Origin of the sequence: Apibacter sp. B3919, assembly GCF_026537405.1 — a bacterium.
Classification (GTDB): Bacteria; Bacteroidota; Bacteroidia; order Flavobacteriales; family Weeksellaceae; genus Apibacter.
The window spans coordinates 69,515-127,185 of sequence record NZ_JAFNMG010000004.1 but is presented as its reverse complement, the minus strand read 5'-3'; the positions used below and the strand labels follow the sequence as shown (position 1 = coordinate 127,185).

General features: G+C 31.1%; 51 protein-coding genes and 1 other RNA gene (1 of these 52 cut by a window edge). 20 read left to right on the top strand and 32 right to left on the bottom strand.

Annotation, left to right across the window (positions count from 1 at the left end):
- Both J3U20_RS07790 and J3U20_RS07785 read left to right on the top strand, forming a co-directional pair.
- Positions 1-106, top strand: partial view of a beta-1,6-N-acetylglucosaminyltransferase gene (locus J3U20_RS07790; protein ID WP_160542688.1) — the 3' end only. The gene continues 755 nt to the left of window position 1, outside the view; the window shows 106 of its 861 coding nt (coding positions 756-861); the start codon falls outside the window, past its left edge; it ends in the stop codon at positions 104-106.
- A gap of 3 nt (positions 107-109) precedes the next feature.
- Positions 110-436, top strand: a complete 327-nt coding sequence (locus tag J3U20_RS07785; protein ID WP_160542689.1) for a hypothetical protein — start codon at positions 110-112, stop codon at positions 434-436.
- Positions 437-507: 71 nt separating this feature from the next.
- On the opposite strand, the gene J3U20_RS07780 is transcribed toward J3U20_RS07785, so the two are convergent.
- The 5 genes from J3U20_RS07780 to J3U20_RS07760 all read right to left on the bottom strand — a co-directional run bounded on the left by J3U20_RS07780 (position 508) and on the right by J3U20_RS07760 (position 6,528).
- Positions 508-1,833, bottom strand: coding sequence for an alpha/beta hydrolase family protein (locus J3U20_RS07780; RefSeq protein ID WP_160542690.1), 1,326 nt, complete (start codon positions 1,831-1,833; stop codon positions 508-510).
- A gap of 417 nt (positions 1,834-2,250) precedes the next feature.
- Positions 2,251-3,582: an alpha/beta hydrolase gene (locus J3U20_RS07775; protein ID WP_160542691.1), complete on the bottom strand. Its 1,332-nt coding sequence runs from the start codon at positions 3,580-3,582 to the stop codon at positions 2,251-2,253.
- 234 nt (positions 3,583-3,816) lie between these two features.
- Complete coding sequence (locus J3U20_RS07770; protein ID WP_160542692.1) at positions 3,817-4,887, bottom strand: endonuclease; 1,071 nt, start codon at positions 4,885-4,887, stop codon at positions 3,817-3,819.
- Between the two features lie 304 nt (positions 4,888-5,191).
- Positions 5,192-6,301 (bottom strand): CapA family protein, encoded by a 1,110-nt coding sequence (locus J3U20_RS07765; protein WP_160542693.1) that lies wholly within the window; start codon positions 6,299-6,301, stop codon positions 5,192-5,194.
- 44 nt (positions 6,302-6,345) lie between these two features.
- Positions 6,346-6,528 carry a hypothetical protein gene (locus J3U20_RS07760; RefSeq protein WP_160542694.1) on the bottom strand — a complete coding sequence of 61 codons (183 nt, stop codon included), beginning with the start codon at positions 6,526-6,528 and terminating at the stop codon, positions 6,346-6,348.
- A gap of 47 nt (positions 6,529-6,575) precedes the next feature.
- On the opposite strand from J3U20_RS07760, the gene J3U20_RS07755 reads away from it, so the two are divergent.
- The 4 genes from J3U20_RS07755 to J3U20_RS07740 all read left to right on the top strand — a co-directional run bounded on the left by J3U20_RS07755 (position 6,576) and on the right by J3U20_RS07740 (position 13,298).
- Positions 6,576-7,394 carry a DUF6427 family protein gene (locus J3U20_RS07755; protein WP_221410889.1) on the top strand — a complete coding sequence of 273 codons (819 nt, stop codon included), beginning with the start codon at positions 6,576-6,578 and terminating at the stop codon, positions 7,392-7,394.
- A gap of 415 nt (positions 7,395-7,809) precedes the next feature.
- Positions 7,810-10,395, top strand: a complete 2,586-nt coding sequence (mutS, locus tag J3U20_RS07750) for a DNA mismatch repair protein MutS (RefSeq protein ID WP_160542696.1) — start codon at positions 7,810-7,812, stop codon at positions 10,393-10,395.
- A 251-nt stretch (positions 10,396-10,646) separates the two neighbouring features.
- Positions 10,647-12,218, top strand: coding sequence for a xylulokinase (locus tag J3U20_RS07745; RefSeq protein ID WP_160542697.1), 1,572 nt, complete (start codon positions 10,647-10,649; stop codon positions 12,216-12,218).
- 33 nt (positions 12,219-12,251) lie between these two features.
- Entirely contained in the window at positions 12,252-13,298 is a 1,047-nt protein-coding gene (locus J3U20_RS07740; protein ID WP_160542698.1) for an NAD(P)H-dependent glycerol-3-phosphate dehydrogenase, read from the top strand.
- 153 nt (positions 13,299-13,451) lie between these two features.
- Here J3U20_RS07740 and J3U20_RS07735 read toward each other — a convergent pair whose 3' ends face one another.
- The 11 genes from J3U20_RS07735 to ssrA all read right to left on the bottom strand — a co-directional run bounded on the left by J3U20_RS07735 (position 13,452) and on the right by ssrA (position 22,329).
- Positions 13,452-14,318: a hypothetical protein gene (locus J3U20_RS07735; protein WP_160542699.1), complete on the bottom strand. Its 867-nt coding sequence runs from the start codon at positions 14,316-14,318 to the stop codon at positions 13,452-13,454.
- A 454-nt stretch (positions 14,319-14,772) separates the two neighbouring features.
- Positions 14,773-15,333: a hypothetical protein gene (locus J3U20_RS07730; RefSeq protein ID WP_160542700.1), complete on the bottom strand. Its 561-nt coding sequence runs from the start codon at positions 15,331-15,333 to the stop codon at positions 14,773-14,775.
- Positions 15,330-15,575: a hypothetical protein gene (locus J3U20_RS07725; RefSeq protein ID WP_160542701.1), complete on the bottom strand. Its 246-nt coding sequence runs from the start codon at positions 15,573-15,575 to the stop codon at positions 15,330-15,332. The genes J3U20_RS07730 and J3U20_RS07725 overlap by 4 nt, the downstream gene beginning before the upstream one ends.
- Positions 15,576-15,594: 19 nt before the next feature.
- On the bottom strand, positions 15,595-16,224 hold the full coding sequence (locus J3U20_RS07720) for a hypothetical protein (protein WP_160542702.1): 630 nt from the start codon (positions 16,222-16,224) through the stop codon (positions 15,595-15,597).
- A 133-nt stretch (positions 16,225-16,357) separates the two neighbouring features.
- Complete coding sequence (locus tag J3U20_RS07715; protein WP_160542703.1) at positions 16,358-16,630, bottom strand: hypothetical protein; 273 nt, start codon at positions 16,628-16,630, stop codon at positions 16,358-16,360.
- A 21-nt stretch (positions 16,631-16,651) separates the two neighbouring features.
- On the bottom strand, positions 16,652-17,236 hold the full coding sequence (locus J3U20_RS07710) for a hypothetical protein (protein ID WP_160542704.1): 585 nt from the start codon (positions 17,234-17,236) through the stop codon (positions 16,652-16,654).
- Entirely contained in the window at positions 17,233-17,478 is a 246-nt protein-coding gene (locus tag J3U20_RS07705; RefSeq protein WP_160542705.1) for a DUF3289 family protein, read from the bottom strand. Before J3U20_RS07705 ends, J3U20_RS07710 begins: the two co-directional genes overlap by 4 nt.
- A 19-nt stretch (positions 17,479-17,497) precedes the next feature.
- A complete protein-coding gene (locus tag J3U20_RS07700; RefSeq protein WP_160542706.1) occupies positions 17,498-18,124 on the bottom strand; it encodes a hypothetical protein in 627 nt (208 codons plus the stop codon).
- 4 nt (positions 18,125-18,128) lie between these two features.
- Positions 18,129-19,589 (bottom strand): hypothetical protein, encoded by a 1,461-nt coding sequence (locus J3U20_RS07695; protein ID WP_160542707.1) that lies wholly within the window; start codon positions 19,587-19,589, stop codon positions 18,129-18,131.
- Between the two features lie 5 nt (positions 19,590-19,594).
- The gene (locus J3U20_RS07690) at positions 19,595-21,505 is read right to left on the bottom strand and encodes a type VI secretion system Vgr family protein (protein WP_160542708.1); all 1,911 of its coding nucleotides are present in this window, start codon (positions 21,503-21,505) and stop codon (positions 19,595-19,597) included.
- A gap of 423 nt (positions 21,506-21,928) precedes the next feature.
- Positions 21,929-22,329, bottom strand: a transfer-messenger RNA (tmRNA) gene (gene ssrA, locus J3U20_RS07685).
- A gap of 448 nt (positions 22,330-22,777) precedes the next feature.
- Here ssrA and dnaN point away from each other — a divergent pair.
- The 9 genes from dnaN to trpS all read left to right on the top strand — a co-directional run bounded on the left by dnaN (position 22,778) and on the right by trpS (position 35,305).
- On the top strand, positions 22,778-23,893 hold the full coding sequence (gene dnaN / locus J3U20_RS07680) for a DNA polymerase III subunit beta (protein ID WP_105297308.1): 1,116 nt from the start codon (positions 22,778-22,780) through the stop codon (positions 23,891-23,893).
- 88 nt (positions 23,894-23,981) lie between these two features.
- Positions 23,982-26,402: a phenylalanine--tRNA ligase subunit beta gene (pheT, locus tag J3U20_RS07675; RefSeq protein WP_160542709.1), complete on the top strand. Its 2,421-nt coding sequence runs from the start codon at positions 23,982-23,984 to the stop codon at positions 26,400-26,402.
- Between the two features lie 10 nt (positions 26,403-26,412).
- Positions 26,413-27,189 carry a Rossmann-like and DUF2520 domain-containing protein gene (locus J3U20_RS07670; protein ID WP_160542710.1) on the top strand — a complete coding sequence of 259 codons (777 nt, stop codon included), beginning with the start codon at positions 26,413-26,415 and terminating at the stop codon, positions 27,187-27,189.
- Complete coding sequence (locus J3U20_RS07665) at positions 27,179-27,706, top strand: KdsC family phosphatase (RefSeq protein ID WP_105297328.1); 528 nt, start codon at positions 27,179-27,181, stop codon at positions 27,704-27,706. The genes J3U20_RS07670 and J3U20_RS07665 overlap by 11 nt, the downstream gene beginning before the upstream one ends.
- Before the next feature lie 344 nt (positions 27,707-28,050).
- Complete coding sequence (gene cls, locus J3U20_RS07660; protein ID WP_160542711.1) at positions 28,051-29,550, top strand: cardiolipin synthase; 1,500 nt, start codon at positions 28,051-28,053, stop codon at positions 29,548-29,550.
- A gap of 233 nt (positions 29,551-29,783) precedes the next feature.
- The gene (gene ileS / locus J3U20_RS07655; RefSeq protein ID WP_160542712.1) at positions 29,784-33,179 is read left to right on the top strand and encodes an isoleucine--tRNA ligase; all 3,396 of its coding nucleotides are present in this window, start codon (positions 29,784-29,786) and stop codon (positions 33,177-33,179) included.
- Between the two features lie 2 nt (positions 33,180-33,181).
- Positions 33,182-33,559: a TraR/DksA family transcriptional regulator gene (locus J3U20_RS07650; RefSeq protein ID WP_105297303.1), complete on the top strand. Its 378-nt coding sequence runs from the start codon at positions 33,182-33,184 to the stop codon at positions 33,557-33,559.
- Between the two features lie 5 nt (positions 33,560-33,564).
- Positions 33,565-34,206 (top strand): lipoprotein signal peptidase, encoded by a 642-nt coding sequence (locus tag J3U20_RS07645; protein WP_160542713.1) that lies wholly within the window; start codon positions 33,565-33,567, stop codon positions 34,204-34,206.
- A 133-nt stretch (positions 34,207-34,339) separates the two neighbouring features.
- Complete coding sequence (gene trpS / locus J3U20_RS07640) at positions 34,340-35,305, top strand: tryptophan--tRNA ligase (protein ID WP_160542714.1); 966 nt, start codon at positions 34,340-34,342, stop codon at positions 35,303-35,305.
- Positions 35,306-35,485: 180 nt separating this feature from the next.
- On the opposite strand, the gene J3U20_RS07635 is transcribed toward trpS, so the two are convergent.
- The 15 genes from J3U20_RS07635 to lnt all read right to left on the bottom strand — a co-directional run bounded on the left by J3U20_RS07635 (position 35,486) and on the right by lnt (position 51,093).
- Complete coding sequence (locus J3U20_RS07635) at positions 35,486-36,154, bottom strand: GIN domain-containing protein (protein WP_160542715.1); 669 nt, start codon at positions 36,152-36,154, stop codon at positions 35,486-35,488.
- A 99-nt stretch (positions 36,155-36,253) separates the two neighbouring features.
- Complete coding sequence (locus J3U20_RS07630) at positions 36,254-36,613, bottom strand: arsenate reductase family protein (protein WP_160542716.1); 360 nt, start codon at positions 36,611-36,613, stop codon at positions 36,254-36,256.
- Between the two features lie 450 nt (positions 36,614-37,063).
- Positions 37,064-37,630 (bottom strand): hypothetical protein, encoded by a 567-nt coding sequence (locus J3U20_RS07625; protein WP_160542717.1) that lies wholly within the window; start codon positions 37,628-37,630, stop codon positions 37,064-37,066.
- Between the two features lie 305 nt (positions 37,631-37,935).
- Positions 37,936-38,619, bottom strand: coding sequence for a hypothetical protein (locus J3U20_RS07620; protein WP_160542718.1), 684 nt, complete (start codon positions 38,617-38,619; stop codon positions 37,936-37,938).
- On the bottom strand, positions 38,612-40,126 hold the full coding sequence (locus J3U20_RS07615; protein WP_160542719.1) for a hypothetical protein: 1,515 nt from the start codon (positions 40,124-40,126) through the stop codon (positions 38,612-38,614). Before J3U20_RS07615 ends, J3U20_RS07620 begins: the two co-directional genes overlap by 8 nt.
- A gap of 101 nt (positions 40,127-40,227) precedes the next feature.
- Positions 40,228-40,404 (bottom strand): hypothetical protein, encoded by a 177-nt coding sequence (locus J3U20_RS07610; RefSeq protein WP_160542720.1) that lies wholly within the window; start codon positions 40,402-40,404, stop codon positions 40,228-40,230.
- Positions 40,405-41,019: 615 nt separating this feature from the next.
- Positions 41,020-44,793, bottom strand: coding sequence for a hypothetical protein (locus J3U20_RS07605; protein WP_160542721.1), 3,774 nt, complete (start codon positions 44,791-44,793; stop codon positions 41,020-41,022).
- 403 nt (positions 44,794-45,196) lie between these two features.
- The gene (mnmE, locus tag J3U20_RS07600; protein ID WP_160542723.1) at positions 45,197-46,570 is read right to left on the bottom strand and encodes a tRNA uridine-5-carboxymethylaminomethyl(34) synthesis GTPase MnmE; all 1,374 of its coding nucleotides are present in this window, start codon (positions 46,568-46,570) and stop codon (positions 45,197-45,199) included.
- 20 nt (positions 46,571-46,590) lie between these two features.
- Positions 46,591-47,187 (bottom strand): peptide deformylase, encoded by a 597-nt coding sequence (gene def / locus J3U20_RS07595; protein ID WP_160542724.1) that lies wholly within the window; start codon positions 47,185-47,187, stop codon positions 46,591-46,593.
- A gap of 4 nt (positions 47,188-47,191) precedes the next feature.
- On the bottom strand, positions 47,192-47,674 hold the full coding sequence (locus J3U20_RS07590; RefSeq protein ID WP_160542726.1) for a hypothetical protein: 483 nt from the start codon (positions 47,672-47,674) through the stop codon (positions 47,192-47,194).
- Positions 47,675-47,697: 23 nt separating this feature from the next.
- Complete coding sequence (gene ftsY, locus J3U20_RS07585; RefSeq protein WP_105297294.1) at positions 47,698-48,654, bottom strand: signal recognition particle-docking protein FtsY; 957 nt, start codon at positions 48,652-48,654, stop codon at positions 47,698-47,700.
- Between the two features lie 92 nt (positions 48,655-48,746).
- Positions 48,747-48,899 carry a DUF4295 domain-containing protein gene (locus tag J3U20_RS07580; RefSeq protein ID WP_105297293.1) on the bottom strand — a complete coding sequence of 51 codons (153 nt, stop codon included), beginning with the start codon at positions 48,897-48,899 and terminating at the stop codon, positions 48,747-48,749.
- A 12-nt stretch (positions 48,900-48,911) separates the two neighbouring features.
- Complete coding sequence (gene rpmG, locus J3U20_RS07575; protein WP_055425117.1) at positions 48,912-49,094, bottom strand: 50S ribosomal protein L33; 183 nt, start codon at positions 49,092-49,094, stop codon at positions 48,912-48,914.
- Between the two features lie 14 nt (positions 49,095-49,108).
- Positions 49,109-49,348 (bottom strand): 50S ribosomal protein L28, encoded by a 240-nt coding sequence (rpmB, locus tag J3U20_RS07570; protein WP_055425116.1) that lies wholly within the window; start codon positions 49,346-49,348, stop codon positions 49,109-49,111.
- Positions 49,349-49,434: 86 nt separating this feature from the next.
- A complete protein-coding gene (gene lnt / locus J3U20_RS07565) occupies positions 49,435-51,093 on the bottom strand; it encodes an apolipoprotein N-acyltransferase (protein ID WP_160542728.1) in 1,659 nt (552 codons plus the stop codon).
- 47 nt (positions 51,094-51,140) lie between these two features.
- Here lnt and J3U20_RS07560 point away from each other — a divergent pair, with 47 nt between their 5' ends.
- From J3U20_RS07560 to mgtE, 4 genes are all read left to right on the top strand, one after another.
- Complete coding sequence (locus J3U20_RS07560) at positions 51,141-51,719, top strand: rhodanese-like domain-containing protein (protein WP_160542730.1); 579 nt, start codon at positions 51,141-51,143, stop codon at positions 51,717-51,719.
- 24 nt (positions 51,720-51,743) lie between these two features.
- Complete coding sequence (locus J3U20_RS07555; RefSeq protein WP_160542732.1) at positions 51,744-52,451, top strand: hypothetical protein; 708 nt, start codon at positions 51,744-51,746, stop codon at positions 52,449-52,451.
- Between the two features lie 166 nt (positions 52,452-52,617).
- Positions 52,618-53,883 carry a DUF2130 domain-containing protein gene (locus J3U20_RS07550; RefSeq protein ID WP_160542734.1) on the top strand — a complete coding sequence of 422 codons (1,266 nt, stop codon included), beginning with the start codon at positions 52,618-52,620 and terminating at the stop codon, positions 53,881-53,883.
- A 95-nt stretch (positions 53,884-53,978) separates the two neighbouring features.
- Positions 53,979-55,316 (top strand): magnesium transporter, encoded by a 1,338-nt coding sequence (gene mgtE, locus J3U20_RS07545; RefSeq protein ID WP_160542736.1) that lies wholly within the window; start codon positions 53,979-53,981, stop codon positions 55,314-55,316.
- A 2-nt stretch (positions 55,317-55,318) separates the two neighbouring features.
- Here the strand turns inward: mgtE and J3U20_RS07540 are convergent, their stop codons facing one another.
- Positions 55,319-56,365, bottom strand: a complete 1,047-nt coding sequence (locus J3U20_RS07540; RefSeq protein ID WP_160542738.1) for an ABC transporter substrate-binding protein — start codon at positions 56,363-56,365, stop codon at positions 55,319-55,321.
- Positions 56,366-56,793: 428 nt separating this feature from the next.
- On the opposite strand from J3U20_RS07540, the gene J3U20_RS07535 reads away from it, so the two are divergent.
- A partial coding sequence (locus J3U20_RS07535; protein WP_267435037.1) for a leucine-rich repeat domain-containing protein occupies positions 56,794-57,671 on the top strand: 878 nt, incomplete at its 3' end.

Genomic DNA, 57,671 nt, shown 5'->3' with positions numbered 1-57,671 from the left:
TGAAGATGATTTTAATAAGATTATTGACTCCGATAATTTATTTTGCAGAAAAATTGATAAAGATATATCCGATTCTTTAGTTGAAAAATTAGAAAATAGAAGATAATAAATGGTTATATATTTTCCCTATATATTTTATGGTGATTTTCAAGGAATTACTATATTCCCGTTTATTTTTATACGCTATAAATATTTAAAAAAGAATAAAATCTTAATCAATCACGAAAGAATACACCTAAGACAGCAACTTGAAATGCTTTGGGTCTTTTTCTTTATTTTTTATATCGCTGAATTTATAGTAAATCTGGTAAAATATAAAAATGCGTCTATCGCTTACAGTGAAATCAGTTTTGAAAAGGAGGCATATGCCAATGAATTTAACTTAGAATACTTAAAAAAAAGGAAGTTTTGGGCTTTTATCAATTATATAAATTAACAAATATAAATACGTAAAAAGCAGATTCAATTAAATTGAATCTGCCTTTTTTTACAATTAATTTAAAAAAACTATTTATAAAGAGCAGTATAAAAGGTCGCTTTATTTAAATAGGGAACTAAAGCGATAATGTGATCTCCTTCAGTAGAAATGAAGGTTACATTACCTCCAAATTTTTTCTGTTGTACAGAGAAATCATAAGCATTTTGATAATATACAGATACATCAGAAACTCCATGCGTCATAATAAATCTACATTTATTTACCCAAGGGGTTACGCTGTTTTCATGAAGAATATCATTCATATAAGCTAAAGAAGGGTCTGTATCAAGATCTTTGATAAATTTTTCTGTATACATTTCTTTAGGATATTGTGAAAAATATGCATTTACTTCTATATCCCAATGAGTTCCGTCGAAATAAGACAAAGAGGTTGAAGCATACGGTTCTTTAAGAAAATCTCTAATATTTATATTAGGATACGCATTTTGTTTATACCCCCACAAACCATATGTTAAAAAATAAGTATGTTGAGTTTTTTCTGAATTTCTAACAATATCCGCAATTTGTTTTAAATTACATGGAGTACCTCCGGTTAACAATAAATTTACAGAAAGTCCAAGTGAAGGGGTAGTTTCAATTTTGCGCCCTATGGATGCTGCTACGAAACCACCTAAAGAATAACCGGTAACGATTAAATCTGTTTTATATCTATATCCTTCTCCCGAAAGTGTAAGTTTAGCCGCATTCAATAAATCTAATGTTGAATTAACCATTGATTTTGAATCTAAATAGGGATGCTGACATTGTCTGTAAGATTCACCGAATCCAGGATAATCAGGCACAAATACTATAAATCCGTTACTTGCATGAAGAGTCCAATAAGCTAAGAAATCATTATCAGGTAAATTCACATCTTTAAATAAATTGGATGGAGCTGTTTTATTATTGGTATAAGTAGGCGGAGTAGCCACTATAATACGGTATTTGGTTAAATCCGAAATAACAGTTCTTGGAGGAAGTAATAAAACCCCTGAAACATCTATTAAGCCTCCTAAACGATTCGGATGTGCTGTTTTAGTTGTAACTTTTATAACTTTTACACTAGGAACAATTTTAGATGTCGGTTCATTTGATGCTTTTAATTTTTCTAATTGAAAACTTGAAACATCTACCCCATATTTTTGTAATTTATTTTTTAAATTTAATAAAGCACTCGAATCAAAAGTAGCTATTACTTCTGATTTTACAGGAACATCAGCTGAAGAAGCTTTAGACAAGTTCTCTACTGAACTTGAAGAAGTATCAATGAAACTATCTTCATTATTACATGATTGGATTGTAAAAGTCACTCCCAATATGAAAGCGATTAAAATCCTTGAAAAAATTTTTTTCATGATTTATGTATATTTTATTTTTTTATAAACAAAAATAATAAATTTTATCTTATAAATTATATCATTAGTTATAATTTTTTCCCTAAAATATATACATAATTTTTTTTATATATCTAATTACTATTAAAACAAAACATTTATTTACAATTAGAAAATTTTTAAAATACCAATATCATTCCTTATATAATCTGAAAAATGCAAAGCAATTATCGTTAATAGTTAACCTATCCATTTTATATAGCCCTATATGACTGTTCAAAAAAAGTTTATTTTATTCTTAATTTTCAAAAAGATTTTCTATTAAGTTACATTTAATAATTAACTACAATTGGAAACTAGGGGAGCATTATAAAAAAAGCTCTATAAAAAAAAACAGGCCTCGTTTAAGGCCTGTTTTTTTATATTAATATATAAATGCTATTTGTATAGCAAGGTATAAAATGTAGCTTTGGTATAATAAGGAATCATACCAATAATATGATCACCTACAGTAGATATAAAGGTAACATTTCCCCCCGATTGATTCTGTTGTTTTGAAAAATCATATGCATTTTGATAATAGACAGAAATGTCTGAAGTTCCGTGAGTCATAATAAATCTACATTTATTTTTCCACGGCTTAACACTGTTTTCATAAAGAATATCATTCATATATGAAATACTCGGATCTGTATCGAGATTTTTAATAAATTTTTCAGTATATATATCCTTTGGTCTGTTTGAAAAATATAGATTTACAATTAATTCATAATGAGTTCCATCAAACCAAGAAAGAGATTTAGAAGCATAAGGCTCTTTTAAAAAATCATTGATATTTATATACGGATATGCATTTTTTTTGTATCCCCATACACCATATGTTAGAAAAAAATGATGCTGGGTTTTTTCAGCACTTCTAACTAAATCTGTAATTTGCTTTAAGTTGCAAGGGGTTCCTCCTGTAAATAATAAGCTAACGGATTGTCCATGTGAAGGGTTTGTTTCTATCTCCCGAGCTAAAGATGAAGCGACGAAACCACCTAAAGAATATCCGCTGATTATTAAATCCTTTTTATATTTATATCCTTTTTTAGTTAAAGTTCTTTGCGCTGATTTTAGAAGATCTAATGTTGAATTAACCATAGCTTTAGAATCTAAATAAGGATGTTGGCATTGTTTATATGAATCTCCAAATCCAGGATAATCCGGGAAGAAAACAATAAATCCATTTAAAGCTTGCAAGGTCCAAAATGCCAAATAATTAAAATGCAAATCGTTATCCATCCACTTAAATCCTTGAAAAACATTAGATGGCGCCATTTTATTATAAGTATAAGTGGGTGGCGGAGCAACAATTATGCGGTGTTTAAAAATGGAATTGAAAATGGTTTTTGCCGGTAATAACAATACTCCTGACACATCAATAGTTCCTCCTAATCGATTGGGATGAGCGGTTTTAGTTTTTACTTTTAACACTTGAACTTCAAGTGGTGATTTTTGTGTTTTAGAAGGTTCATTTATCTTTAAATCAGAAACATGGATCCCTGATTTAATTAAATTTTCCCTTATTTCTAATAAGGTATTGTAATCTAAAGTACCTAAATCTTCATATTCGCCAGATCCCCAAGATAAAGATTTAGATAATGCTTGATCTGAGTCTACAGCGCTCGAAGATACTTCATCAAGGCTATCCTCATTTGAACACGATTGTAGGGTTAATAGTAAACCCAATAGAGAATAAATAATAAGTCTAAAGGTAAATTTTTTCATGATTTTAATCTATTAAATTTATTTTATTAAACAAATTTAATAGATTAAATTATATAATATACTCATAAAATAATGAATATTTAAAATAGTAAAATGAATTATTTAGACTGATACCACATTATATAACATAATAATAAATTTATCATAAAAGAATAAAGCCCTAAAGAATTCTTAGGGCTTTAATATATATAGATACTGTTAATTTTTCAATCGTAAGTTATTCAAAATTTAGTATCAAGGTTTTTTTATAATTTTAAAAGATTGTTCACCTTTTTTAGTTACTAACTTAATATAGTAGATTCCCACTTGATTAGGAATTGGTATTTGAGTATCATCAAAATTTACAATATAATTTATCAAATTTCCTGAAATGTTATAAATATATATTGCTTTAATATCTCGGCCTTTAACATATACAAAATTTTCAGAAGTAACGGTTGGGTAAACCTTGTATTCTTCAGATTTAATTACTTCATCCATTAACAAATACCCCCAAGTATTTAAGGCTCTGGGTCCACCCCATATAAGAGTGGCAATATATGGATTATCAATAAATGGATTTCTATTTCCTTGAATGTTGTAAATAACTTCATTTCTAAGTTTTTCAAAAAGGGTTGGATCTTTTTCAGCATTCCACTTCAAATATAAATCGGGCATTTCAACGCTGTAAGTATACGTGCTTTCTGCTGTATTTTTTGCTTCGCATTGACCGGGATATCTAACATGCATATACATTATAATTCTTGCTACAGATCCCTTCCATTCATCCCCCGGATAAAATCCTGTGGATGAAACATTACCGGAATTACCGGTGCCTTCTGCAAAATTGCGATTACTTCGACGGATATTATATTGTTGATCAACGGCTCGTAAGTTATGTGCATCGGTACCGGGACCTCTAGACGAGGTAACCAATTTGGGATTAGCCAATGATTTGGCAAAAACATGCTCTCGAGTCCAAAGTCCTTTACAAGAAGATTTGTGACAAGAGGAATCAACACTTCTTATTCGATTATGCATTACATCTTGCGGATCGTCATTATAGCCATAAATTAATAAAACAGTATTTTGATCCGAATTTTCAGGATCTATATCCGACAATTTTAAGGTCTTCCAAACATCCGGATTTTTAGTGCTGCTGTAATACAACCAGGTGGTATGAGTAGCAGTAACCAAAGATGAGATATCTGATTTTAATTCCTCTCCTTCTTTTGAAAAATCAATAGAATCGTAATAATTAGGAATTTGAGCAACTAGCATTACATGGGCTATTGCCCATAATAAAAGGATAAAATTTTTCTTCATAAAAGTATACTTAGTGAGACTGGTATAAAAATAAAAATATTGGTTGAGATAAAAAAATAAATATGTCGTTCTTATTCAACTTTACTTGTTACGTTAAATCTGACTACGTTTTTTTATGAAGATCATTGTTCATAATACCCGGTAAACAACTATCTTTCAAATAAATAAATGTAATTAAAAAAATTTTGCAGGGATCTAAAATATCTTGCTTATTAAAATTTAATAGTTAAAAATATTTTTTAAAGAATAATCAAATAAGACAGCTGATTGTACCTTATAATATATCTCAAAAAATGAAATTAAATTATCGCTTATTAATCTTAATTTCACCTGATGGAGAGAAAACAAAATGATTATTAGGAAAGTCTGTATAGGTTAAATATTTAATATAATTATACGCATTGTGATTAGTATCGATTTCAGGTCCTTTTTTTGATCCTTTACTTTGAATGACGGATATAACACGACAAGAAATAAAATTACCTTTAGTATCTGTTTTAATTTTCAAAATAGGAGCATTGCCATTGGGTCCGGTTAACGTAATCTTTCCATACGTGGCAAAATTACCTAAACTGTAAGCAATAAATTTATTATTATAGAGCTCAACGGCCCGGGCAACATGGGGTCCGCTTCCTAAAATAAGATCTGCTCCTGCATCAATGCAAACATGGGCAAATTCTACGACATTGCCTCGATTTTCCCCGGCATAAAATTCATTTTTAAAAGGTATATGCTGATAAGAAGCCCCCTCTCCTCCTCCATGAAACATAACAATAACTATATCAGCTTTAGGTCGTACTTCTTTAATGACTCTTTTAATATCTTCGTAATGAACCGAACTTATTAAACCCGGACTGTGTCCGGCTCCTATAAAAGCATATCGTATTCCATTTTTTTCTTTTATAGCATATTCACAATGATTCAATACACCGGCATATTGAATACCTAAATTCTTTAAATTTTTTTCGGTTGCATTTCTTCCAAAAGTACCAAAATCATTACTGTGATTATTTGCTATGCTTAAAAAATCAAACCCGGCTTCCTTTAAATAGTTTCCATACGCAAACGGAGATCTGAACACAAAGCAAAAATTCGGATTGGAACATTTTTTTGGTTTTCCTCCGGAATCAAATAAAGTACCTTCTAAGTTACCGACAATCAAATCTGTTTTTTCTTTAAGTACAGGAACTATTCCTTCTAATATATTGACACCCGGCAAGAAAGAGGCTGAAGGATAGTTACTTCCTAACATAATATCTCCCACTGCTGTAATGGTAACAGTATCGGAATTAGCGGATAGGAAATCTTTGGATTTAGTGACAGGATAAGATTTTTTTTCTGATTCTTTGACCTTATTTTTCTTACAGGCAACCGTAATCACCAAAAAGGTCAAGATAATTGAAAAAAATCTCATAAGAGCGTCTAAATGGATATGATACTAGTTTTTAAAGACAAAAATTATAAATGATCTCCATCATATTTATGGTCTTTCTGTGTAAAACCAATAATTCTTTTACACCAATACATAAGAAATAAACAAAGAATAGCCACATACAACCAATCAACAAAATGTCCAATGACAGGTAAAATTTTGTAAGACCATGTAAATAATTTGCCGATACCTAGTATTAATTCTGTCATGATTTAATAGGTTTTTATTTATATTTTTGTAACAAATATATAAAAAAATGTACTCGAACTCTCCTTCTATCAAATATTTTTTTCCCGTTTTTGGCCTGTGGATCATTTTTTTAGGAGTCTTTATTTATTATCTTAATTTACACGTTACATCTATTATAAAATTGTGGGAGATAGTTGTTGTTAGTTCATTATCATATATTTTGAATACCCTTACGATTTTATATTCAAAATTTAAGAAAAAAAGGAAAATTTGGGCGTTAGCCATTTATAATATTTTATTTATTCCTTCTTGTGAAGAATTTATAAATTTACCTATAGGTCTTTCTTACTTACTGCTTTCTATGGCGCTTTTATTATTGTTAGATATTTTCAGCAAATCTTCTCAATTGAAATATTTTAATATTGGAATGTTCGCTTCTATAGCAAGCTTATTATATTTCCCCACTATTTCTATAGTTTTTTTATTTTTATTCATGACTATTGTATACTATAAGGAAAAAATAAACATATCCCAGTATATCGCAGGTGTATTGGTAACCGTTATACTTACTCTTGAAATAACATTTATTACCGATTCTTTTTCATATATTACTAATTGGATAAATCAATTAACCATTCCAAGGTTTCATTTTGAATATCAAATCCCTATTTTATTAATACTTCTTGTTGTATTAGTTTTAGGATGGATCAGTCAATATTCAAATAAAAATATTTCCGAAGATTTAAAGATTTCTTCACAGCATACTATTTTAGTTTTTTATCTTTTGTTCTGGATTTTAATTTATGCTTTCTTCATGGGAGATAATTATGCCTTGTTGATATTCGTTAGCCTTCCGGTAAGTCTGATCACATCCAGATGTATTTAATGTCAATTACATTTTAATAAAACCATACGGAACGTAACATTAAATTTAAGAAGCATTGACCTTTACGTTAATTTAGTCAAAAAAATTGAGAGTTAATTTGAAGTTTTTTTAGTCAATAGTCTATTCAAAATAATAAAGCTACCCATGAACCAATCGAAGAAAAGGCTAAAGAGTATATTGTTTTATACAAGCTCTATAATTAAAAACTTAACTACTTAAATAACTTTCTTAATTTTATTTTTTTAATACATTTTTATTAAATTTTAGGATTGGATTTACAATTTCACAATTGAAAAAAGTAGATCCTAACAAAAAAATGAAATAAGTAAACCCATTGAGCATTTTTAAAAACCATTAATAAGTACTAATTTAGCAAATTCATGTAAATTAATACCTACTATAACCTTCGAAAGCAATGGGTAAGACAAAAGAAACTCCTTTGATGAAGCAATACAACAGTATAAAAGCCCGATATCCGGATGCTATGTTGCTGTTTCGAGTTGGAGATTTTTACGAAACATTTGGTGAAGATGCGGTTAAAGCTTCCAAAATTTTAGGAATTGTACTTACAAAAAGAGCAAACGGCCAAGCAAGTCATATTGAGTTAGCCGGTTTTCCTCATCATTCAATTGATGTTTATCTGCCCAAATTAGTACGTTCGGGGCTTAGAGTTGCTATTTGTGATCAATTAGAAGATCCTTCCATGGCAAAAGGTATTGTAAAACGTGGAGTTACGGAATTGGTTACCCCGGGAGTAACTTTTAATGATAAGGTTTTAGAAGCAAAAAGTAATAACTTTTTATTATCCGTTCATCAGGAAAAAAATTTATACGGTATGGCTTTATTGGACATTTCCACCGGAGAATTCCTGATTTCTGAAGGAGATGAACACAAACTTCGACATCTTATCGATAATTTTAAGCCGACCGAAATAATCCATCAACGAAGACATCCTTTACCCTTTGATCATCAAGCCTATTCATTTCAATTAGAAGATTGGGCATTTCAATATGATTATTCGTACGATAAACTAACTTCACATTTTAAAACCAATTCTTTAAAAGGTTTTGGTATAGAATCAATGAAACTGGCGATCACTGCAGCAGGTGCGGTTTTTGCTTATTTAGTTGAAGATACTCATCATAAATTATTGGACCATATAACCAATATTCAGCGATTATCACAAGATACCTTTGTCTGGATGGACGATTTTACCATCAAAAATTTAGAATTAATACATACAACTGAATCCCAATCGGTTTCCCTGTTAAAAATATTAGATAAAACCCATACCAATATGGGAGGGAGAATGTTACGCCGATGGATTCTCACTCCTTTAAAAGAAATATCCGTAATTCAAAGGAGGTTGGAAGTAGTAGAGTTCTTCTTAGAATTTTTCGAAATAGCTTATGAGATCCGAGAATTGCTTAAAGGGATATCCGATGTAGAAAGACTTCTAGGCAAATTAGCCGGTGAACGTATATCACCTAAAGAATTAGGATATTTAAAAGATTCTTTGATTAATTACTTAAAAATCGAAAAAATCTTAAAAGAAAAAAATCATCCGACCTTTACTAATTTTGGAGAATTTAAAAATTTAGAAGAGGTTGTATCCTTATTGCAAAAGCAATTAAATGATGAATTACCGGTTATTTTGTCAAAAGGAAACGTAATAAAAGAAGGAATTTCCGAAGAATTGGATGTATTGCGTAATTTAAAAAATCATGGCAAAGAATATTTAGACAATTTATGTATAAGAGAATCTGAAAAAACCGGTATTCCCAGCCTAAAAATTGATTTTAATAATGTGTTCGGCTATTATTTGGAAGTTAGAAACACCCATAAAGATAAAGTTCCTACCGATTGGATCAGAAAACAAACATTGGTTAATGCCGAAAGATATATTACAGAAGAATTAAAAGAATACGAAAGCCAAATTTTAGGCGCTGAAGAAAAAATAGGAATATTGGAATCTGAACTTTTCAAAAGTCTTTGTTTACAAATCAAAAACAGTCTTACGGATATCCAGCATAATACTTCCAAAATTGCTACCATCGATACTTTGCTTTCTTTTGCGGAAACAGCACAAGAAAACTCATATATACATCCTAAATTAACAGATTCCAAAGTCATCGACATAAAAGACGGAAGACACCCCGTCATTGAAAAACAATTGCCTTTAGGAGAGTCCTATGTAGCTAATTCGGTCTATATGGATGACGAGAAGCAGCAAATACTCATGATTACAGGTCCTAACATGGCAGGAAAATCCGCATTGCTCAGACAAACGGCATTGATTGTTCTCATGGCTCAAATTGGAAGCTATGTTCCTGCCAAGGAGGCAACGCTGGGTATTGTGGATAAAATTTTTACTCGCGTAGGAGCTTCTGATAATTTATCAAAAGGAGAATCAACCTTCATGGTTGAAATGAATGAAACGGCGAGTATTCTAAATAATATTTCAGATCGCAGCTTAATATTGCTTGACGAAATAGGCCGAGGAACCAGCACATACGATGGCGTTTCCATAGCCTGGGCAATTGCAGAATATCTTCATGAACATCCCACACATCCTAAAACGCTTTTTGCTACACATTATCACGAACTTAACGAAATGACGGAGTCATTTTCAAGAATTAAAAATTTCAATGTGAGTATCAAGGAGGTCAATGGAATGATAGTATTTCTTAGAAAATTAATTCCGGGAGGAAGCGAGCACAGTTTCGGTATACATGTAGCTAAACTGGCAGGAATGCCCGAAATAGTAAATCAACGTGCCGAGCAAATTTTAAAAACTTTGGAAAATAACAGTTCTAAAAAAGAGCGGAAAGAAAATGCAAAAACATCTACCGATGAAAATATGCAATTAAGCTTTTTTCAACTGGACGATCCAATTTTAGAAAATATTCGTGAAGAAATAGTAAAAACTGACATCAATGCGTTGACTCCTTTAGAAGCTTTAATGAAATTAAACCATATAAAGAAAATGATTGGCGGCTGATTGTTCATTTTTAAAAATATATTAAGATTTTCAACCTATTTTTTTCTATATTTTTTACTGTATAAAATCATAGCTATGGGTCATAATTTTAAAAAATTCTTTTGTTAGAACGAATTGCTTTCGATTTGCATTTTAAACTATTGAATGTTATAAAAAAAGTTTCGTTTAACTCTTGCTTACTTTCGATTTAGTAAATATATTTGTTTGATTGACTTTCAATTAAACTAAAACCACAAAAAAAATTATAAACTATGGACACAAAAAAAGCAAAAGACGGTCCTTTAGTAATTGCCATTGACTCCTCAACCACTTCCTCCAAAGCAATTATTGTTGATGAAAACGGACACGTTTGGCAAACTGCAAAAAGAAATATACAACTTCATACTCCTGCCATGGATTTTTATGAACATAATCCGATTCGATGGTGGGAAACAACCAAAGAATGTGTAGGAGAAGTACTGTCAAAACTAACTTCTAAAGACAGAGAACGAATTTCGGCTATTGGAATTACTCATCAACGGGAAAGCTTTGCACCTTTTGATGAAAACGGAATGCCTCTACGTAACGGAATTCTTTGGCTGGACGGTCGCGCAACGAAACAAATTAGAGCCTATGGCTCTCAACATATCCATGATCTCTCAGGTAAGCCGCCCGGCGTAACTCCCGGTATATATAAAATTGCTTGGTTAAAAGAAAATGAACCCGAAGTGCTGAAAAAAGCGTTTAAAGTTGTTGAAGTACACGGTTATATCACTTGGAACCTTACCGGTAAATGGATATCTTCAGTAGCCGCAACAGATTCTTTAGGATTATTGGACATCCGTAAATTTGATTACAGCGATGAACTTTTACAAATAGCCGGAGTAACCCGCGAGCAAATGGCCGATTTAGTTCCTCCCGGAGAAATTATGGAAGAATTAAAACCGGAATTGGCAGCAGAATGGAAACTATCTAAGCCAATACCTGTAATTGCAGGTTTGGGAGATGGTCAGGCAGCAGGAATAGGTGCAGCAGCCGTATCTCCTGATATTGCCTTTCTAAATTTAGGAACAGCTGTAAATGCGGGAGTTGAAAGCTCGGAATACAGGTGCGATCCCGTATTCAGGACTCATGTTTCAGGAATTAAAGGAAATTTTGTTTTCGAAATTTTACAATCGTCGGGTTCTTATTTGGCGGGATGGTTCCGACAATCTTTGGGAGATCCTAAATTATTGGGAGAACCGGATCCAAAGTTGGATCACGAAGCTTCTCATATTCCTCCGGGATGTGAAGGACTCGTAACCTTGCCTTACTGGAATGCCGTACAAAGTCCCTATTGGGATTCTGTAGCAAGAGGCGCGGTAGTAGGCTGGAGAGGAACTCATTCCAAAGCGCATATGTATCGATCAATTTTAGAATCCATCGGCTTTGAGATGAAATTTAATTTAGAATCCATTGAAAAAGGAACCGGTGTTAAATTAAAATCGGTTCGAGCCATGGGAGGGGGAACTCGTTCTCATTTATGGCGTCAAATAATGGCCGATTCTCTTGGATTACCCATTACCATTTGTTCAGAAGATGAAATTTCCGCCTTAGGAGCCTCCGTTGTTGCCATGGCAGGAATAGGCGCACATGGATCCAACAACGTAGCTCATGCTGCTAAACACATGGCACATTTTGGAGAAACTATTGAACCGGATGTAACGCAATCAGAAAGATATAGAGAAGTCGCCGAGATACAGCATAAATTATATCCGCAACTAAAAAATATTTTTGAACAACTTTATGAGTTGTCGGAAAAATACCCTTCAACAAAGCCGGAATCACCAAAATCAGAATTATAAAAACTAAAATCACAAATCGTAAAATAAATAAAAATGGCAATAATCACCATATTAGGCGCCGGAGCCATGGGCTCCGGTTTATGTACACCGGTAAGTAAAGCCGGGTGGGAAGTCAGGTTATGGGGCACCTGGCTCGACGATCATTTATTGGATGCCTGTGAAGCAGGTAAACCTCATCCAAGAACACAAATACCTTTAGCAAAAGGAGTTAAACTCTTTCGTTCCAATGATTTACAAAAGGCTTTGGAAGGAGCAGATGTCGTGGTGATGTCGGTTGCCTCAGTAGGAGTTCCTAAAGTTACCGAAATGGCATTAGAAGGAATTTCCAAAGCCAAAGCACTTTGGTTGACCTCTAAAGGATTTTGTCCCGATGAAAAAGGAAAAATCCAACTTCTTCCCGAAGCTATTCGCACCCTAGCTAAACAAAAAGGAATACAAATCCCTCCTATCGTTGCAATTGCCGGACCGGTAAAAGCCAACGAGTGTGCAGACGGTAAACCCACGGCTACCATTTTCGGATGCAAGGATATTGAAGTTTCACGAAAATATGCCGGAGAAGCAAGAACAGAGGTTTACTGTATTGAAGCAACCGATGATGAAATTGGAGTAGAAATCTGTGCGCCTATGAAAAATGTGTACGCCATAGCTCTGGGAATTGCTGACGGACTGGAAGAAGGTACCGGATTTCCTCATCATAATTTAAAAGCTGCTACTTTCAGTCGTGCTATAAAAGAGATGTCTTTGTTGGGTCAAGCTTTGGGTGCTCGTTTGGAAACAGCCTTCGGACTTCCCGGAGTGGGTGACCTGGAAGTTACCGGATTATCGGGAAGAAATAAAGTATATGGGGTACGTATAGGAAGAGGTGAAAACGCAAAAGATGCTCTGAAAGAAATGGATCGTTTGGAACAAACGGTGGAAGGAGTACCGGCAGCGGGTCTTGCGGCTAAATTAGTTGAGCAATCAGCACCTCAACTTAAAGAAGAACTGACTTTATTAAAAGCTGTAAATGAGATTTTAGCCGGAACTAGTCGACCTGTAGTGAATGTGCTATCAGAAGCAGTACTTCCTAAAAAGCCTTAAAGTTAATCTTTGAAAATTTCAATATACTTGTACTATTTAGTCAAAAAAGTTCCTGATAATTCAGGAACTTTCTGTTTGCTATTCGTTTTGATTTTTAGTTATAGTTTTTAAGTTGTATTAATTGTATAGGCTTATTAATTCATCAATTCTTTTTTATAAATTTAAAAATGATCGTTGATTTCTCGCTGAATTTTTTTCCATTCTGATGCTGTGAAATTTTATATCGATTTTTTCTGAATAGGTAATTTTTTTATCCTCCGTGTAGATATTTATTGAGGCCGTTTTGGAAAGTAATTTACCGCTGTCTTTTTCCCAATGGGCAGTCACTTTGCATTGGGATTTCATGTTTTCCTTAGTTATATAGTCTCGGGTATATTTTTTTATGTCTAATAAATGATTAATATTTTCGATAAATTTATCCTCTAGTTGTTTCAGACATCCATCATAACTACTAAAAATTTCATTTCCTTTTATTTCATTATGGACCGCTCCCAAAAAATACAAAGTTCCTATCTTATGCAGACTCCAACGTAAGCTTTTCTCATTTTGATTTTCTAATATTCCAAAAAAATACAGTCTCCAGAAAGCTTCTTCTTGTATTTTTTGTTTGAGTTTCTCTTCTGTTTCTATTGCTTGTTTATATTGGTCTCTTAGCTGTCTTGTTACCCCTTCTTGATAGTTAGTATTTAGTAAAGCACCTGATTTTTTTAGCCACTTTTCTTTCCAAAGATTATAAGATAGTATTTGTACATAATTTTCATATTTATTTACCTCAACTGTTAATGGATACATTGCCAATTCTAAATTACATACCATATCAGTATTAGGATCATGGGAAGGTTGAGAACTTATTTTAAGATTTTCTTTAGTAAACATTCTTTGAAGTCTCTTTCCATTGGTAATATAACTTATAGCCATATCATAATTGATCTTGCTTTGCTTGTGTTGAGATCGTTCTTTTATATCCAAAGTATGTTCTACTTTATATAGGCGCGTATTTTTCGGATTATTTATCTGCATTTGTAGTTAGTTTTTCAATGCATTAAAATACAATTTTATTTTATCTTTTTGTTTGATTCATTCTAAATTATTACTGAATAATTCTTTTATAGTTCTTCTTATTATTTTTACTTGTTAATCATTAATCGGAATAAGAAACATAAAGAAAACCGGATATTCCTTAAATTAATGCATAATTAAAACCATTGGGATAAAAAATATGAACAACTATAATATAATTGAGATTATTACAGGTTCAAAGTTTTCATTTAACGAATCTATAGTTCAAACTCAATAAAATAAACCGGTTGCAAACTCTTTAATTCCCTCATCGTTTTAATCGTTCCAATCTACACCATACCATCAGCTATATACATGTTGGTGTCTATTTTAAAACGTCCAAGTTGGGTTTCTTCAATTTCCAAGTCTACCTTAACCGTTTGTGTTCTTTCTACCAAACCCTTATAGTCATAATTTATAATATCTCCACTTCAAACCATGCTCCTTTATCGTGGTATTTTAATTTCATTTTTTCCTGATTATCTTTGTTGTATAAAATATAAGTATAATCTTCTGTTTCTTTTTTACTTTCGTCCTTTTCTGCATAGTCTAAAAAATTCTGCACCGTATTTACTGTTAATGTTTTAAAATCTGCTGTTATATATGTTTGATAATTAATTACTTTGATGCTAAAATGAATAGGAGTATTTTCTAAAAAATTTAACCTAACACTTTTATAGTAATTTCCTACTCTTTTTTTTTCAAAAATAAATTTTTGATATCTTTTTTTAAACCAATATACACCATCCTCGAAATAAACTTCTTTTTTATTAGTTAAAACAAAGAAATACCCTATATTTCTTTCTGAAAAATCAAATATATACTTAATACTTTCATAATCATCTCTATAACCATCAAATATATAAAATCGAGCATCATAAGTATCTTGTAAATGATATATTTTTTTATCCTGTGTGCTGCAAGAAAATAAATGTAGTGTGATTATAAATAAAAATGCAATTTTTATTAATTTCATAGTCCTATATAATCAATTGATTTATAAAATATTTCAGTTTCAAATGGTTGACATCCATAGTAATGCTGTAACATAAAGAATGCTTTTAAATTGGGTGCAAACTCTTTTATTCCTTTTCCATTTAAATCGTCCCAATCTACTCCATACCAATCACCTATATATATTTCAGTTTTTACCTCAAATTTATTTTTCTTTATTTCTGTTATTTCTAAATTTACCTTTATGGTTTTGGTTCCTCCCATAAAGCCGTAATAAACATTACTATAAGATATCTATTTCAAACCATTTTCCAAAATTGTGATATACTTGCCTGATTTTAAGAGAGTCTTTTTTATTATATAATTCATAGATACAATTTTCAAATCGCTTGCGGGTTTTATAGTCTTCAAAAGTGGAGTAATTCAAAAAATTCTGTACTATGTTTACATTTAGACTATCAAAATCAGCAGATAATTTTTTTACAAAATTTTTATCTTTATTTCTTCCTTCTTCAATTTTAAAATGGAGCTTAGTTTCTTCCAAATAATTTACACTAATTCTAAAATCCCGAGTATTATCATCATCACCCATACCATATTCTCTATTAAAAATGAACTTATGGGAAACTGTATCTTGAATGAAAGCTATATTATCATCAAATTCATACATATCTTTATGGGTCATAATAATCAGGTAACCTTTATTCTTCTTAGCAAAATTAAATAGGTATTTAATACAGTTTTCGTTATCCTGAAAATTATCAAACACATAATAATGACCAAGATAGGTGTCACGTAAATGATAAATATTAGGTTTTCCTTTAGGCTTTTTTGGGGGATAACAATTTACCAAAACAGCAAGGAGCAGGAAAAAAGAAATAATAATTATATATATAAATTTATTTTTTTTCATTGTATTATTTCTTTCTGTTAATAATTAAATAGTCTACGGATTTATAGACCAGTTCGGTTTCAAAGGGTTTATATTTTTTTTCATATCCGGGAAGGTATCCGTAATGGTATTGAAGCCAGAAAAAGGCGTTCAATCAGGACATGTTTCCTTTTTTATGTCCTATCATTTCATTTAGTCGGCCAGACATAGCCGCAATAGCTAAGTTTTGCGACATTAGTGTTTTTCCTAAATCGGTAAACTGATTCATCGGTTTTGTGTATATTTCTTCATAGTTTTTACCACCGTTAAGGTCTCCCCAATCGGAGCCATACCAGTCCCCCATATACATTTTGGTTTTTACTAAAAATTTCCTCGGCTTATCTTCTTCAATTTCCAATTCTACTTTTATGGTTTGTGTTCCTCCCATCAAGCCATACTAGTCATTATTTTATAATATCTCCACTTCAAACCATGCTCCTTTATCGTGGTATATTAATTTCATTTTTTCTTGTTTATCTTTATTAAATAAAATATAGGTATAATCTTCTGTTTCTTTTTTAATTTCATCTTTTTCTGCATAGTCTAAAAAATTCTGTAGCGTGTTTATTGATAAATATATAAAATCAGCTGTTAAATGCGTTTGTTTGTTTTCTTTTTTTACAGTAAATAAAATGGATTTTTTTTCAAAAAATGTTTTATTATTATCAAATATTTTTATCCAATTATATTTTTTTTGTTGCTTAGAAAAATTAAAAACTATAGATTTAAAATAGTCTATATCAATGTTAGTGCTATCAGTACCAACTATTTTGATTGCATTTATATCTTTTAAAATACTTAAATCTATTGAACAAGAATCTGCTACTTTAAAAATTTTTTTTAAACTATTTTCATTATTCTTAAAATCTTGAAATATAAAAAAATAAGTATCATAAAAAGATTTACTGTAATAGGTTATTTCTGTTGTCTTTTTTGTATTGCAGTTAATTAATGATAAAACTATAATTATAAATATTATTTGAAATATTTTCATATGTCAATATAGTCAATAGATTTATATTTTATTTCAGTTTCAAAGGGTTGACATCCATAGTAATGCTGTAGCATAAAAAATGCTTTTAAACTGGGTGCAAACTCTTTTATTCCTTTTCCATTTAAATCATCCCAATCTACTCCGTACCAATCACCTATATACATTTTGGTTTTTACCTCAAATTTATTTTTCTTTATTTCTGTTATTTTTAAATTTACCTTTATAGTTTGGGTTCCTCCCATAAAGCCGTAATAAACATTACTATAAGATATCTATTTCAAACCATTTTCCATAATTGTGATATACTTGCCTGATTTTAAGAGAATCTTTTTTATTATATAATTCATAAATATAATCTTCAAATTGTTTTTGTGTATCATAATCATGATAAGAGTAATCTAAAAAATTCTGTACGATGTTTACATTTAGACTATCAAAATCAGCAGATATTTTTTTTAAGGGAATCTTCTCATTATTTCTTCCTTGTACATTTTTAAAATTTATTTGTATCGGATCAGATTTTGTACGTATTCGAAAATTTCGGTTGTTAGTATCATTTCCATCTAATTCTCTTTCTCTACTGAAAGCAAATAATAAAGAAACAGTATCTTGAATAAAAGGCACCCCATCATCAAACTTGTAAGTGTTTTTATTAGTCATAATAATCAGGTAGCCCTTATTTTTCTTAGCAAAATTAAATAAGTATTTTATACAATTTTCATTATCCTGAAAATTATCAAATACATAAAATTGTCCATAATAATTACTCAATAAATGATAGATATTAGGTTTTCCTTTAGGCTTTTTTGGGGGATAACAATTTACCAAAACGGCAAGGAGCAGGAAAAAAGAAATAATAATTATATATATAAATTTATTTTTTTTCATTGTATTATTTCCTTTTATTGATGGTTAAATAATCTACGGATTTATAGACCAGTTCAGTTTCAAAAGGTTTATATTTTTTTTCATATCCGGGAAGGTATCCGTAATGGTATTGAAGCCAGAAAAAGGCGTTCAGACAGGACATGTTTCCTTTTTTATGACCTATCATTTCATTAAGTCGGCCGGACATTGCCGCAATAGCTAAGTTTTGCGCCACTAGTGCCTTCCCTAAATTGGTAAACTTTTTCATCAGTTTTGAGTATATTTCTTCATAATTTTCACCACCGTTAAGGTCTCCCCAGTCAGAGCCGTACCAATCGCCTATATACATGGTAGTGTCTATTTTATAGCGCCCGGGTTGGCTTTCTTCAATTTCCAAGTCTACCTTAACCGTTTGTGTTCCTCCCATTAAGCCATAATACTCAAAACCTTCTTCGTTGTACATGCGCATGTATAAATCTGCTGCCAATTCTTTAGGACGATAATTAACCCCTGAAAAATTAGGCAATGCATTTTTTTTCAAATGTTCTGGTCCAAAAACATTTAAAATTCCTTCTTTATCTATCGTACGAATATCGAATCTTGGGTCTTCTAACACGTATTTTATCATTTGCAGGTAATTATTGTTAAAATAGTTTTGAAAAGGTTTAAATTGGTGCAAACGTTTGGAAATTTCTGTATTGAGGCCAAAACTTACCTTTTTTCCATTGCCATGATAAAAATTTTGTACAATGATATTGGCGGTATTTTCTTTAAGTACGTCTCGGGTACCAAAATAACCGCCTTTATAGTCGTTTCCCTCATAAAGTTTCTGAATCTGCTTTTCGGAAAGTTTTTCGAGATGGGAAATTGAAGTCACTCCTGAGCTTCCCGCTTTGGCTCTAAACTCTTGATTGCGGGCATCCAAAATTGCTTTTACCTTGGCTGTATCGTTTTGCAATTGTCCCCATTTTTTAGTTCCTTTATAATAAAATTTATCATCCAGTCTACTTAGTATACTAACATCCTTACTAGGCTTTTCCAAGTAGGCATATACACTGAATTTAGAATTTTTAACATCTCTGGGTACCCAAAATTTTACTTCTTGTTTTCCGTTATTTTGAGGATATTTAGATATAATCTCTCCTTCATCAAATTGGGTAGCCCACTTAATTCTTATTAGTTCATGTGGTTTAGGCTGTCTATTGAAATTTACTATTTTGTATTGGTATGATATACCTTTTTTAATACAAGAAACTTTCTGTCCTTTTTCATCAAAAGGTCCGTCCAGTTTTACCACGCGCAAAGGCGGTGGAGGGGTATAATCATTTAAATATTGAACACCGCCATTTCTTCCTACCATAGTAACCTTTTTTCTGGCATTAAAGGTTAAATTTCCACCATTGGCTGTAAGAGTTATTGATTCTTTTGCTCGTTTTATACTCTCTCCTCCTATTTTGCGTACTATATTTCCTCCTTCTATTCCCATAATTTCTAGTGTAATGTGGTATCTTCTGCACTATTGGATGTAACAGCTTTAACACTCTCAAATTTAATATTTTCATCTTCTGAACTATATTTGCCATCTTTAGAAGATGTTTCAGTAATATTCTTGGCATCTGAAGTTCTACTTTGTCCTGCAGCTTCATAAATATTAGCGGCGGTCAAACTATAATCTTCTCCCACCATCAGGGATACATTTCCTCCTGCATTCATGGTTATATTTTGAGAAGCATTTACCGATATATTCCTGGCATCCATATACAAGGTTTCAGGGGCATATACTTTGATATTCCCTTTTCCATCCAAAAAAATTCTATTTCCGCTTGGATCTTCCATTAGAATCGTTCCCTCGGAATCATTAAATATTATCTTAGTGCCGCTTCGGGTCTGTATCACTTTGATATCGTTTCCTTCACTATAATAGGCGGCTATTTCTCCTCCATTATAAGCCGTTCCTAATACTACGGGTGCTTCGGCATTTCCTCCTTGAAAGGCACACAAAACGGTCTCTCCTTTCTCCGGATTCATATAAATACCTTTTCCTCCTCCCGCATGAGGCTGTATTACCTGTATCCACGGGGTTTGACTGTTGCTTTCTTTCTGCCAACTAAACTGCACGCGCACTCTTCCCATTTTCAACGGATCTTGATTATCTGTAACCGTAGCGTGTTGTATTGAAGCTTTCGGATAGGCTCTTCCGTTGTAAAACGGTGGAACGGTCATGTCCTTGGGAATGCCTGTAAAGGTATTTTCATAGCCCTCTCCGTCTGCAAAGCGGTGTTCAATTTCGATGATCTTATATGATTCGATCGGTATTCGACCGTCTTTAAATATTTCATGTTCAGGTATCCACACCATCATCTTGGCTACATCTCCGATCCGCAATTGGGGATTGTTGCTCACCCCTTCTACATAAACTAAATTTTGTCTTTTCTTTTTTTCAATCTCCATTGAATCTTCTATTTCCTTTGAACCGTTTGGTAGTAAGCTTTGTTCATAATGGAATTGAGGTATTGTGTGATACAGGTTTTTTGAATAGGCTAAGGCATGTTGTTGAAAGGGATTGGTTGAACCGGGATGAGATTTAGGGTTAGCGGTTAAAATATGCTCTGTTTTCTGTTGGGCATCATAGGTCGTAAATTTAAAATTTTGAGGACCGATTCCCAGTTTTAACTCATATTCAAATACGTCTTCTCCTTCCATTAATTCTATGACCCTTCCCCCCCATGAACTATAGCAATATTCTTCACCATTGTAATAAAAATATTCACCATAGCGTTCGCTAAGTTGTTGGATAAAGGCTAAATCCGTACAATTGTACTGTACGGTATAAGGTAATCGTTCTTTTTTATTGGGATTGAATTGAAAGTTTATTAAGTTTCGGGAATAGGGTTTTATTATTTCTTTTATAATTTCTTCCTGGGTTTGGTTTTCAAAACTTCTGCATTGTAATCCGCTTTCCATCAATACCTCGGGAGAGGTACCCCGAAATACCAGCTGACGTATGCCTTGTTTTTTGGGTAGAGATATTTGTGTAATCAGGCCCGTAAAAAGAGAGGCTGTTTTTCCATACTGGCGAAATTCAAAAGTTATTTTTTTCCCTAAGTATTCTTTGGTATTTTGGTAGATATATGTCTTTTTATTTTCTCCGAATTCATCCGGATCACAATAGAGTGTAAAAGTGTGTAACTGATTAAGCTTTTGCTTTAGCTCTAATTTTATACTGGTTTTGGTAAAATATTCAATTTCGTTGATACGTATTTTCACGGATACTAAATGAGTTTTTCCATAGACCTCTTCTTTAGTTCCTCCGTATTTTGCATAATATCTAACCTCTTTTTGAGGCGGGTTTAATTGAAAGGAATGCTCCGTACCTTCTTCATAATTTGGAGTGGTTTTCATATAATAAGTAGTTTGTTTTGTTATTAAACAATAATAAACAAAGATACTAAATATTTAGTTATTGAAATAAATATATTTGAAAAATAGAAATAAGTAGTGGTAAAAATGCCAATTATATGGTTTATGAGATAGCAATAAGATCATTTTATATGTATGTGTTTTTTAATCAAACAATCTAAAAAGTATAAAATTTAAATATAGGATAGGATCAATATAAGTTATTCTTTAAACAAAAAGTGAATTTCAAATCTTACTTCTTTCGGAATTATAAAAAAGAACTTGATGAATATGAAAAAATCGTGATTCTCATTGAATCTATTTAAAAATGTAAAAAATAATTAAGAATAATAGTATTCCCGAAGATGAAAAACTTATCTAAAAAACCATATAAAACGAAAAAACCCGTTATATAAACGGGTTAAAAAGTGGAGATGGAGGGATTCGAACCCTCGTCCAAACAAGCAATACGTAAGCTTTCTACATGCTTAGTGAATTATTAATTTTCGGCTGATTGCTGAGAATTCACACCCCACAAGCAGCTTATCATCTAAATTTTCGAACAGAACCCGATGCGTGTCCTGTTCTATCTCCGCATTCCCGTGCCTCTTAACCAAACGCCGCAGAGAAGGGCTTTTGAGAGACATTTAGCTTCCTTACCTGGTAAGGAGATCGCTTGGACTTACTGTAATTCGGTCGTATTAAGCAGCTAAAGCGTATTCTTCGTTGCCAGTTATAAGTTTGTAACGGAAGTTTAACGAGATTACCTTACGTGACTCGACATGCTTACTTACCCATTGATCTTGCTGTCAAAACCGGTCATCCCCAATGGATAATTCTTTAATTTAATTGGCAAATATAATCATTTTAACTTAATTATAAGTCAAAATGGACCCCGTATTCCTTTAAGCACTATATATATTCAATTATTATTTTTAAATAAAATCAAAGATTTGAAAACAAAATAAGATATAAAACCATACATCTAAGCTTTTACTAAATCAATTAAAAACAAGGAGATCGATTTAAAATTTCATCATAACAATATTGACAGTAAAAAATAATTTTCTAAATATTTTTAAAAATAGAAATTATCTTTTTATTATAATTATAAAAATTTAAATCCCTAAAAATAAAACAATATATCATAAAGAATTTATAATTTATATATATTTTAAAATAGATAATATGATTTTTTCAATAAAAAATAAAAAAAAAGAGTTTGATTTAGAATGAAAAAAACTAATTTTGTAACTATTAAGAAAAAATTCATATATGAAATTCATAGTTTCAAGCGGAGAATTATTAAAAGCATTACAATTAATAAGTGGAGTTACCGGAGGAAACTCATCTTTACCTGTATTGGAAAATTTTTTATTCGATCTGGATTCTGATAAATTAACCATCTATGGATCTGATGGTGAAACAACCATGAAAACCAGTATTGAAGTTCAAAGTACAGATAAAGGAAAAATTGCAGTTCCTTCAAAACTGCTTACCGATACAGTAAAAACTTTTTCCGAACAGCCGCTTTCCTTTTCACAAGAAGGAAATCAACTCGAAATTGTGGATGAAAAAGACAACTACTTCATAGCTTTGGATGATGTAGACCAGTATCCTACCCTACCCGAATTAGACACAGACAGGTCTATAACCATGAAAGCCTCCGTTTTAGGAGAAGCGGTCGCCAATACTATATTTTCAACCGGTAATGACGCCATGCGTCCCGTGATGACCGGGGTATTATTCCAATTTACCAATTCGGAATGTCGATTTGTAGCAACCGATGCTCATCGCTTGGTAAAATATACTCGTAAAGATGTATCGGCCAATGAAGATATAGAATTCATCATGCCTAAAAAACCGCTTACTCTATTGAAAAATGCCCTGATTGCATATGATGATGAGGTTATTATTGAATTTAACGAAACCAATGCTCGGTTCACTCACAATGAAACTCAATGGGTTTGTAGGTTGATAGACGGTAAATATCCTAACTATGATGCCGTAATCCCTAAAGAGAATCCGAACGTATTGACTATAAACAGGCAATTATTTTTAAGCTCTCTAAAAAGAGCCGCCCTTTTCTCAAATAAATCAACTTCACAAGTACGTTTAGCTTTAAATGGAAATTTACTTAAGCTAAGCGCTGAAGATGTTGATTTTTCAAATAAAGCGGATATGAGCCTTCCTTGTGATTACAATGGGGAAGAATTAAAAATAGGATTTAATTCCAAATTCTTAAATGAAATGCTTAACAACATTTCTTCGGAAGACATTACTCTTGAAATGTCTACGCCCAATCGTGCGGGAATTATTAAACCTGCAGACGGATTGGATGAGAATGAAGACATATTAATGTTGGTAATGCCTGTTATGCTTAATAACTAAATAAATTTTAAAATATAAACCACTTTTCTCGCTCTTATGTAAATAAATTATTTACATAAGATTTTTTTAATATAAATAGTTAAAATCAATGAAAATTTCTTATAATTGGTTATGTAAATATATTAAGACTGATTTATCTGTTGAAAAAATAGCTTCCATACTTACAGACACAGGTTTGGAAGTGGAAGATGTTGAAGAAATTGAATCTGTCAAAGGCAGTCTAAAAGGTGTAGTTGTCGGTGAAGTCATTGAATGTGAAAAGCACCCGAATGCAGACAAGCTGAAACTAACTAAAGTGAACTTAGGGGATCAAACCGTACAAATTGTTTGTGGGGCACCTAATGTTGAAAAAGGCCAAAAAGTACCTGTAGCCACTATTGGTACTTCTTTATATTCCGAAGACGGAAGCGAATTTAAAATCAAGAAAAGTAAAATACGAGGGGAAGAATCTTTCGGAATGATTTGTGCCGAAGATGAATTGGGCTTAGGTAAAAGCCATGAGGGCATACTCGTACTTGATACTAATTTAAAAGTGGGTACTCCTCTCAATGAGGTGATCCCTGTTTCTAAGGATTATTGTATTGAAATAGGGCTCACTCCCAACCGTACGGATGCTATGTCTCATTATGGGGTAGCTCGTGATTTATATGCGGCGCTTAAAAGCAGAAAAATCAAGGCTGAATTACAACCAATCACTTTCGAAAATTTCAAATTGGATGAAGTCAAAGGGAATCCAATTAGCGTTGAAGTGGAAAATCAGCAGCTCTGCCCTAGATATTCGGGTATATATTTAAAAAATATTGAAATTAAACCTTCACCGGATTGGTTACAAAACCAGTTAAGAATCATAGGATTATCTCCTATAAATAATGCAGTAGATATAACTAATTATATATTACATTCCTATGGACTTCCTCTTCATGCATTTGATGCCGATAAAATTGGCGGTCAAAAAATAAAAGTGGGAACAGTACCGGAAGGAACTGCGTTTACTACATTAGACGGAGTAAAAAGAAATCTATCCGATTCCGAATTACTTATAAAAGACGCTCAGGATACTCCTTTATGCTTGGCCGGTGTGTATGGCGGATTAGAATCCGGAGTTTCCAATGAAACTAAAAATATTTTTTTAGAAGCTGCTTACTTTGATCCGGTTTCTATAAGGAAAACCTCTAAAAAAGAAGGGTTAAATACCGATTCTTCTTTCCGTTTTGAAAGAGGTGTAGACCCTAATTATACCCTGATTGCTTTGAAAAAAGCCTGTGAGCTTTTTAAAGAGTTAACCCATGCAACCGTTGTTGGAGAAATGATAGATATATATCCCAATCCAATAAAAAACGTAAATACTATTTTAAGGTATCATAAAATCGATCGAATATTAGGAAAGAAAATCCATAGAGAACAGATCAAAGAAATCTTAAAATCATTAGAGTTTACTATCATCAGCGATACAAATGAAGTTTTGGATCTTATAGTACCCGCTTATCGTGTAGATGTGACGAGGGAAATAGATGTTATTGAAGAAATTGCACGAATCTATGGGTACAATCAAATTGACATTCCTGAAAAGTTTTCGTTTGCTTATGAAAATAAAAATGCCTTTGATGAAGAATTTCTTGAAAACACGATTGCTAATCAATTAAAATATAATGGTTTTAACGAAATCATCAACAATTCGTTAACGTCTCGTAGAAATGAAAACAATCAATACGTGGAACTGGTTAATCCTTTAAGCACAGATTTGTGTGTAATGAGGCAATCCCTGATATATGGAGTATTACAAAGTATATCATTTAACAGCAATCGTAATCAGAAAGAAATTAAGTTTTATGAATTCGGAAAAACTTATTTTAAAAATTCCGCGGGAACTTATATTGAAAATAAAAAACTTTCGGTAGCTTTATTCGGAAATTTCCAGGAAAATAATTGGATTATTCCTCAAAATACTTCTACTTTTTTTCATTTAAAAGGAATTGTAAGCCAATTACTTACCGGTTTTAACATATCCATTGATGAAAAACCATTAGAGTCTTCTTCTCTGTATAAAGACGGCATTGAACTTTTTGTAAACGGATCTTCTTTAGGTAAATTAGGAAGTATCAGTCCTAAGCTTTTAAAAGAATTCGGATTAAAAGGTAATGTATTTTATGCAGAATTGGAATGGGAAAAATGGGTGGATCTTGCCTCTAAGAAAAAACCTTATAAATTAGCTGAAATCCCTAAATTTCCGGGCTCAACCCGAGATTTAGCTCTTTTACTGGATAAAGATATAAAATATTTTGACTTATATAAAGCGGCCTTTGAAACAGAAAAAAAATTGCTTCAATCCGTAAATCTTTTTGATGTTTATGAGGGCAAAAATCTACCTGAAGGTAAAAAATCATACGCATTGAATTTCTTCCTTCAAGATGAAAATAAAACCCTTACGGATCAAGACATTGATAAGGTCATGAAAAAATTGTTAGATCGTTTTTCAACCCAGTTTCATGCCGAATTAAGAAATAATTAATGATGAAAATATGCATAAAAATGTTGTAATTCTAGGGGCCGGAAATGTTGCTTATCATTTAACCAGAGCCTTACTTGAAAATACGGTGAATGTCGTACAGGTTTTCAACAGAACTCTGGATAAAGCACAAAATTTTGCAGAAGATTATAATATTAATTATACAGATAAAATTTCAGAAATTGTTAAGGCAGACATCTATATTATCTGCACTTCAGATAAGGCCATTTCCGAAATATCTTATTATGTACCATTTGAAGATTGTTTAGTTGTCCATACTTCCGGATCAATCCCCTTATCTTCGCTTAAGGGTAAATACAGAAAAGGAGTTTTTTACCCTTTGCAAACCTTTTCAAAAAAAAGAGCATTGGAATACGATAAAATTCCTTTTTTTATTGAAGCAGAAAATAAAGACGATGAAACTATTCTTTTAAATTTGGCTAAAAGAATTTCTGATGAAGCCTATGTTGTAGATTCAGAAAAGCGATTGAAAATACATATGTCGGGTGTATGGGCCAACAATTTTACCAATCATCTACTTTACATAGCCAATGAAATTTGCAGTAAACAAGATATACCTTTTGAGATTTTAAAACCTTTGATAAAGGAAACTTTTGAAAAAATTAATGATGACATTTCTCCGTATGACGCTCAAACAGGACCGGCAAAAAGAAATGACCAAGTTGTTATCCAAAAACATTTATCTATTTTAGAGTCTGATTCGAATTTATACCAAATCTATTCTTTACTAACTAATTCCATTTTAGAAACTTACCATGATAAATTATAAAGAAAAGCTCAATCATATTAGCGCATTCGTTTTTGATGTAGACGGAGTTATGACCGACGGATCCATCATTCTCATTAATAACGAAATGATAAGAAATATGAATACTAAAGATGGGTTTGCCTTACAGTTTGCTGTAAAGAAAGGTTATAAAATTGCCGTAATTACCGGAGGAAAGGATGCCTCTGTAGTGAGCCGACTTAACTATTTAGGTATAACTGACATTTATCTTGATTCTAAAGATAAATGGGATGATTTGGAAGATTTTCTTTACAAATACGGGTTGAAACCTCATGAAGTTTTATATATGGGAGACGACCTGCCCGATTATGAGGTGATGAACCAAGTGGGAATTGGAGCAGCTCCCAAAGATGCTTGTCCCGAAATTCTTTCCATTGCAGACTATATTTCACCTACTAAAGGCGGAAAAGGTTGTGTGAGAGATGTGATCGAACAAGTTTTAAGAGTTAAGGGCGATTGGGATTACCTCGAAACAAAAGATACTACCGCTTCTATATAAACATCTTATTTACATAAGTTTTAGGATATAAAATTTATTTAGATCCCTAAATAAAATAACCAATATTTTTACCTCTTTGATAGCAATGGATAAAATCATACGCTATCAATCATGTTATTCAAATTTAATTTTCATCCTATTTCCAAAATTTTTACACCACCTACCATCTCCATAAACTATATTGTTTTAATATAATTATTTGCACAATAAATACTATTTATTATAAAGAAATTAGTTTTTATCAAACATACAATCTATAAATTGCAAAATTTGAATTATAAATGTTAAAAATTATCAAATAATTATATTAATTAAATTTATAAGAAAATTTTCGTTTCAAAAATATGGATAAATTTATTGCATGGTTTAAATCTTTAAACTTTGAATATCTTTCAATACTAGGGGCTGTTCTTTATATACTTGTTATTATTTATACCATCTTTAAAATAATCAAAAATACGGAAAATCCATCCAAAGCAATCGGTTATTTACTTATAGTTATTATCCTTCCCATTATAGGGGTAATATTATATTTTTCGATTGGAATGAACTACCGATTGGAAAAATTGTATAAAAGAAAATATACACACGATCGAAACTTTTATCAGATACTCAGAAATCAAATAAATGAGCATACCGAAAAGAGAATCAACAAATACAATAAATTACTGGAGGGTAAAACTCACTCAATAAGAATGTTATTAAAAGATACTTCTTCTGCTCTTTATGTAGCCGAAAATACCAAGTTGCTTATCAATGGTGAAAATAAATTTAAAGAGGTTATTGAAGAATTAAAAAAAGCAACGAAACATATCCATATTGAATATTATATTTTTGCTGATGACCGTATTGGAAACGAAATTAAAGATATTTTAATACAAAAAGCCAAAGAAGGCGTAACCGTACGATTTATTTACGACGATTTTGGAAGCCATTCGTTGAACAAAAGAATGATAAAAGAATTGCGTGAAGGCGGGGTACAAGCCGCTGCTTTTTACAAAATTAAACTTTATGCTTTTGCCAACCGAATGAATTACCGCAATCACCGTAAAATAATAATCATTGATTCTAAAGTTGGTTTTATTGGCGGAATTAATGTTGACGACCGATATATCAATACCCCGAACAGCAAACTATTTTGGCGTGATACCCATTTTATGGTGAAAGGAGAAGCGGTAAACGGACTTCAATATAATTTCATAACCGATTGGAATTTTTGTTCCGGAAATGACGTCGATCCTTTTGACAAAGCCTACTTTCATGCGTCTAAAGATATCACCACTAAAGACGAAAACCCCGAGCTTCTGCAGATTGCTGCCAGTGGTCCGGATAGTGATCGAGCAACTATAATGCTTGTATACAACGGAATTATAATGTCCAGCCGAAAGAGGCTTTATTTAACGACGCCATACTTGATTCCTAATGAAACTATTGTTAATGCTTTAAAATACGCAGCTTTAAGCGGAGTGGACGTTCGAATTTTGGTTCCGTTTAAATCGGACAGTATCATTGTTAATGCAGCTTCGTGCGCCTATTATAAAGAGTTATTAGCCTCGGGGGTTCGAATTTACAGGTATACGAAAGGATTTGTACATGCTAAAACCATAATTTCCGACACCAATCTTTCCGTTATAGGATCAGCCAATTTGGATATGCGGAGCTTTGATTTAAATTTTGAAATAAGCGCCTTAGTTTACAGCGAAACCATTAACCGGGAACTTTACGATGCTTTTATGGAAGACATTGAAAACAGTACGGAAGTTTCCTATAAGGAATGGTTAAAACGAAACCGATGGGTAGATTTAGGTAATTCCATAGCTAAACTTATATCACCCCTTTTATAAAAAAATGATTAGTTAATTCTTCAAGGTTAACGAACTATTTTAGGGTATAGCAATCCCTATATAGGGTAATTTAATTGATCTGTATTTTTTAAAAATACGATTTTTTTAAAAGTTATAAATCGCTGATTGTAATACAATAAATTAGTTTTACTATACAATTAAAGTCCATTTAAGATAGACTTTTTTTTCGTATATTCGCAAATCAATTTTTTTCGCATTTGTTTTAAAAGAAAATGAGCAATAAATTTCAAGAATATAAAGAATTAAATCTAAATAAATTTGCAGACGAAATTTTAGAATTTTGGAAAAAAAATAATATTTTCCAAGAGAGTATAAAATCTCGTGAGGGCAATCCCCAATTCGTATTTTTTGAAGGACCTCCTTCAGCCAACGGAATGCCGGGCATTCACCATGTAATGGCTCGTACCATTAAAGATATTTTCTGCCGATACCAAACTTTAAAAGGAAAACAGGTCAATAGAAAAGCCGGTTGGGATACCCACGGTTTGCCCGTTGAACTTGGAGTTGAAAAGGAATTAGGTATTACCAAAGAAGATATTGGTAAAAAAATAACTGTTGAAGAATACAACAAGGCTTGTAAAGAAGCAGTTATGCGATATACCGGTGCTTGGAACGAACTAACTCAAAAAATAGGTTATTGGGTAGATTTAAATCATCCTTATATTACTTATGACCCCAAATATATGGAAAGTGTTTGGTGGTTGTTGAAACAAATTTACGATAAAAATTTACTTTATAAGGGTTATACCATTCAACCCTATTCTCCTAAAGCAGGTACAGGACTTTCCAGTCATGAGTTGAGTTTACCCGGTGCATATAAAGATATTACAGACACTACCATTGTTGCTCAATTTAAAGCAATTAAGGAAAGCACCACTTTATTTAACGATATTCAGGGCGATGTATACTTCTTGGCTTGGACTACCACACCGTGGACCTTACCTTCCAATACGGCGTTGACTGTAGGAGGATCTATTGATTATGTATTGGTAAAAACATTTAATCAATATACTTTTGAACCCATCAACGTTATACTCGCTAAAGAATTAGTAGGAAGTCAGTTTTCAGGTAAATTCGTACCTGCTGAATCTGATGCCGATTTTCAAGAGTATACATCTGAAAATAAAAAAATACCTTATAGAATTCTTGCCGAATACAAGGGGAAAGATTTAGTTGGAATAAAATACGAACAACTCCTTTCTTGGACATTACCGTATGAAGATGCGGACCGCGCATTTGTTGTGATTGATGGAGATCATGTGACTACTGAAGACGGTACAGGTATTGTTCATACTGCTCCTACTTTTGGTGCAGACGATGCGAAAGTTGCAAAAGAACACGGGGTACCCGGTATGTTGGTTCTTGATGAAAATCAAAATCCTGTTCCTTTGGTGGATTTACAGGGTAAATTTATTTCAAGTTTACCTGAACCTTTTGCGGGAAAATATGTTCGCATTGAATATTATAACGATAACGAAGCTCCGGAACGTTCAACCGACGTTGAAATAGCCATACTTTTAAAGACCGAAAATAAGGCTTTTAAAGTAGAAAAATACAATCACAACTATCCTCATTGTTGGAGAACTGATAAACCTATTCTTTACTATCCTTTGGATTCTTGGTTTATAAAAATTACGGAAGTTCGTGATCGAATGACCGAATTAAATCAAAGTATCAATTGGAAACCTAAATCAACGGGAGAAGGTCGTTTTGGTAATTGGCTGGAAAATGCTAATGATTGGAATCTTTCCAGGTCAAGATATTGGGGTACTCCCCTTCCTATTTGGAGAACTGAAGATGCTAAAGAAGAAATCATCATTGGTTCTATTCAGGAATTGATTGATGAAATGGAAAAATCCATAAAAGCCGGATTTATGTCTAAAAATATTTTTGAAGATTTTATTGTAGGTGATTTTTCCGAGGAAAATTACAGTAAAATAGATCTTCATAAAAATATTGTTGATCAAATAGTTCTAGTTTCAGAGAGTGGAAAGCCCATGAAGCGAGAAAGTGATTTGATTGATGTATGGTTTGATTCTGGAGCCATGCCATACGCTCAATGGCACTATCCTTTTGAAAATAAGGAATTAATAGACGAACGAAAATACTATCCGGCAGATTTTATTGCTGAAGGAGTAGACCAAACTCGCGGTTGGTTCTATACTTTACATGCAATCGGAACCATGATTTTTGACAGCGTAACTTATAAAAATGTTGTTTCCAATGGGTTGGTTTTAGATAAAAAAGGAAATAAAATGTCCAAAAGTAAAGGAAATGCTGTTGAGCCTTTTGAAACCTTGGCTATGTATGGGCCGGATGCTACTCGATGGTATATGATTTCCAATGCCCAACCTTGGGATAATTTGAAATTTGATTTGGAGGGCATTGATGAAGTACGCCGTAAAATATTCGGAACTTTATATAATACTTATTCATTCTTTGCTTTATATGCCAACGTGGATGGATTCAGTTATAAAGAGGATGATATACATTTTAAAGAAAGAAACGAATTAGATCAATGGATCCTATCCGAACTTAATCTTTTGATAGATGAAGTGGATTCTTTCTATACCGATTATGAGCCAACCAAAGCTTTACGAGCAATTAATACTTTTGTAATTGATAATTTAAGTAATTGGTATGTGCGCTTATCAAGAAGACGTTTTTGGAAAGGAGAATATTCCAATGATAAGATTTCTGCTTACCAAACTCTTTATAAATGTTTGGATACTATTGCTAAATTAATGTCTCCGGCAGCACCTTTCTATTCCGATAAATTGTATCAGGATTTAAATGCTGTTACGGGAAAAGAACCTTATGCATCGGTTCATTTAGCTTATTTTCCTGTTAAACAGGAAAATGAAATCGATTATTTATTGTTGGAAAGAACTCATTTAGCACAAAAAGTTACCACTATGGTATTTTCTTTGCGTAAAAAAGAAAATATAAAAGTTCGCCAACCGTTGCAAAAAATTATGATTCCTGTTTTAAGTAAAAATGACAGGGAAAATCTCGAATCCATAATACCTATAATAAAACAAGAGGTCAATGTAAAAGAAGTTCAATTATTGAACCCTGAAGAAGCTTCTGATATTATTGTAAAAGCCGTAAAACCTAATTTTAAAACGTTAGGACCTAAATTAGGCAAAGACCTTAAAGCCGTTAGCCAAGAGCTCCAACAATTATCTTCTTTTCAAATTGAAGAGTTGGAAAAGAACGGGGCTATAACTTTGTCCGGCTACGAACTAAACTTAGATGATGTTGAAATTCGCACACAAGATATTACGGGATGGTTGGTTGCCAACGACGGCAAATTAACCGTTGCGCTCGATATCACTATCACACCTGAATTAAAATCTGAAGGAATTGCTCGAGAATTGGTAAATAAAATTCAAAATCTCAGAAAAGAGAATGGATTGGAAGTTACCGATAAAATATCTTTAGAAATTCAGGCGAATGAGGAAATTGAAAAATCCGTTAACGAAAATATGGAATATATATGTTCTGAAACATTAACACAGAAATTAACTTTTGTAAGTAACACTACCGATGGGACGGAATTAGACATTAATGAAATTAAAATTAAAATCGTACTAAAAAAAGTGTAATTATGACTGAAGACAGACTTAGATATTCTGACGAAGAACTTGAAGAATTCAAGATACTTATTCTTGATAAAATTGAAAAAGCGGAAAATGATTTAACTATGCTGAAAGAAGCGTTTGTTAATGATTTAAATAACGGAACGGATGATACCTCTCCTACTTTTAAAGCTTTTGAAGAAGGTTCGGAAACCATGAGTAAAGAAAGTAACTCCCATTTGGCGGCTCGTCAAGAAAAATTTATCCGTGATTTGCGAAATGCTTTAATACGAATTGAGAACAAAACATACGGAATTTGCAGAATTTCCGGGAAATTAATAGGTAAAGAAAGATTGAAAGCGGTTCCTCATGCTACCTTAAGCATTGAGGCTAAAAACAATCAATAGTAAGAATGAAGAAAGTCTTATGGATAACATTTTTTATCCTTTTATTAGATCAAGTATCAAAAATTTACATTAAAACGCATTTTCATCTGCATGAGGAAATAAAAGTTTTCGATTGGTTTTATCTTACGTATGTTGAAAATCCAGGTATGGCTTATGGAGTGCAACTTGGAGGATTCATAGGTAAAATAGGCTTGAGCTTATTGCGTTTGGTATTAATAGGTTTAATGGCTTATTATATCAACAAATGGTCTAAAAAGGCTAATACATGGTATTTTATCATCCCGGCAGGATTAATTTTTGCGGGTGCAATCGGGAATTTGATTGACAGTACTTTTTATGGAGTCCTTTTCGATTCGGGTACAACTTATAACTCGGTTGTGAAGGATTGGTACGGATATTCGGGAATTTCCAAGCTTAATTTTAAAGGATATGCTCCTCTATTCGGAGGATGTGTCGTGGATATGTTTCGTTTTCCTCTTATAGACACTTACTTACCCGAATGGTTTCCTATTTGGGGAGGTGAAAGGATTCAATTCTTTAATTATATATTCAACGTTGCCGATTCTTCTATCACTCTCGGAGCGATATTTCTCATAGGTGTTTATTTCTTCAAACCCAGTATGTTTCCTAAAGAATGGATGAAATAGTCTTGTGTAAAAAAGTACTCCATTTTGTATTCTTATGCTGGGTATAATCTTTATATGGTATAATAAAAATGCATAAGTTTTTGCACTTTATATTTTAAATGTAAATTTGCATTTTATCATATAAAATATACACATGAGAGTTTTAACAGGCATACAAAGTACGGGTACTCCACATTTAGGCAATATATTAGGAGCCATTGCACCGGCTATTAAGCTAAGCAAGGATCCTTCTAATGAATCATTTTTCTTCATTGCCAATTTGCATTCCATGACGCAAATTAAAGATGCTGAAGTCCTTAAACAAAATACGTATGAAATAGCGGCAACCTGGCTCGCATGTGGTTTGGATATTTCCAAAACTTATTTTTACAGACAATCAGACATTCCTGAAGTAACAGAACTTATGTGGTATATGCTTTGTTATTTCCCCTATAGCCGTTTGGCTCTGGCACATGGATTTAAAGATAAAGCCGATCGATTGGAAGATGTAAATTCCGGGCTGTTTACTTATCCTATGCTTATGGCTGCGGATATTCTTTTATACGATGCACAAATCGTTCCGGTAGGTAAAGATCAATTGCAGCATTTGGAGATGACTAGAGATGTCGCTCAAAAATTTAATCACGTACACGGCGATGTTTTGGTAGTCCCTGAAGCCAAAATTCAGGAAAATACAATGTATGTATCCGGAACTGATGGAAATAAAATGAGTAAATCCAGAGGAAATACCATTCAAATTTTTGCCCCTGAAAAAGAGTTAAAAAAACAAATTATGTCTATTGTAACCGATTCTACTCCACTGGAAGAACCTAAAAATCCGGATACTTGTAATGCGTTTTCTATATTTAAATTGGTAGCCACTCCTGAAGAAGTGGAAAATATGAGAGAAAACTACTTAGCCGGTGGTTACGGATACGGACATGCTAAAAATGAATTATTTAAAGTTCTTCTACGTGAATTTAGTGAGGCCAGGGAAAAATATAATTACTATATGAATCATATTGAGGAACTTGAGAATATTCTTAAAGAGGGAGCTGAAAAAACAAAAAGCATAGCATCTGAAACACTCAAAAGAGTTAGAAAGTCTTTACAATTTTAAAACTTTTCAAAAAAAATTGCAGCAAAAAGATCTTTTGCTACAATTTAAACTAAACTAATTAAACTAATATTTAAATTCTTGTGTAAAAGGATACAATTTTAGTTTAATTATTTTTTTCCTGCAATTCTTTATAATAGATTTTATCTATAGCTATATTTAATATTTTTATATAAGCCATATTTAGTATATATTCACATATCCGCCCTCGATATCTTTTTTAACTACTTCCGCTCCTCCATAGACATTAATATCTCCCCCATCTTTTATTTTGGTTTCAACTAATCCATTAGAATAAACAGATGCTGTTCCTCCGGAAGTAACTGCTACAGCAATTTTGTTTGAACCCACTTCTTTTGCGTCGTAGGTGCCCCCGGATGTAATTTTAATATTTTGATGATTTGCCAATCCTGAAACTTTGATTTCTCCTCCTGATTTTAGCTTGGCATGTATTTTGTTTACTCCAACAAGAACGGTAATCTTCGAACCTTCAGTAGCCCCGATATTTAATAGATTTTCTTCTAATTTATCATGACCGGTTATTGTTGATCCTTCGTAAGCATGTATATTATTTAACTTTTTATAATATACCTTTACGTTTACCTCATCGTCGTTCTCTAATTTCAACGTATCCATTCTAATAATTAATTCTCCGCCTTTTTTAACGATTTTTACGTCATCTTTTTTTACTCCGCTTATCTCTACTTTTTCTTCCGGTGAGGAAAGTAACGTCACAGGAATTTTATCATAAACACGCAAAACGGTAAAACTTCTTAAATTTTTAACTATTGCCTGAGCAGAAACAATCTGTATAAAAATTATCCCAAATAAAACAAATAAAAATTTCTTCATATACTTTTTTGAGATAGAATTCAATAATTAAGCCATAACTTCATTATGATTACTATATTATCAATAAGTATATTCTTATAAGGGGTATTGATGATTAGTTTAGCCTAGTAGTGCTTTTTTCCATTCTTCTTCTTTAAATCCTACTAAAATAATAGAATCACTTATCACTAAGGGACGTTTTACCAACATTCCGTCTGTAGATAGAAGTGATAAGAGTTCATCTTCGCTGCTTGTTTTTACTTTTTCTTTAAGGTTTAATTCTTTATACAGTTTGCCTGATGTATTAAAAAATTTGTTTATGGGCAATCCTGATCTTTGATACCATTCTTTTAATTCTTCTTTCGTTGGACGTTCTTTTGCTATATTTCTTTCTTTAAATTCTATGGTATTATCTTGCAACCATTTGATTGCTTTTTTACATGTGCTGCATTTAGGATAGCATAAGATTGTTATTTCCATTTCTTGTTTTTTTATGAAGTCAAATTTACTTTTTTTATGTGTCTAAAGTCTATTAGTAATAGTTTAAAAATTAGCAAAGGGGTAATTATTTAAATTTAACCATATCATTAGCTTTCAATTAAACCGGCTTTAAATATTGCTGGATTGATCAAATGAAGTAAACCTCATTAAATGAGAATTACTACAATACATAATCGGTTTTTTGTAATGTGAACATTAATGATCCACGTTATAATTTTAAGGTAAAATAGTTTATAAAATGGACTTTATAAAAATTGAATGCAGAAACTTTCTTTTCAATTGTAAAATTCAATAACTAACCTTTTTCTTGTCATCTATTTTCTTTTGAAAATGTGGCTCTATTTACATCAGATAATTTATCAATATTTCCTTTATTTTGCCCAACTGCTCCTACATTCATTATCGTATAATTTCAACTTATTTATTAATTTAATCTAATTCAACTACTTTCATTGATTTTACCTTTGTACTTCCTTCGTACAATTCTATTTTATATAAAAGATATTTAGGTTTTTCTATAAGAGATTCATAAATTACAGGAATTACTACATTTGCTTTATTTAGTAAAACATTAGCTTTATAAATTTTCATCCAACTGTCTAAAGGTTCTTGTATCTTTATTATATCTAAGTTATTATTACATATTTCATCATAAAAATAATCTAAGGTGTATAAATCATTTTTTCCCTCTAATATATCTAAATAGTACATATATTCTTTAATATCCAAAGAGTTAGAAAGTTTATTATTAATCGAATAAAACCTATATGTTTCAGGATAAGAATTTATCAAGTTATTAACAGAAATTGTGTCCTCAATTTCATTTATATCATAAAACATTGCTTCATATCCAGGCGAATATTTCATATTCAATGAAATTGGACTAACTCCTACTATATGACATTTTTTATTATTTTGAAGTTCTTTAGAATTAAGAATTGATTTATAAATATTTAATTTAACTGTATCTATCTCAGAATAACAAATTCTATACATAGAGCAACTATCCTTAATCTGCCCGCTAAATAGATTTAATTTACAAAAGAACAAACTAAGAAAAAGTAAAGCTTTCTTATTGTACATCATCTTAATCCACAACTTTTACTGATTTAATCTTTCCATTTTTTGAAAATGCGCCTTTATTAAGCATATATTTTTTTTATTTCTTTATTATTTATTATTCGAGTATATAATCATAAGGCTCACCTTCAACAACTATTGTAAAAAAAATAAAAATGTTTAATTAAAATTTAATTTTTTTTACAATTAGTATAAATTATAATTTCTAATGAAAACACTTTTTAATTTATTATATCTCTTTCCTCTTTTCCACCACTTATTATTTCTTTGAATATTTCTAATTTACCTTTATCGTTATATCCTATCTTAATTTTGAATAAATAATATTTTTCTTTTTCAATCGATCTATTTCCATTTGATAATAATTCATATTTCACAGGTATTAAGACTTCTGAATTATAACTTCTATCATAGTATTTTTCATAAAAATCTATCCATTTATCAAGGGGTTTATATATTTTTATAATATCAAAACTAAAATCACATACATCAGGTTCAAAATCAATATTTTTAGGCAAATATTCAATATTATTTTTTTTAAGATTATAAATATAATCTGCTCCAACTTGAACCCCAAAAAACCTATCCGAATCTTCAAATATCCAGTATTTTTTTGGTAATTCTTTTCTTAATTCTTTCACTGATATACTATCCTTTGTTATATGAATATCATTATATAAATATCCATTTGATCCCCCTGTAGCAAAACCTGCTGTATGTCCGATATTTAATGAGAGTCCATTAATTCCAATTATATGACATTTTTTATTGCTTTTAAATTCTTTAGAAAGTATAATAGATTTATAAACTTCCGTTTTAAAAAAATCAATAAAACTTATAAGTGCATCTTCTTTATTACTTATTGATTGTCCGTGAAATTGGTTTATTAGAAAAATATTAATCAAAATCAAAATTTTTTTTATGCACATCATATTTTATGGTTTTATAGTATTTTATTGTTAATAATTTGTCTACATCATTCCTATTTATTTCAAACCTTCCATGGTCTTTTGGAAATTCTGGAGGATGATTTATTGTTCTATACCCCCTTTCTTCATCAAATATTATAATAGGTTTCATATTGGGATCTGGATCATTAGAACCATTTAAATATCCAAAATTAACAGAAAGAGAATCTTCCCTTTTAGATATATAAATTATTCTATCAGGTAAATTAATTTCTCTTCTGATAATGTTTCCTAATTTTGCTTCTACAGGAACAGGACCATTTATTTCTTTTTCTTTTTCAGCTAATTCATGAGCTTTATCGCTTAATTTTAAAATAGCATGTCCTATAAATTCATGTTCTAAAATTCTAGGCAAATTAAAATAACGATCAATTTTAGGCAAATCTATTTTGCATTGTTTGTATTTGTTCTCTAATGTATATATATATTTCCAACCCTTTTGATTCAAATTATCATCAAAATCAGCTAAATCAATAAAAGCAATATCTCCTATTTTTAAGCCTGGAGAAGGTTCTTTCATTTTTAACTCTTTTACTACTTGCATATTTACCTCAGGTATTCCCGGTACAATCCCTGAACTAACAGCTCCTTCTTCTTTTTTTAAATAAAGAACATTCCCATTATCATCGAAGTCATTAAATGAATATTTTTTATATCCAGACCAATTATTACTGATAGGTTCTGCTCTTATTTTATACCCAAAATTATATCCAAATAACAACTTACCCTTAGATACTTGATCTCTGCTTAATTCTCTTTTCCAATGTGCAATTGCAGTTGGAGATATTTTTTCATAGGCTGGAGCACATTCGCCCTTATAGTATAGCATTTCATTTTCTTTGTCATAGGCAATCTTGATACCGTATTCTTCATTAAATGCTTTTTGTAATTTCCTAGGTATGTCGTATATCTGTTGCCCCTGTTCATCATAAAATCGGGTATGTATTCCTCCTTGTTTGGTACTTACATTTACTTCACATTTCCCTTCTTTTTTCCAATTGGAAATATAAGCATATATAGTAATTTTATCCAAAGAATCAGTTTTCGAAATATCTAACGTTACTTCTTGTTTTCCTAAAGTTTTAGCCGATAATTGTACTGCATCTTCATTGAGCTGTAACGACAATTTAATTTTCATGAGTTCTGACGGCGATTTCAATTCCCTATTAAATTGAGTAATTTTAATTTTATAGGATTTTCCTTTTTCCACTGTTGAAACCTTTTCTCCTTCTTCATTTAAAGGACCCTCTATATGAATTACTTGCAAAGGCTCAGGCGGTTTATAATCATTCAAATATTCTACCCCACCTTGCTCCCCTGACATAACCACTTGCTTGGCGGAATAAAAGATCAAGTTATCATGGGTTGACTCTAATATAAGAGATTTTTTAGCTCTTTTAATACTTTCTCCGCCTATTCTACGAACAATGTTACCGCCTTCCATTTTTCACTCTTTTTTTAAATTTATTATATAGCTTTTGTGTCTTAATTATGAATTTTTGTGTCGAAATACTATCAACTGATTTTAAAATCTAATCTATTTAATCAGCTTTTCAAACGGATGTTTACTTCGGGTTTGCTTGCCGTATAATTGGTAAAAAAGATCTTTATGAACTTAATATAAAGAGTTTGAGGTTTTAAAAATTTAAGTAAGTAATCTAAATTTTCTGCTGTTGTAGAAGGAATTTTTTCTCCATAGACAGCCTGAAAGGTATATTTCATAGTATTCTGATTTAATAAATAGGCTCAACAAATATACTAGTATTTTTTATTTTATTTTATTTTATATTTTTCTGATATATATTTTGTCTGTTTTACTATAAATACAGTTTTTGTACGATTAATATAACAATATTTTATGTTTTTGAATGGATGATAATTTATAACGTTCTCAAATTGGAAATAATAAGATATCTTCTGAAGTTAACTGTTAATTATAAATATTAAAAACTATTATGAAGTTGTGTATTTTTTTGAATTTGATATCAAATTAAAATTAATTTTAATCATTGCCAATAAGTCAATAATTCAAACCCCTTAGTTATGACTTGATATATTACTTTTTTATTTTATTGATTTAAATAATTTAAGATAAAAAAATAATAATTAATCAATAAAAATTTGGGTAGATATAGTATAGGAAATAATCAGAAGGTAAAATATTTCCGTAATCCTTATGTTGAAAGGGATTTATTTGCTAATTTTTCTAATTAAATCTTTTTATGCTTCAGTTTAATTCTCAATACAGAAATCAACTTTACACATTAATAATGAATTATTTTATAAATAGTAAGACATTTCGTAAAAACCATCAAAGAATATTTAGTGATTTTTAAATTAATAATTAGCTATAACCCTTATTTTAGATTTATCTTTCTTATCATTATGAAATGATTTAATTAATCCTCTAGATTCTAAATTTTCAAATAGTTCTCTTTTATAAGGAAAATCACTAAATTTAGGTTTATGTTGTTTTTTAAATAATTCTTTGTAATTCCAATTCATACTTCCCACTAAATTAACAATCCCTGCATCATTTAACCGACTGAAATACAAATTAATCAATCTTATCTTATTTTCATTTGAGTTTGAATTTACAATAATTGATTGTAGAGTCTCAAATTTAAAATTAATCATTTCTGATTTTAGAAGTATAATATCTCCAACTAATTTAGATATATCCTTACTATCAATTATTGTTTTTTCTTCCAATTTTGAAATGTAATTAAACTTATTATCAATAGTAATTTTATTTGACTTTAATATCAACAAAATATCTCCTTCATCTGTTTCAAAATCATTAATATTTTCAATGAATTTAGTGAAATCATTTTCAATTAATGTTATATGATTATTAGGGAAATTCTCTCTTAGTAAATCATAATTTGATTTAGTTGTAGTAAAAATCTTATTCGTTAAATACTCAATCTTATTCTCACTTAAATTTTCAAAAGAAAGAGATTCTCTTGTATAAATACTACTCTCAAACAATTTTACATAACTGTCATCTGAAATTTCATTACATAAAAGAAGATTTCTTCTGAAAGAAGAATAATCAAAAGTTTCAGATTTATGAGGCATCTTCTCATTTGCTAAAGCTAAATACACATATTCAGAATTTAAAAATTCAACTAAAATTTCATTTACTGTATTTTCATAGCTTGTATAATAGTTAATAATATTTCCCCAAACAGGTATCACACTATTATTTATTAACAATAAATCCTTAATCCCTATTTCTTTAATTATAGATAAATCAGGTATAACTGTTTCTACCTTTTGAATTATTTTAATTTTTAGTTTATCTTCTAATTTTTCATTATTTAAAAGTAAAAGTAAACTCCATACATCCTCAAATTTATTTTGTTCTAATTTTAAATAAACATTTTCTACATAAGTATTTATATTAGAAGTAATATATTCAACCAAAGGTTTACAATTAGATTTATGTATTGTTGAGTAATTAGAAGTTTCAAAGGTATTTCCTACATTCCTCTCTCCAAATATTGAAATCATTCGAAATATATTATCCTTATTTATCTTATAATGATTATTAAAATAAATATAATCAAATAGTTTTTCAACATTATTTCTATCAATATCTAAACTATTAAATTTTATATTTAAACTCTTTATTATTTCAGATACTTTATTTTTTAATTCAATATAATAATCGGTTTCATCATTAGTCTTTATCAACTTTATAAAATCAATTTTTTCTTCAAACGCTTCTTTTAATTTATCTTTATTCTGATACTTCAAAATCGATTCAACTTCACTATAATCAATGATTAAACGTAAATACTTAAACTGTTTTTCAAAACTATAATTATCATATACATATTCCCAAAACCCTTTCCACATTTCAACTAATATCTGTATAAATATCTTTAAAGGTCTATTTTCATCTTCAATATATTGGTCTATAAACTCTATCGACCTTCCTTTTTCACTTGATAACAATTTAATTATATTGTCGTATTGCTTTGAGTATTCATCGTATTTATTTCCTAATAAATCTAATAAGTCAAAATTTAAAATTGTTTCTCTGTCAAAATATTTTAATTCTAAATGATTATCAATAAGATTTTCAATATGTGTTAATTTATAATTAAAATATGTATCAATACCACTTTTTACATTTCGTTCAAAAATTTTATCTTCTTTAGTAAGTGATATTCCATGAAATAGTGAAATATAATCATTGTAATTTTCATTAATGTATCCCTCCAAAACTAAATTTCTTAATAATCCATTATTAGAAAAATCTTTTAAATAGTGGTTGATATCAACTTCTTTAAAAACTTGTTTTAAATCCCAATTATGAATTTCTATTTTTTTATCTTCTAATTTTTCAATTTCTTTATGAAGTAATTCAACTCTATTATTAAATTTACTTTCTATAAAATTAACTCTTTCTTTATATGTGAAATTTGTATTAACTTCATTTTCTATTTCTGAAAATTTAAATCTTAATGCGCGATCCACTCTCAGATCATAACCCAAATACTTATAAGATAAATTTTCATTTTCAATTAAGCTATTAAACTCTTTGTCTTCTAATAATCCAATAATATTAATATTATATATCGAAATATTAGTAAGTTTTGTTAAAATTTGACTAATATAAAGTCTTCTTAAATCTTTTATATCAGAGATATTTTCATTAGTAATATTCTTAATTTGTTTTTCCAATTGTATTATTTTAATATCTACATCCTCAACAAATTTTTTAATATATTTTTTCTTATTACTAATTAAATTATAGAGTTTTCCATCATTATTATTTAATTTATTAAAATCTTCTGGATCAACATTTTTATAAGTAATAATTGCAAATAGTTCTTCCGGTTTTTTAATGAATTCAGGTTTCAAAACATTTCTATAAATCACAAATTCATGAAAAATATTAATTAATAACCTCATATCAATATCATCAATGAAAGTAGTAATATCTGAAAGAAATTCTTTTGGAAATATATTTTCTTCTAACCCTGATTCTTTTATTAAATTTATTAATGGTTCATCTGCGTTATACGAATTTATAAACGGAATAACTGGAATAATGTAATCAAAGAATTTTACTCTCTCTTTTTTATCATTAAATAAATCATCTCCTACTGCATATAGAAATTTTATCCCATGTTTTCTGTATGATTTTTTATTCTTTATGGTATCAGCATTATTGAGTAATATATTCAATTCTCTTAATTTAGTAAATATATTAGTATTATCGAACCTGTCCAAATCTTCAATAACTACCACATTATACGAATTCTTTTCAAAATAATATAAGATTTCATCATAATGTTCATTGAGTATTGATTTATTGGAATTATCTCCAATTTCAATTTCCCCCTTTAAGTTCACCTTATTTATTTTGGAATTACTAAATAGTTCAACTATTAATTTTGAAAAATACCCAATGCCTAAAAATGAAATTAAAAATACAAAAATAGAATTCCAATCTAAACTATCACTTAATATCCACGTATTTGGATTTAACTTATCTAAATAATTATATTTATAGAATATAACTATACTCGACAACCACAATATAAATCCAATAGGAAATAAAAACCTTAACTTCCATTTTGGTATATTAATAATTCTTTTAAAACGAGATTCCGGAAGGTTTGAGGGCTTTACCTTATAAACAATTTGTTGTAATATACTTATTTCAAGCCGTCTTTCAAGTTCTTCATTATTTATTAAAGTTTCTTTAAACTCATTAGCAATTTCCTTTTCAGCTTCTTTTTCAGTTTTTCCATTTTTAATTTTTAATTCATACAGTTCTTTGAAATTTTCTTTCGACTTAGTTTGATTAAATGCAGCTAATGAAATATTCAAAAATTTATATTCTTTTTTATTCCAATGCTGAAACGTTTTTAATATAGTGCTTTTTCCTGAACCATATCCTCCTGTTAATGCAATATTATTTATACCTTTAGCTTTTAAAGTATCTCCTAATTTATCTAAATATGGTCGAATTTTATCAATATCTTCTTTTTTAGTTAAAACTTTAGGAGCAAGCGAAGATATGGATATTACTTCTTCATCATTTTTTTTACTCTTATCTGAAAATAAAGAAGATATAAAACTAAAATTCATAAAACAGGTTTTATACAAATGTACAAAAACCTATTTATCTCATAATTCTATTTATGACTATATCAAGCAAAATTTCATATAAATTAACCCTCCTTTAAAAACTTTAAAGATGAATATATCTTATCCTATTATGTAAATTCCAATTTATCATAGTAAATTACTTTACCATATTTTTGGAAACTCATTCCAATCGATAATAACATCAATACTTACTTCTTTATATAAGTTTATAAATTCGGCATTGATTAGATTACTTATTAATTATAAAAGATAATAATTAATCAATAAGAATTTGGGTAGATATAGTATAGGAAATAATCAGAAGGTAAAATATTTACATAATCCTTATGTTAAAAGGAATTTATTTGCTGATTTTTCTATTTAAATCTTTTTATGCCCCAGCCTATTTACCGATACAAAATTTACCAAAAATATTTCCTAGCAGTTCATCATTAGAAACTTGTCCCACGATTTCCCCGAGCGCTTCCAAGGCACGTCGCAAATCAATGGCAATCAATTCGCTGCTTAATCCGTTTTGTAAACCTTCTTTACATAAAAGTAAAGATTCTCTCGCACGAATCAAAGCATTCACATGACGTACATTAGTTACAATTGTTTGAGAAGTGGACTTTTGAGATTCTATATACGAATACATGTTTTCTTTAAATTCTAAAAGATCCGGATTTTGCTTAACAGAAACCATCAGTACCGTATATTTCTGCATAATTTCATCGGGGATTTCAGAAACAGTAAATTTGCTATTCTTGTCCAGCTTAGTTAAACATACAATGATAGATACGTCTTCCCTCTGAAATTTAATAAGATCAGATTGTATCTCTTCCCAATTTAACTCTGTTACATCTGCCAAATATAATATAATTGAAGCTTCCTTGGCTTTTTCCAAAGCCTTGGCTACTCCTATAGCTTCTATTTGATCTTCCGTTTCCCGTAATCCCGCCGTATCTATAAATCGAAATTGAATACCATTAATAACTAACGATTCTTCAATGGTATCTCGAGTAGTTCCCGCAATATCGCTGACAATGGCCCTTTCCTCCTGCAATAAAGCATTTAACAAGGTTGATTTTCCTGCATTTGGCTTTCCTAGAATAGTAACCGGAACCCCGTTTTTAAGAGCATTCCCGTAAGAAAATGATTCGATTAAAGGATTAATAACCCCTAAAATCTTATCCATCAATTGTACTAATTGAGAACGATCGGCAAATTCAACATCTTCCTCAGAAAAATCCAATTCCAGCTCTAGAAGTGAGGCTAAATCCAATAATTCAACTCGTAATTCCTTGAGAAGAGATGAAAATCCCCCCCTCATTTGAGACAGGGCCATGTCGTGACTGGCTTTATTTTCGGCCGAAATTAAATCGGCAACTGCCTCGGCCTGACTTAAATCTATACGTCCATTAAGAAAAGCACGTTGTGTAAATTCACCTGCCAGAGCCAATCGACACCCTTTTTTAAGTAATAAGGACAGGATTTGCTGTTCAATATATTGGGAACCGTGACATGTGATTTCCACCAAATTTTCTGCCGTAAAAGTTTTAGGAGCTAAAAAAACGGAAACCATCACTTCATCAATCGTTTCATTTTCATCTTTAATAAAACCATAATGAACCGTATGAGAAGGTACCTCATTTAGATTTTTACCCTTAAAAACAGAATTAACTAAAGAGATTGAATTTTTACCGGAAACCCTGATAATTCCTAATGCCCCTGTTCCCGGTGGAGTAGCTAATGCACAAATAGTATCTTCAAACAACATCAATATAGATAATAAAAAAACTAATTAGGTTTACAAAGTTTATCAATATAAAGCTTTCCTTGCAGATGATCGAATTCATGTTGAAAAATAGTACCGGTATAATCTTCGGCACGGCTTCCACCTAAAAATTTATGAGTAACCTTTTTTTCATTTTGGTCCGTATATTCCACCTCAATCCAGGCATAACGTTGCGAAGTTCCATATCGGTTAGGTACGGATAAACATCCGTCATTCTGAAAACATAGTAATTCGGTAGAATGGGAAATAATCCGTGGATTAATAGCAACTTCTACCGTTTTTTCTTCCTTATCCAATCGATAAAATAAAAAAACATTTCGATTTACTCCAATTTGAGGTGCTGCAATTCCTACTCCGTTTTCTTCCAACATAGTTAAGTACAGCTTCTTTATCAGCTGCTCCAAGTCTTTATTATTGTGTATTTTTTTTATTCGTTTAGAAGGTTTTCTAACAATCAGTGAATCCTCTTTGTGATTTATCTTTAAAACTCTTGCCGGAGAATCGGGTGACTGATAAATAATTGCTTTCTCTGAAGAGGTAAAACAACTTCCACATGATGTTAGTATGACAAACAATGTCAGATATGCTATTTTATACATTTTTTTAAGGTTTGAGTTTTTTTGGGTTGTTGATTTTTATCAGTATTTTATTTTTACTATCCAGAAGTGTAGAAAAAAACTCGCTCATCTTTTGGTACTCTTCCGAATCCTGAGGATTTATAAATGAATATTCCTTACCGGAACATAAGACTATCTTGTATTTAGTATCTTTCCCATCATACAAACGTTTACTCTCACCGCTTTTAATTTTTTCAAGTAAATGAATATCTAAAGTAGATTCTAATTTTTTCCAAACAACTTCAGGCGTTTTTTCCAGCTCTTTTGCGCTTGTGTTCGTTCTTCTGATAATTGAATGATACGAACTATTCTCTTGAGTAATCATAAAAGATTCTTCCCAACCATTCATCCCTCCGTAATTAGAATACTCAACTTTGTAAAGCTTATTCTTGCTAACAGTTTTAGGTTGCTGAGATTTACAAGCAAAGCAAGTAACCAGCATGATAACTAAATAGATAATTCTTTTCACTTTGGATTGAATTGCTTAAACTTTTAATTTTTTTTGAAAAAGCTGTCTACAAACTCATATTTATTAAAGGGTTGGAGATCTTCCATTTTTTCGCCCACACCAATATATTTTACCGGAATTTTAAACTGGTCGGATATACCGATCACTACTCCTCCTTTGGCTGTACCGTCCAATTTAGTAACCGCTAAAGCACTAACTTCTGTAGCTGCCGTGAATTGTTTGGCCTGTTCAAATGCATTTTGTCCGGTGGAACCGTCTAATACCAATAATATTTCATGAGGAGCATCGGGAATTACTTTTTGCATAACCCTTTTTATTTTACTAAGCTCATTCATTAAATTAACCTTATTATGCAAACGTCCCGCAGTATCAATTAATACCACATCGGCACCTTGCGCTTTGGCAGATTGAACGGTATCAAAAGCCACAGAAGCAGGATCTGATCCCATGCTTTGTTTAATTATTGGAACTCCTACTCTTTCAGACCATATGACTAATTGATCTACGGCTGCCGCTCGGAACGTATCCGCAGCTCCTAATATAACTTTCTTTCCTTGTTGTTTAAATTGATAAGCAAGTTTTCCTATAGTCGTTGTTTTTCCAACTCCATTAACTCCCACTACCATGATAACATACGGTTTTTTATCCTCCGGAATTTCAAATTCAGAATCAGAACTTTTATTTTCTGCCAATAAATTCATAATTTCTTCTTTTAGAATTTGATCTAATTCCGAAGTATTCATAAATTTATCTCTAGCAACCCGTTCTTCTATTTTTTTTATTATTTTAAGTGTGGTTTCAATCCCTACATCGGAAGAAATCAGCACTTCTTCTAATTCATCAAGAACCTCATCATCGACTTTACTTTTTCCTGCAATAGCTCTCCCAATTTTATCAAAAAAAGATCGGCTAGATTTTTCCAATCCCTTGTCTAATGTTTCTTTTTTCTCTTTTCCGAAAATTTTCTTAAACCAACTCATATAGGATATATAATATAACAAAAATAAAAAAAAAATCATTCACAATGAAGTGAATGATTTTTTTAAAACCTTAAAAACCTATGTTATGAAAACTATTTCTGTTTTAAAAATGTGTCTACGTTATCCGCATTCACAACTTTTTCTTCAAAAACGTAAGCTCCAGATTTAGGAGACTTAACCATTTTGATCACTTTGGTCATTTTTTTAGATTCTGTACGTAATGTTGCTACAACCTTCTTTGCCATGACTAAAATTTATTATTTAATTTCTTTGTGTATAGTATATTTTTTTAACACCGGATTGAATTTTTTCAATTCAATTCGTTCCGGAGTATTCTTTTTGTTCTTAGTTGTTATATAACGAGACACTCCCGGCATTCCACTCTCTTTATGCTCAGTACATTCTAAAATTACTTGTACTCTATTACCTTTCTTTGCCATTTTAATTTTAATTTTTAGTAATTGATAAGACCTTGTTTACGAGCTCTAGCTACAGCTTCTTCAATTCCTATTTTATCTATAATTCTTAAACCATGTGCAGATACTTTTAAAAATACCCAAGCATCTTCTGATGGTAAATAGAATTTTTTCTCCATCAAATTTATTTCAAAACGTCTTTTTGTTTTGTTATTAGCGTGCGACACATTATTTCCTACCATTGCACGCTTTCCTGTTATTTGACAAATTCTAGCCATTATCTTAAATCTAAATAATATTCTTTTTCCTTGAATCGGGTTGCAAATTAACAAATTATTTTTGACTCTACCAACTTTTTTACTTTTTATTTTTTGATATTGTGTTTCCTTTTTAGGGCATTCTTATTTATTTTATTTAAAAAGGTTTTGGATATCGCATAAGCCAATAATATTCCCGCCAGCAGCAATGCCAATCTGGCGATTACATCGCCGTATTTTACATAAGTTGTAAGTGAAGTATTTAAATTAATGTCCCCCCTTAAAGCCCCCCGTTTTCCATAGTCTAATTTTTCTACGATATCTCCCCGTTGGTTTATAAATGCTGAAATTCCACTATTGGCTGAGCGCCCTATATCTCTTCTGGTTTCAATGGCTCGTAATCGCGCATAAGCCAATAACTGCTTATGTCCTTGCGAATTGCTCCACCAAGAGTCATTGGTCATTATAAATAATGCGTTAGCTCCATTTTTCACGAATTCTCCGACGTATTCTCCATATATGCTTTCATAACATATTATGGGAGCGGCTTTTAATCGATTCTTCGAATTTGTGAATATAGTCGGATGGTCTTGTACTCCTAAACTTTCCATAGATCCGCCAAAATTCATCATATATTCTCCTAGTATAGGCTTTAATACAGCTGCATAAGGGAAATGTTCTACTCCTACCACTAATTTTGACTTATTATAATATTGAACCGGATCATTCAAATTTATCTGTACGGCAGAATTATATAGATCAATCCATTGATTATACTGTTTGAGATAACGGGCTGTAGGAGTTTGTTGTTGAGTAAAATATTCAGCTAACGATCCCCCCGATACTAAACTTAATTGAGGGTAATTTTTCAGCCATTGCTTTATTTGAGTTATGTAGATATCGTTTTCAAGATTGTTTACCATTACAAATCCATTTCCCGGAAAAGCGGTTTCAGGAGCAACTACAAATTGTGTGGCAGGGGTTATTTCTTTATCTACTGTTTGTAATAATTCTTGAAGAATTACAGTCCCGTCCAAACGATACTTATCGGCATATGGGTCAAGTGCCGGTTGAGCTAAAACCACTTCTATTTTTTCAGAAGCTTTTTCATGATACGATTGATATCTAAGGAGGGAAATAGCCAGGGGAATTCCTATAATGGCCAGGTTATAGCATAGAGATTTCCATATATAGGTTTTATTATGCGTAACTTGATAAGCTCGTATGTAATAAAAGAATATCAGGTTTGCTGTTAATACCCATAAAGTTCCGCCCAAAGTACCGGTTACTTCATACCATTGAATGACTTCAGGATAATCGGCAAAGGCATTTCCTAAATTAAGCCAGGGCCAGGACATTTCCCAAGTTAGATGAAATTTTTCAAAACAGATCCAAAGGGTTGGAAAGAAAATAATCCCGAAGCGAGTACCTGTTTTTCTTTTTACAAAATGAAAAAAAGTAAAAACGAAAGACATTAACAAACTGTTTACGAAAAGAGGAAACAAAAATGCCATCCAAGAATGAGACCCGTCCGGATTCTGTGCGAAATGTAACCATTGGGTTGCTCCCCAGTTCCAAAGGAAAAAGGTCAAATAGGATAATCCAAAAACCTTCAAATCGGAGAATTTTTCTTTTTTTACAGTAATATCATGTTCAACCAATAAAAGGGGAACAAAAGCAATAAACAGCAAAAAGGGAAAGCCATATGCAGGCCAAGACAGAGCAAGAAGCAATCCACTGACTATTGCCGGAATAAATCTTTTCATATACTTGTAAAAATAGTTATTTTTGAGTTTTTAAACGCTTCAAATCTATGAATAAATTATTTTTTATAGTTCTGTTCTCTTTGATTTTACTTTCGTGTAAAACTCATCACAGGGAATCAGTAAATACCTATACTACCCCACCCGAAGTAGGAATTCTTACTTCCGATTTACCCAGATACAGCAAACCTCCGGCATCCGTAAATTCTGTTAAATTAGATGAGTCTCTTCCTTCTTCAAAAAAAGACAGCATAGTTACTTCTAAGGATACCGTTTCTTCTCCTTCCCACACAATTAATAGAGAAAATCCTTTAATTCAAACAGTTCCGGTATCCACCTTTTCATGGGAAATAGGAATACGCCAAACGCAGATTGTTGATGTACGAACACTGGTTGAATACAAAAGTGGCCATATATATGATGCTGTTAATATGAGTGTAGACGATCCCAGCTTTGAAAACCAAATTCAAGAATTAGATAAAAACAGTCCGGTAGCCGTTTATTGTAAATCCGGAATAAGAAGTTTTTATGCGGCTAATATTTTAAAAGATCATGGGTTTCAAATCATTTATAATTTAGACGGAGGGCTTAACAGCTGGTTAAAAAATGGAAAGGAACTTGTAAAGTAAAAAATAATTATAATCATTAAATATATGAAGTCTATCTCAAAAATCTTAACTCTATGTTATTCTATTGTTTTACTTGTAAGTTGTTCCATACGCGAGGAAATTACGTTCAATCCTGAAGGCAATCTTACGTATTCTTATATGATTGATGCCGGTGAATTTATGAAAATTATGCCTGATAGTCTAAATAAAGGTATTTATAAAGACACTCTAATTTCATTCAACAACTTACTTACTCAAAAAAAGGATAGCATATCAAAATTATCTCTCGAGAATCAAAAAAAGTTAGAAGCACTTAAGCCTCTATTTATCAAAGTGCACCAAGATGAAAAGAAAGGGGAATTTTATGTATTGATTTACGGAGATTTCACCAATAGTGCGTCTTTAAATTCCGCTCTCGACGCTTTAAATTCTATTGATAATTCAAAAAACAACCCTTCTAAAAACATGGAATTTCTCACCAACTCAACTTTTCATTGGAAGGGCAACGTATTTAGTAAAAAATCCGTGAAATCCGAAAGTTTAAAAAATGATTCTGTGGCTCAAAGCATTCTCCCCTTATTTACCGGTGGTACTTTTAAAACCATTTATACGTTTCCCAAAGAAATAAAGAAAGTAAACAATTCTTCGGCCGTAATTTCTCAAGACAAAAAAAGTCTTTCTATGGTATTTGATGCTACCGAGTATTTGGCCGCTCCTCAAAAAACGGATTTAAAAGTGGAGCTGGTAAAATAATTACATAAAAAATTAGTACTTAGTACAATTTTTTTTTTTATACTTTTCGCAATGAAGTAACAAGATGCCGGTTTCAGTTGTAAAATCTAAAACAGCCTCCTAGTAACTCATTTACATTTATTTACATATTTTGTACCTTTGCGTTGTTAAATAGTAAATGTGTACTATGAATTCTCAAACTCAGATAAAATGCCCGAATTGTGGTAATGTAATCGATGTAAATGATATTCTTAAACATCAATTAGAGGAATCCATAAAGAAAGAATACCAGGAAAAATTTCTTTCATCTCAGAAAGAACTTCAAGAAAAAAACAATTTATTGGAGCGGCAAAAAGAAGAATTTGAGGCCAAGAAGAAGAAAGAGAATGAAATTTTTCAGGAAAGACTCTCTAAAATAACCAAAGAAAAGACTCTTGAAATTGAAAGTTATCTGAAAAAGAAAATTGAAGAAGAGAATCAAGAACGCATTTTTCTTTATGAAAAAGAATTAGCCGAAAAATCTGAAAAGCTTCAAGAGTTAAATAAGATGCAAGCGGAAATTTTCAAATTAAGTAGAGAAAAAGAAGAGTTGAAAGCCGTTTTTGAAGCAGAAGCTCAAAAAAAATTAAACGATGAACTTCTACGAGAAAGAGAAAAAATTCGCAAACAAGAAAATGAAAAAAATGAGTTAAAGTTTAAGGAGTTACTTAAACAACTGGAAGATCAGAAAAGGCTCACCGAAGAAATGAAGCGAAAACAAGAACAAGGATCCATGCAATTGCAGGGAGAAGTTCAGGAATTAGCTATTGAAGAATGGTTAGCTCAAAATTTTCCTTTAGATACTATTAACGAAATAAAAAAAGGAGTCCGTGGTGCCGATTGCCTTCAAATTGTAAATACCCGTGAAATCCAAAATTGCGGCTCAATTTATTATGAAAGTAAAAGAACTAAAGATTTCCAAAACTCATGGATTGAAAAATTCAAAAATGATATTCGTGAGAAAAAAGCAAATACCGGGGTTCTTATTACTGAAGTAATGCCTTCAGACATGGATCGAATGGGAATGAAAGAGGGCATTTGGATTTGTACCTTTAATGAATTTAAGGGGTTGAGTGCCGTTTTAAGACATTCCATCATTCAATTCAGCACCATTATCAAATCCCAAGAAAATAAAGGCGATAAGATGGAAATGCTCTATGATTTTCTAACCGGAAATGAATTCCGTTTACGAATAGAGGGTATTGTTGAAGGATTTACTCAAATGCAAGATGAGCTTAGTAAAGAAAAAAGGGCTATGATGAATATATGGTCCAAACGGGAAAAGCAAATCGAAAAGGTAATTGAAAATACTATTTCCATGTACGGCTCCATTAAAGGAATAGCAGGAAATGCCATTCAAAATATACATGCTTTAGAATTAAATTCTGACGAAACCTTAGGCTTTGATGAATAAATAATATACACAATACTAAAAAATATGCTTCTTTATATATAATTTAGAATTATATTTGCAGTACTCTTCAATAACATAACCTAAAAAAAAAGTCTATGGAAAAAAATATCTTTGAAGGCACTCCTATTGAAGATCTTCACCCAAATGACATCGCAGAACAACTTGAAGAGCTTTCCGAAAAAGATCGGATTTTAAACTTTTTTCTGCTTCCTCGTAATCAAAAAACGGATGTTTTTACGTATTTAGACCCTAAAATTCAACAAGAATTGTTGCATGGTTTAGGTAAAAAAGACATTGCCGATTTATTAAACGAAATGGCTCCGGATGACCGTACAGAATTTTTTGTAGATCTGCCGGACGATCTCATTAAAAACACCATAAACTTATTAGACGAAAATGAGAGAAAAATTGCTTTACAGCTTTTAGGATATCCGGAAGACAGCGTAGGTCGTTTGATGACGCCTAATTATATACAAGCTAAAAAATACTGGACGGTAAAACATACGTTACAACATATTAAAAAATATGGAAGGAAAGCAGAAACTCTAAATTTCATTTACATTGTCGATGAGAATGACAAGTTACTGGATGACATCAAAATAGGAAAGTTATTACTTGCCGATGATGACAGTAAATTGGAAGAATTGGGAGATGACAATTTCATTGCTTTAAAAAGCATGATGAACCAGGAGGATGCCATTCGCGTTTTTGAAGATTATGACCGAAGCACCCTTCCCGTTATTTCCGAAACCGGGGTATTGGTTGGTATAGTAACCGTGGATGATATCTTGGATATTGTTAAGGAACGAGATACGGAAGATATACAAAAATTTGGTGGTGTGGAAGCTTTGGATATTCCTTATCGTGATACTCCACTCTTAACTTTATTTAGAAAACGGGCCGGATGGTTAATCATACTTTTTCTTGGAGAAATGCTTACCGCCAGTGCCATGGTCCATTTTGAAGAGGAAATTGAAAAAGCCGTGGTTTTAGCCCTTTTTGTACCTCTAATTATCTCCAGTGGGGGAAATTCCGGATCTCAAGCGGCTACCCTGATTATACGGGCTATGGCTTTGCATGAAATCAAATTGAAAGACTGGTGGTACGTTATGAAAAAAGAAATTTTTTCGGGACTGTTATTAGGGATCACTTTAGGAGTAATTGGTTTCATCAGAATACTTATATGGCAAAATCTTAATTTTTACGATTATGGCCCTCATTGGCTGCTCATCGGAATTACGGTTGCTACTTCACTTATCGGAATCGTATTATGGGGAACTCTTTCCGGTTCTATGATTCCTTTCATTTTACGTTTATTTAAATTAGACCCTGCTACTTCCTCTGCTCCTTTTGTGGCAACGATGGTGGACGTAACCGGATTAATTATTTATTTTACTATCGCTTCTCTTATTTTAAGCGGTGTGTTACTCTAAATTTATTCTAATTTACGTAAATACGTTAATTGGTATTCAGGAACTAGTTCGGGATGTATGATTTTAATGAGATCCGATAATACTTTATCCGCATAAATGCTTCCGTACTCGTAATAGTCATTAGCGAGTGATTGGTTTTCTTTGTTATTTAATGCATATACGTTTCCTGATTGATACGCTTTAAACCATTCATAGTTTGTATTGGAATTTAACAAATCTCTTTTGGATTTAAAATTACTGGTTCCTATCCATAAATCGGCATTTTTAGCTTTACTTAGTACTTCTTCAAAAGTCATGGGAACCGATCCTGAATTTTTATTATCCTGCCATAAATAATGAGCTCCCGCATCTCTGAAAAGAGTAGCTAGAAAGCTTTTTCCTCCTGCCATATACCAGGAATCTCCATACATAATTCCGGTAAAAACGGTGGGTTTCGTACTTGTATGATCCGATTTTTCTTTTAATTTTAAATAGTTTTCTTTTACTATAGAAAAGATGCTGTCGGCCTTTGGGAGCTGTTTAAAAACTGTTCCGAATAGTTTTAGATATTCTGTTTTTCCTAATGGATGTAATTCCATAAATTCTTCTACATAAAGAATTTTAATACCCTGCTTAGACAGTTGATTCAAAATTTTTTCATAATTGGGGTTATGTCCGGTTATAATTAAATCAGGTTTTAAAGCTAAGATTTTTTCAAAATTCAACGTTCCGTCATTTCCTATATCTTCGATGGTATTGTTTTTAATTTTCTCTTTGATTTTTGGATTATAGAAATAATGGGGTGAACAAACACCTACAATGGAGTTAATCTCTCCCAATGCATCAATATACGCCGAGGCAGAAGTAGTAGTAATTACACATCGTTTACTTTTATAATGCTGCGGGAAAACTAAACGACTGCCCGCAGATGTTATAATTAGTTGATTATTTACATTTTGAATTGAAAAATTAGTGGCGTATTCGTTTTTAGACGAAACGGATTTTTCAAAAGATTTTCTGCAAGAAAATAAGACAATTGCAAATACACAAAAAATGAATATTTTCCTCATAAACAATTCATGATTTTCGTTACAAAACTACTTAAAGTAAACATTTTTTTAATTTATTATTACTCATATTTTTATTTTATCAATATATCGATTCAAATCTTATATATTATCACAAAATTAAGACTTCCTATTTTGAACTTTCTATTATAAACGTTTTTTATTCATTACTATTTAAAAATATAATCTCTTTAAGTATATAAAAACATAAAATTTAAATTTAATTGTTTAAACAAAGATTTAATACACTTATAAACATTTTATTTATTATTAAATATTATTATTTTTTTATTCCTTATTCATTATTTTTTAACATTTATTTTATGACATCAATCACATTTAATTAAATTATACGTTATTTTTTAAATATATTTGCTTTTATAACTATACTGTTTTTAATTTATTATTGAACGGTTTAACATTTATTTTTTATGAAGAATTTTTTACTTTTTTTATTTTATTTTTTATCCACATATTTTTTACAGGGTCAAGTAAAAGTCATTGATATGGTAGACCCCGGCAGCTTATCTAAGCTATTAGATAATGAGGTTAATTCGATTACTAATTTAACGATTAATGGAAGTATAAATCCTGATGATATAAAAACGTTAAATAATATGAAAAAATTAACGGTTTTAGATCTTTCCAATTCTTCGGTTACGGACGGAATACTTCCTACGGGTGCATTCAAAAGTAATTCCGTTCTAAAAGATATAATTCTTCCCTCCAATTTAACAATTATTTCTAAAGAAGCTTTTGAATATGCGTATAACATCAGCGTGGATGCTTCTAAATGCTCCCATCTTAAAAATATAGGCGAACATGCTTTTAATGGTGTTAAGGGTAAGGTAGTACTTCCCGATCATCTAGAATCATTACCTTTTAAATCTTTTAGATTTTTCAATGGTACAGTCGTTTTACCCAGAAATTTAAAAATTATCGGGCAAGAGGCTTTCTCGTTTTCTAACGTTAAAAATCTAGACCTAAGTCAAGCTCCAAATTTGCATACTTTGGGGGTTGATGCTTTCTACTATTCTAAAATTGACCAGATAGATCTGAGTAAAGCTCCCAATTTACACACTTTAGATAATGGTGTTTTTGAAAGCTGTCAGAATTTAAAACTTATTGATCTATCTAAAAATAATATGATTAAAAAAATTGGTCAAAATGCTTTTAATGGAGTTAACGGTAAGGTAATTCTCCCTGATTATCTCGAATCTTTACCTTTTAAATCTTTTAGATTTTTCAATGGTACAGTCGTTTTACCCAGAAATTTAAAAATTATCGGGCAAGAGGCTTTCTCGTTTTC

Excerpts from the sequence above, each read along its gene's own strand:
- mnmE (WP_160542723.1), bottom strand. The coding sequence starts at position 46,570 with ATGTTGTTTGAAGATACTATTTGTGCATTAGCTACTCCACCGGGAACA.
- ileS (WP_160542712.1), top strand. The coding sequence starts at position 29,784 with ATGAGCAATAAATTTCAAGAATATAAAGAATTAAATCTAAATAAATTT.
- J3U20_RS07580 (WP_105297293.1), bottom strand. The coding sequence starts at position 48,899 with ATGGCAAAGAAGGTTGTAGCAACATTACGTACAGAATCTAAAAAAATG.
- J3U20_RS07755 (WP_221410889.1), top strand. The coding sequence starts at position 6,576 with ATGTACTCGAACTCTCCTTCTATCAAATATTTTTTTCCCGTTTTTGGC.
- mgtE (WP_160542736.1), top strand. The coding sequence starts at position 53,979 with ATGGAAAAAAATATCTTTGAAGGCACTCCTATTGAAGATCTTCACCCA.
- J3U20_RS07690 (WP_160542708.1), bottom strand. The coding sequence starts at position 21,505 with ATGAAAACCACTCCAAATTATGAAGAAGGTACGGAGCATTCCTTTCAA.
- J3U20_RS07705 (WP_160542705.1), bottom strand. The coding sequence starts at position 17,478 with ATGGGAGGAACCCAAACTATAAAGGTAAATTTAAAAATAACAGAAATA.
- J3U20_RS07695 (WP_160542707.1), bottom strand. The coding sequence starts at position 19,589 with ATGGGAATAGAAGGAGGAAATATAGTACGCAAAATAGGAGGAGAGAGT.
- J3U20_RS07540 (WP_160542738.1), bottom strand. The coding sequence starts at position 56,365 with ATGAGGAAAATATTCATTTTTTGTGTATTTGCAATTGTCTTATTTTCT.
- J3U20_RS07725 (WP_160542701.1), bottom strand. The coding sequence starts at position 15,575 with ATGGGAGGAACCAAAACCATAAAGGTAAATTTAGAAATAACAGAAATA.
- J3U20_RS07550 (WP_160542734.1), top strand. The coding sequence starts at position 52,618 with ATGAATTCTCAAACTCAGATAAAATGCCCGAATTGTGGTAATGTAATC.
- dnaN (WP_105297308.1), top strand. The coding sequence starts at position 22,778 with ATGAAATTCATAGTTTCAAGCGGAGAATTATTAAAAGCATTACAATTA.
- J3U20_RS07625 (WP_160542717.1), bottom strand. The coding sequence starts at position 37,630 with ATGTATAGAATTTGTTATTCTGAGATAGATACAGTTAAATTAAATATT.
- J3U20_RS07715 (WP_160542703.1), bottom strand. The coding sequence starts at position 16,630 with ATGGGAGGAACACAAACCATAAAAGTAGAATTGGAAATTGAAGAAGAT.
- J3U20_RS07555 (WP_160542732.1), top strand. The coding sequence starts at position 51,744 with ATGAAGTCTATCTCAAAAATCTTAACTCTATGTTATTCTATTGTTTTA.
- J3U20_RS07740 (WP_160542698.1), top strand. The coding sequence starts at position 12,252 with ATGGCAATAATCACCATATTAGGCGCCGGAGCCATGGGCTCCGGTTTA.
- J3U20_RS07780 (WP_160542690.1), bottom strand. The coding sequence starts at position 1,833 with ATGAAAAAAATTTTTTCAAGGATTTTAATCGCTTTCATATTGGGAGTG.
- pheT (WP_160542709.1), top strand. The coding sequence starts at position 23,982 with ATGAAAATTTCTTATAATTGGTTATGTAAATATATTAAGACTGATTTA.
- J3U20_RS07610 (WP_160542720.1), bottom strand. The coding sequence starts at position 40,404 with ATGAAATATACCTTTCAGGCTGTCTATGGAGAAAAAATTCCTTCTACA.
- J3U20_RS07615 (WP_160542719.1), bottom strand. The coding sequence starts at position 40,126 with ATGGAAGGCGGTAACATTGTTCGTAGAATAGGCGGAGAAAGTATTAAA.
- J3U20_RS07700 (WP_160542706.1), bottom strand. The coding sequence starts at position 18,124 with ATGAAAAAAAATAAATTTATATATATAATTATTATTTCTTTTTTCCTG.
- def (WP_160542724.1), bottom strand. The coding sequence starts at position 47,187 with ATGTATAAAATAGCATATCTGACATTGTTTGTCATACTAACATCATGT.
- cls (WP_160542711.1), top strand. The coding sequence starts at position 28,051 with ATGGATAAATTTATTGCATGGTTTAAATCTTTAAACTTTGAATATCTT.
- J3U20_RS07720 (WP_160542702.1), bottom strand. The coding sequence starts at position 16,224 with ATGAAAAAAAATAAATTTATATATATAATTATTATTTCTTTTTTCCTG.
- J3U20_RS07630 (WP_160542716.1), bottom strand. The coding sequence starts at position 36,613 with ATGGAAATAACAATCTTATGCTATCCTAAATGCAGCACATGTAAAAAA.
- J3U20_RS07735 (WP_160542699.1), bottom strand. The coding sequence starts at position 14,318 with ATGCAGATAAATAATCCGAAAAATACGCGCCTATATAAAGTAGAACAT.
- rpmB (WP_055425116.1), bottom strand. The coding sequence starts at position 49,348 with ATGGCTAGAATTTGTCAAATAACAGGAAAGCGTGCAATGGTAGGAAAT.
- rpmG (WP_055425117.1), bottom strand. The coding sequence starts at position 49,094 with ATGGCAAAGAAAGGTAATAGAGTACAAGTAATTTTAGAATGTACTGAG.
- J3U20_RS07650 (WP_105297303.1), top strand. The coding sequence starts at position 33,182 with ATGACTGAAGACAGACTTAGATATTCTGACGAAGAACTTGAAGAATTC.
- J3U20_RS07770 (WP_160542692.1), bottom strand. The coding sequence starts at position 4,887 with ATGAAGAAAAATTTTATCCTTTTATTATGGGCAATAGCCCATGTAATG.
- lnt (WP_160542728.1), bottom strand. The coding sequence starts at position 51,093 with ATGAAAAGATTTATTCCGGCAATAGTCAGTGGATTGCTTCTTGCTCTG.
- mutS (WP_160542696.1), top strand. The coding sequence starts at position 7,810 with ATGGGTAAGACAAAAGAAACTCCTTTGATGAAGCAATACAACAGTATA.
- J3U20_RS07760 (WP_160542694.1), bottom strand. The coding sequence starts at position 6,528 with ATGACAGAATTAATACTAGGTATCGGCAAATTATTTACATGGTCTTAC.
- J3U20_RS07560 (WP_160542730.1), top strand. The coding sequence starts at position 51,141 with ATGAATAAATTATTTTTTATAGTTCTGTTCTCTTTGATTTTACTTTCG.
- ftsY (WP_105297294.1), bottom strand. The coding sequence starts at position 48,654 with ATGAGTTGGTTTAAGAAAATTTTCGGAAAAGAGAAAAAAGAAACATTA.
- J3U20_RS07710 (WP_160542704.1), bottom strand. The coding sequence starts at position 17,236 with ATGAAAATATTTCAAATAATATTTATAATTATAGTTTTATCATTAATT.
- J3U20_RS07645 (WP_160542713.1), top strand. The coding sequence starts at position 33,565 with ATGAAGAAAGTCTTATGGATAACATTTTTTATCCTTTTATTAGATCAA.
- trpS (WP_160542714.1), top strand. The coding sequence starts at position 34,340 with ATGAGAGTTTTAACAGGCATACAAAGTACGGGTACTCCACATTTAGGC.
- J3U20_RS07775 (WP_160542691.1), bottom strand. The coding sequence starts at position 3,582 with ATGAAAAAATTTACCTTTAGACTTATTATTTATTCTCTATTGGGTTTA.
- J3U20_RS07730 (WP_160542700.1), bottom strand. The coding sequence starts at position 15,333 with ATGAAATTAATAAAAATTGCATTTTTATTTATAATCACACTACATTTA.
- J3U20_RS07605 (WP_160542721.1), bottom strand. The coding sequence starts at position 44,793 with ATGAATTTTAGTTTTATATCTTCTTTATTTTCAGATAAGAGTAAAAAA.
- J3U20_RS07670 (WP_160542710.1), top strand. The coding sequence starts at position 26,413 with ATGCATAAAAATGTTGTAATTCTAGGGGCCGGAAATGTTGCTTATCAT.
- J3U20_RS07765 (WP_160542693.1), bottom strand. The coding sequence starts at position 6,301 with ATGAGATTTTTTTCAATTATCTTGACCTTTTTGGTGATTACGGTTGCC.
- J3U20_RS07635 (WP_160542715.1), bottom strand. The coding sequence starts at position 36,154 with ATGAAGAAATTTTTATTTGTTTTATTTGGGATAATTTTTATACAGATT.
- J3U20_RS07745 (WP_160542697.1), top strand. The coding sequence starts at position 10,647 with ATGGACACAAAAAAAGCAAAAGACGGTCCTTTAGTAATTGCCATTGAC.
- J3U20_RS07785 (WP_160542689.1), top strand. The coding sequence starts at position 110 with ATGGTTATATATTTTCCCTATATATTTTATGGTGATTTTCAAGGAATT.